Origin of the sequence: Pseudomonas sp. NPDC087803 (genome assembly GCF_044742995.1) — a bacterium.
Lineage (GTDB): Bacteria > Pseudomonadota > Gammaproteobacteria > Pseudomonadales > Pseudomonadaceae > Aquipseudomonas.
Genome location: NZ_JBIUVO010000032.1, coordinates 10,826 through 52,119, shown reverse-complemented (window position 1 = coordinate 52,119; position 41,294 = coordinate 10,826). Strand labels below are relative to the sequence as shown.

The following is a 41,294-nucleotide window of genomic DNA, read 5'->3' as shown; positions in this document are numbered from 1 at the left end:
CGGCCGCACTTATCCCTGAAATACAAAACGCCCGATGCGGTGCATCGGGCGTTTTGAGACTGAAACAGGTGTAAACCTATTTCAGGACTAGACATCGGATTTGAGTGGGAGCGTTGTGCCATGGATCTGCGCCGCAGGTTGTTGTTGGGATTGATCCTGTTGCCGGGAATGGCTGTGGCCGCCGGCAAGTGTGAGCGCCTCGTCGTCACCGGCAGCCCGGATGCGCCGCCGTACCTGTGGCAGGATCCGCAGAATCCCAGGCACTTGATCGGCGCCAGTGCCGACCTGTTGCAGCAAGTGGCCAAGGATCTGGGGATCAAGGTCGAATTGCTCTACGCCGGCAAACGCGCGCAGGCCCTCGATGAAGTGCGCAGCGGGCGCATGGACATGCTGGCCGACACGCCGCTGATGTTCAACGAGCTGGAAAACCTCGACTACATCTATCCGCCATTGCTGGAAAACGACTATCTGGTGTGGACGCGCAAAGGCTCGACGCTGGTCTACAGCGAAGCCAGAGACCTTCACGGGCACACCGGCGGGATGTCGGAAAAGTCTCGAATGACCCAGGCATTCGGCGCTTTCGCCGAGCAGAATCTGACCCTGACCCGGACGGCAAACATCACCCAGGCCTTTCAGAAACTTCTGTTGGGTGAAGTGGAATATGTACTCGCCGGCCGCTACTCGGGCATGGCTGCCGCGCAGGCATTGGGCATGGCCAATGATCTGCTGGCCTTCGAGCAACCGATCGACCGACCAGGGCTGTTCCTCGCGGTTTCGCACAACTCGGCCTGCAACGATCCGTGGTTGCGCGGACAGCTCGCTAAAAAGATGACAGAATTGCCCGCGTCCGGACTGACCGAAGCCGCGCTGCAACGCAATATCGAGCGCTGGAAGGCTCAGCAGCAACAGCCGCAGCCATCTGTCAGTGCCCCAAAACAGTAGGGATTCTTAGTGAGTATTCGACCTCTTTTCGCGGCCATGGCCGTTCTGGCCCTGGCCGGCTGCGCCAACGATCCGGCACCCAATGAGCAAATGCGCCTGACCGAGCAGGCCATCACCCAGGCCAAGGCTGTCGGTGCGACCGCCGATGACCTGCCGGAAATGAAACTGGCCGAAGACAAGTTCAACCGGGCCAAGGGCAACATGACCGACGAGTCCTTCAAGAACGCCCGCATGCGTGCCGAACAGGCCGAACTGGACGCACGTCTGGCCGAAGCCAAAGTGCTGACGCAAAAGAGCGAAGAGCAATTGAATGTGTTGAACACCCGCATCATCCGTCTGCGCAAGCAACTGGGAGATGCCCAATGAGCCTCAAGTCCAAAGCCCTCGGCGGCCTGATCCTGGCCGGTTGCGCGAGCCTCTACGGTTGCGCAGGTCAACACAGCGAAGCCGCCTTGCAACAGGCCAGCAGCGATTTCCAGAAGGTCAAGGAAGATTCCAACGTGCTGCGTATCGCGCCCAAGGATGTGATCCGCGCCGGTGAGTCGCTGGCCCGTGCCGATCGTCTGTCGACCTATTGGGGCAGTGGCGGGGATGTCGCGCATTACGCCTACCTCAGTCAGCGTTATAGCGAAATCGCCCGCGAACACACCAATCTGGTGCTCAACGAAGAGCGCGCGGCGAAACTCGAGCTGGAACGCCAGCGCCTGCAACTGGCCCTGCGCGAGTCAAAACTGCTGAGCGTGCAGCAGCAGGGCAAGTGGCTCGAAGAGCAGATCGTGGCGCTGGCCACCACGCAAACTGATCGTGGTTTGGTGATGACCCTCGGTGACGTGCTGTTCGATACCGGCGAGGCGGAGCTGAAGAACTCGGCGAATCGCGTGGTGTTGAAGATCGTGCAGTTCCTGCAGCTCAACCCGAAACGCGTGGTGCGTATCGAGGGCTACACCGACAGCACCGGTGGCAAACAGGAAAACCTCAAGCTGTCGCGTGATCGCGCGCAAGCCGTGGCCGATGTACTGATGGACCTCGGGATTGAGGACAAGCGCATTCAGGTCGAAGGTTACGGTGACGAGTACCCGGTGGACGCCAACGCTTCCGAGCGCGGGCGGGCACAGAACCGTCGAGTGGAAATTGTGTTTTCCGACGAAAAGGGCCAGCTCGGCGCCGCCCGCTGAGGGCCGCGTCTCTGGAAAGCCCGGCCTGCTATGCAGCGCCGGGCTTTTTTACGTCTGTCGAATAGCGCGCAAATCCGTACAGTTGTAGCTGACACTGCACTGTACGGTCGACTATGGTGGCAACTGTCCCAGTACACTTCTAAACTGTTCCGGTATTGTTTCACACAAGAATAAAATGCCCGTGAAATCGAGTGCTGCGTCATGACCAACCTCTTGCTCTACCAACGTATTGCTCAACAACTGGCCGAAGACATCCGGCGCGGCGTCTATCAACCCGGGGAACGCGTGCCGTCGGTGCGCAAGATGAGTTCGCAGCTCAATGTCAGCCATGCAACGGTGTTGCAGGCCTACGCCAATCTCGAAGATCAGGGCCTGATCCGTGCACGGCCACAGTCCGGTTACTACGTGCACCAGACCCCGGCACTAACGGCGCCGACCCCGGACATCGCCCGGGTCGAACGCCCGGGCCTGGTCACCCGCGCCAGCATCATTCAGCAAGTGTTGGTCGAATCGCGGCGCGAGGGGGTTTTTCCGTTGGGCGCGGCGGTGCCGAGCGTCGATTACCTTCCGGTTCGTGCGCTGCATCAGCAACTGGCCAAGGTCACCCGATTTCATAGTCCGCGCGCTTTCAGCTACATGTTCAGCCCCGGTTTTGAACCGTTGCGCCGGCAAGTGGCAATCCGCATGCGCGATGCTGGCGTCGTGGTCGACCCGTCGGAAGTGGTGATCACCCACGGTTGTGTCGATGCCCTGCAGATGTCGTTGCGGGTGCTGACCCGTCCGGGCGATCTGATCGCCGCCGAATCGCCAACCTATTACGGTCTGCTGCAACTGGCCGACCTGCTGGGCTTGAAAGTGATCGAGATCCCCAGCGATCCGGCCACCGGCATGAGCCTCGAAGCCCTGCAACTGGCGGCCAACCAATGGTCGATCAAGGCGCTGGTGCTGACCACCCGGCTGAGCAATCCACTGGGCGGCACCATGCCCGAAGAGCGGCAGAAACAATTGCTGCGCCTGGCCTCGGATTTCGATATCCAGATCGTCGAAGACGACATCTATGGCGAGTTGATGTTCGAGCAGGGCCGCACCAAAGCCCTCAAGGCCTACGATCGACTGGATCGGGTGATCTACTGCTCGAGTTTTTCCAAGACGTTGTCGCCGGGCGTGCGGGTCGGCTGGATGATCGCCGGCAAATATCAGCAGGAAATCCAGCGTCTGCAGACGTTCACCACGCATTCGGCGTGCAGCGTCACGCAGATGGCGATTGCCGCTTATCTGGAAAATGGCGGTTATGACCGGCATTTACGGTACATCCGCCAGGAATACCGGAAAAACCTCAGCGCTTTCCAGCTGGCGGTGCAGCAGTACTTCCCCGAAGGCACGCAAATGACCCGGCCCACGGGCGGTTTCATCCTTTGGGTGAGTCTGCCGGGCAGGGTCAATACCCAGGAATTGCACGTCCGTGCTTTGCAGCAGGGCATCAGTATTGCACCGGGGCTGATCTTCAGTAATACCGAGCAGTTCAACCACTGCATCCGCCTGAACTGCGGCACGCCGTGGAATCGCGAGGCGGAACGGGCGCTGATGACCCTCGGGTTGCTGGCGACTCAACTGTGTCAGGAAACGGCTGGCGGATTCTGAACGAGTGGCGCGTCATGCTTGTCTTGTGACGCTCAACAGGCGAGCATATGGCCCTCTGCCGTTAGTGTTGTGGGGCTCATGAAAGCGATTTTGCCTGCTGCCTGGATTTTGCTTGGTGCGTTGATGATGGGCCATGCGCCCGGTGTCATGGCAGCCGCCGTTCAGGAAAAGCCTGCGGCGTCAGCACCAGCGAGCAAAACGGCCAGCAACAAAGCCGTTGCGGATAAGAAAGCTCAAGTTAAAAAAGCCCCGCAAAAGAAAGCCGCCCCGGTGAAGAAGCGGCCCCCGATCGCCTCCAAGTCAAAACCGGCCAGCGAGGTGGCGAAAACCCGACTGCCACCGGCCAAGCTTGATCTGAGCCTGCCCAAGGACATGGTCCAGCAACTCAAACCCGCCGGTACTGTAACGCTGCCCAAACACGAGGCGATCCTGCCGCAGATGTTCGGCGAGAAGAACAGCGGCTTCCAGCTCAACGGCCGTTTGCTCAGCAACGAAATGCAGTTGCAACTGCGCAATGAAGAGCGCCGCGAAGTCGAAGGCGCCGCGCTGGATTTCGAGTTCAAGCAATAAATTCAAACGATCCGTGACCCGCGAACCAGACGCTTTGTCGGAGACTGGTCAGTCACATTCAGTTATCGGTAAAAACCCCGGTTCAGGGAATTTGAAACAGCCGTTTTAGCGGTTACTCTGTCCGTGTCTCTTTAACACATTGCCCGTCGCGAGGACTTGCTCGTCATGAAATGCCGTGAAGGCTGTGGCGCCTGTTGCATTGCCCCTTCCATCAGCTCCGCCATTCCAGGCATGCCCAACGGCAAACCTGCCGGCGAACGGTGCGTGCAACTCTCGGTCGAAAATCTGTGCAACATTTTCGGCCAGCCGGAGCGCCCGGCGGTCTGCTCCGGATTTGCCGCCGATGTCGAAGTCTGTGGCAGCAACTCGGAAGAGGCGATCAGGTTGATCGGCTGGTGGGAGCAAATGACGGCGGCGTGATGTGTCAAACGAACGGAACTTCAACAATAAGGAATAAGACTATGGGTTCGCTGCATCGTATCGCTGTGTTGTGTGGTTTGACCGCTGTGCTGGCGACATCGGTCGCTCAGGCTGAGGACTGGAAAGTCGCCAAGGAGCAGGACGGGATCAAGGTTTCGCTGGCCGAAGTGCCGGGCTCTGACTACAAGTCCTATCAGGGTGTTGCCCTGATGAAGACCACCGTTGCCAAACTGCGTGCCTTGCAGGAAGACGTAGCCGGGGCCTGCACCTGGATCTACGAGTGCAAATCCCAGAAGCTGCTCAAGAACGAGGGTACTCAGAGCTGGACCTACACGCAGTTCAACACGCCATGGCCCGTGACTTCGCGTGATTCGGTGCTGCACATCACCACCGTCGAAGGCGCTGATGGCAGCCTGACCCGCAATCTCGAAGGTGTACCGAAGTACGTTCCGGAAGAGAAGGGTTTCGTTCGCGTCGCTCAGGTCAAAGGCTTCTGGAAGTTCGTACCGAAAGGCGATCAGGTCGAAGTGACCTATCAAGTACACACCGAGCCAGGCGGCAGCGTGCCGAGCATGATCGCCAACAAGTTCGTGGTCGACGCACCGTTCAACACGCTTAAAGCCCTGAAAGAACGCGCCGAGAAGTAATCTTCGCGCTGACTGCAAAACGCCCCGACCGATTCGGGGCGTTTTTGTTTTGTCGTTATATTGTGTTTCCAGATATGCGTTGGACGAAATTTTCACAAAGCGTTCCAGACAATTCACCCGCGCAATTTACTGAGTCCCGATGCGTCTGCCGGTATGAAAGAGTCGGGCAGCGGGGCAGTAATCAATGGCAATGCTGCCGTTGATCGTGCAACATTTGCGCACCGCGCACGCCCCGGGGCCTGGAATGGCCAAAAGAGGGCATGGCGCCGCCGTATTTTGCAACTTCAACTTCCAATGGGTCCTAAAACGACATGGCAAACCCGGACGCCCTGAATCAGCAGCGATCTTCCACTCGCCTGCTGCAACCGACCGTCAAATCGCATCTGGCCTACACACTGCTGTGTGCCCTGGTCATGATGGTGATGTTTTCCGTGCTGCGCCTCGCGCTGCTGGTTTACAACCGCGAGATGATCCTCGACACCCCGGCTTCGACCTTCCTCGAAGCGTTCGCCAACGGCCTGCGTTTCGACCTGCGTCTGGTGGTCTACGTCTGCGTTCCGCTGGTGCTGGCACTGTTCAGCGCGCGGGCGATGGCCGCTCGCGGTTTCTTCCGTCTGTGGCTGACCGTCGCCTCGAGCATCGCGCTGTTCCTCGGTCTGATGGAGATGGACTTCTACCGTGAGTTTCACCAGCGCCTCAATGGTCTGGTGTTCCAGTACGTGAAGGAAGACCCGAAAACCGTGATGAGCATGCTCTGGTACGGTTTCCCGGTGGTGCGCTATCTGCTGGCGTGGGTCATCGGCACGGTGATCCTGACCCTGGCCTTCAAGGGCGCCGACCGTGCGACCCGTCCACGCGGCCCGTTCAGCGGTGGCAACGTCGGCACCCGTCAGGTGGCGCCGTGGTACACGCGTCTCGCGGTATTCGTGGTCTGCCTGCTGATCTGCGTGGTGGCTGCCCGTGGCACCCTGCGTCAGGGCCCGCCGCTGCGTTGGGGTGACGTGTACACCACCGAATCGAACTTCGCCAACCAGCTCGGCCTTAACGGTACGCTGTCGCTGATCGCGGCCGCCAAGGACCGCATGGGCGAGGACCGCGACAACATCTGGAAAGCCACCCTGCCGCAGGAACAGGCGCAGAAAGTGGTGCGCGAGATGCTGGTGATGCCGGACGACAAACTGGTCGATGCCGACATCGCGGCGGTGCGTCGTGACTACACGCCACCGGCCGACAAGACACTGCCGATCAAGAACGTGGTGGTGATCCTGATGGAAAGCATGGCCGGTCACTCGGTCGGCGCCTTGGGCGCACCGGGCAATATCACGCCGTACCTCGACAAGCTGTCGAAGGAAGGCCTGCTGTTCGACCGTTTCTTCTCCAACGGCACCCATACCCACCAGGGCATGTTCGCCACCATGGCGTGCTTCCCGAACCTGCCGGGCTTCGAATACCTGATGCAGACCCCGGAAGGCAGCCACAAGCTGTCCGGCCTGCCGCAGCTGCTCAGCGCGCGCAAGTATGACGACGTGTATGTCTACAACGGCGACTTCGCCTGGGACAACCAGTCGGGCTTCTTCAGCAACCAGGGCATGACCAACTTCGTTGGCCGTAACGACTTCGTCAACCCGGTGTTCTCCGATCCGACCTGGGGCGTGTCCGACCAGGACATGTTTGACCGTGGTCTGGTGGAACTGAAGGCACGGGAAAACGGCAAGCCGTTCTACGCGCTGCTGCAAACCCTGTCCAACCACACGCCATACGCCTTGCCGACGCCATTGCCGGTGGAGCGTGTGACCGATCGTGGCAGCCTCAACGAACACTTGACCGCCATGCGTTACGCCGACTGGGCACTGGGTCAGTTCTTCGAGAAGGCGCGTAAAGAGCCGTACTTCAAGGAAACCCTGTTCGTGATCGTCGGCGACCACGGTTTCGGCAACGAGCGCCAGATCACCGAAATGGACCTGGGCCGCTTCAACGTGCCGATGCTGATGATCGCCCCGGGCATCCAGGAGAAGTTCGGTACCCGTGACCATACCGTGGGCACCCAGATCGACATCGTGCCGACCATCATGGGGCGTCTGGGTGGCGAAGTCCGTCATCAGTGCTGGGGTCGCGACCTGCTGAACCTGCCGGCCGGCGACACCGGTTTCGGTGTGATCAAGCCGTCGGGCAGCGAGCAGACCACCGCCATCGTCACCGCCGACCAGATCCTGGTGCTGCCGAAAGAGAAGGAAATGGCGCCGAAAATTTACCAGTACCAACTGGGCGCGAACCCTTCTGCCGAGATCATTCCGGACGCCCCGCGGACCGCCGAACTGAAGCTCAAGCTTGAAGCGTTCCTGCAAACGGCGACCAAAAGCCTGATGGACAACACCGCTGGTGTGGTCAACGGCAAGCCAGACTGATGCCGTTGCTTTAACAACCGCGCAATAAAAAAGAGGCCCTTTCGGGGCCTCTTTTTTTTACCGGCTAATTCGTCATATCCGGCCAAGTAACAGCAGTACCAACAGCACCACCAACACCACGCCGATAATGCCCGAAGGACCGTAACCCCAACTTCTGGAGTGCGGGAAGACCGGCAGACCACCGATCAGCAACAGGATCAGGATAATGATAAGAATTGTGCCCATGTCGATTTCCTTGTTGATAGTGTTCGAGAAGTCTTGGTGTTCAAGGGCGGCTGGAAGCTAACTAATTCCAGCCGGCTTACAAGTTCCGACTGGTGCATATGAAAGAAAATTCAATGTTTTTTTAATGTATTTGGATTACTCGTTTATTTCCTTTAAAGCGCGAGATCAAAAGATCGCAGCCTTCGGCAGCTCCTACAGGGATCGGTGTAGGAGCTGCCGAAGGCTGCGATCTTTTGATCCTGTATTCAGCAATCTGATGGAGCGTGGGCCGCCGCAGATCCTTCGCTACACTCCGCGCATCTCCTACGGAACAACAAGGCTGTCTGCTATGCAAAATCGCATGATGATCACTGGCGCGGGATCAGGTCTGGGTCGCGAAATCGCGCTGCGCTGGGCGCGTGAAGGCTGGCAACTGGCCTTGTCCGACGTCAGCGAGCCGGGCCTGCAGGAAACCCTGAAACTGGTGCGCGAGGCCGGTGGCGACGGTTTTACCCAGCGTTGCGATGTGCGTGATTACAGCCAGCTCACCGCGTTTGCCCAGGCCTGCGAAGTGAAATTGGGTGGCATCGACGTGATCGTCAACAACGCCGGTGTGGCCTCCGGCGGGTTCTTCAGCGAGCTGTCGCTGGAGGACTGGGACTGGCAGATCGCGATCAACCTGATGGGCGTGGTCAAGGGCTGCAAGGCGTTCCTGCCGTTGCTGGAGCAGAGCAAAGGCAAGATCATCAACATCGCCTCGATGGCGGCGTTGATGCAAGGCCCGGCAATGAGCAACTACAACGTGGCCAAGGCCGGCGTGGTGGCGCTGTCGGAAAGTCTGTTGATCGAACTGGCGCAGCAGGAAGTCGCTGTGCACGTAGTCTGCCCGTCGTTCTTCCAGACCAACTTGCTCGATTCGTTCCGTGGGCCAACGCCGGCCATGAAAGCTCAGGTCGGCAAGTTGCTGGAAAGTTCGCCGATCACGGCTGCCGACATCGCTGACTATATTTATCAGCAAGTGGCTGTCGGCGAGTTCATGATCCTGCCGCACGAACAGGGGCGCATGGCCTGGGCGATCAAACAGAAGAACCCGCAACTGATCTACAACGAGATGACCAGCATGGCCGATAAAATGCGCGCCAAGGCCAGACAAACCAACGGCTGAACTTGCCCGGCGGTTGGCGCGTCGTTAGGGTGGCCGCATTGGTCACCCTGTCGAGACGCTTAAATGCTCAATTACCTGTGGTTTTTCCTCGCGGCGCTGTTTGAAATCGCCGGTTGTTTCGCCTTTTTCATGTGGCTGCGTCAGGGCAAGAGTGCCTTGTGGGTGATCCCGGCACTGCTCAGCCTGACCCTGTTCGCGCTGTTGTTGACCCGCGTCGAAGCGGCTTACGCCGGACGCGCCTATGCCGCGTATGGCGGGATCTACATCGTCGCGTCGATCGGCTGGCTGGCGGTGGTCGAGCGGGTGCGCCCGCTGGGGTCGGACTGGATCGGTGTGGCACTGTGCGTGATCGGCGCCAGCGTGATTCTGTTCGGGCCGCGTTTTTCCGCCGCGTGAGGCGAGACTGTTTAGCCATTTGCGGGAAACGTCTGAAGGGCGCGGCGCTTGAGGGTGTAGGGCAAGACTGAATTGCTCGCCACGCATTGTAGAGCGCCCGCGCACCGCGCATCTTCAGGGCTGGCTAACCCTGAAGGATGAATTCCATGCTTGTACTCAGCCGTGTAGTGGGCGAGTTGATTTCCATCGGTGACGAGATTTCCGTGCGCGTGTTATCGGTCAACGGTTCCAGCGTGCGCTTTGGTGTCGAAGCGCCGCAGAAGGTCAATGTGCACCGCTCTGAAGTCTACGAGCGGATCCAGCGCAAACAGATCACCGAAAAGGCTCGCTGAGCGTTCAGTCGAACAGATGCTTGGGCACATCGTGCTTGAGCATCAATTGGCATTGCTCGCTTTCCGGGTCGAAGACGATCAGCGCCTGGCCTTTGGTCAGCGCCTGGCGTACGCGCAGCACGCGGGTTTCCAGTGGGGTGTCATCACCGTTGTCGGTGCCGTCGCGGGTGACGAAATCCTCGATCAGGCGCGTGAGGGTGTCGACTTCAAGAGCGTCGTAGGGAATCAGCATGGGCACCTCGGCTAAATCAATGGCGGGATGCTACGGCGATTGGAGGCTGGCTGCCAGTTTTGTGTGAGCGGCTCTGGCCCCATCGCTGGCAAGCCAGCTCCCACAGTTTTCGAGGTGGACCACCTGTCTGTTTACATCATCAAACTCTGTGGGAGCTGGCTTGCCAGCGATGGGGCCAGACCAGCCACCACAGAACCCCGGATCAGCTGTCGGAACGCTGCCCTACCAGGCTGTCCACCGACGGCACCCGGGTATCGCTCTCCATCTGCGTCTCATGTTCGATCTGATGACTGAAGCGATCCAACGACGCATTGGCCGGCGCCGCATCGCTGGCGAACACCGGCGGACTCAGAATGTACGCCCCAAGCAAGCGACTGAGCGCCGCCAGACTGTCGATGTGCGTGCGCTCGTAACCATGGGTCGCATCGCAGCCAAAGGCGAGCAGGGCGGTGCGGATATCGTGCCCGGCGGTCACCGCCGAATGCGCATCGCTGAAGTAATAGCGGAACAGGTCGCGGCGCACCGGCAGTTCGTTTTCACTGGCCAGACGCAGCAAATGCCGCGACAGGTGATAGTCATAAGGCCCGCCGGAATCCTGCATCGCCACGCTCACCGCGTGTTCGCTGGAATGCTGACCGGGCGCGACCGGCGCTATGTCGATGCCGACGAACTCGCTGACATCCCACGGCAAGGCCGCCGCCGCGCCGCTGCCGGTTTCTTCGGTGATGGTGAACAACGGGTGACAGTCGATCATCAACTCCTGGCCGCTGTCGACGATGGCCTTGAGCGAGGCGAGCAGGGCTGCAACGCCAGCCTTGTCATCGAGGTGTCGGGCGCTGATGTGGCCGCTTTCGGTGAATTCCGGCAGCGGGTCGAACGCCACCACGTCGCCGACGCTGATGCCCAGTGATTCGCAATCGGCCTTGGTCGCGCAGTAGGCATCCAGACGCAGTTCGACGTGATCCCAACTGATCGGCATTTCGTCCACGGCGGTGTTGAACGCGTGCCCGGAGGCCATCAGCGGCAGCACGCTGCCACGAATCACGCCGTTGTCGGTGAACAGGCTGACCCGGCTGCCCTCGGCAAACCGGCTCGACCAGCAGCCGACCGGGGCCAGGGTCAGCCGGCCGTTGTCTTTCACCGCACGCACAGCGGCACCGATGGTGTCGAGGTGCGCGGAGACGGCGCGGTCGGGGCTGTTTTTCTTGCCCTTGAGCGTGGCGCGGATGGTGCCGCGACGGGTCATCTCGAAAGGGATGCCAAGTTCTTCCAGACGCTCGGCGACGTAACGCACGATGGTGTCGGTGAACCCGGTAGGGCTGGGAATGGCGAGCATTTCCAGCAGGACTTTTTGCAGGTAGTTCAGATCCGGTTCGGGGATTTGAGTGGTCATGGAAACTCCTGATGAGTTGAGGCGCATCGATGGTTTCGATGAGGGGTGATTTAGGGTGTCTGTTGCGGCCCCCTTCGCGAGCAAGCCCGCTCCCACATTTGGAATGCGTTCAACCTGTGGGAGCGGGCTTGCTCGCGAAGGCGTCAGTCCAGACGCATCGGAATCAAGAAACAGCCGGCTGACTGTGCGGAAACAACAAGTCGACAAAGCGCTCCGCCGTCGGCTGCGGCTCGTGATTGGCCAGTCCGGCGCGTTCGTTGGCTTCGATAAACACGTACTCCGCTTGATCCGCTGCCGGCACCATCAGGTCGAGGCCGACCATCGGAATGTCCAGCGCCCGCGCGGCGCGCACGGCGGCATCGACCAGAGTCGGGTGCAGAATCGCCGTAACGTCTTCCAGCGTGCCACCGGTGTGCAGATTGGCCGTGCGACGCACGAACAGATGCTCGCCCGCCGGCAGAATGCTGCTGTAGTCATAACCGGCGGCGTGCAAGGTGCGCTGGGTTTCGTGATCCAGCGGGATCTTGCTCTCGCCACTGGTGGCGGCTTGTCGACGGCGGCTCTGCGCCTCGATCAATGCACCGATCGAATGATGGCCGTCACCGACCACCTCGGCGGGACGACGAATCGCTGCTGCCACCACCTCGAAGCCAATCACCAGAATCCGCAGGTCGAGACCTTCGTGGAAGCTTTCGAGCAGCACACGGCTGTCAAAATGTTTGGCGGCTTCGATGGCCTGCTGCACCTCTTCGATGCTCTGCAGATCCACCGCCACCCCTTGACCCTGTTCACCGTCGAGTGGCTTGACCACCACCCGCTGGTGCTCATCGAGAAACGCCAGATTGTCATCGGCGTTGCCCGCCAGTTGCTGCGAGGGCAGTTTCAGACCGGCAGCCTTCAGCACCTTATGGGTCAGGCTCTTGTCCTGGCACAGGCTCATGCTGATCGCGCTGGTCAGGTCGCTCAGCGATTCGCGGCAGCGCACCCGGCGTCCGCCGTGGCTGAGGGTGAACAGCCCGGCTTCGGCATCATCCACCTGCACGTCGATGCCACGCCGATGCGCTTCCTCGACGATGATCCGCGCATAAGGGTTGAAGTTGGCTTCCGGTCCGGGACCGAGGAACAGCGTCTGATTGATGCCGTTCTTGCGCTTGATGGCGAAGGTCGAAAGGTTGCGAAAACCGAGCTTGGCGTAGAGGTTCTTCGCCTGACGGTTGTCATGCAGCACCGACAGATCCAGATAACTCAGGCCGCGACTCATGAAGTGCTCGACCAAATGCCGCACCAGCACTTCGCCGACACCGGGCCGCGAGCACTGCGGATCCACCGCCAGGCACCACAGGCTGCTGCCGTGTTCCGGGTCGTTGAAGGCTTTCTGGTGATTGAGGCCCATGACGCTGCCGATCACTGCGCCGCTGTCTTCATCTTCGGCCAGCCAGTACACCGGGCCGCCCTGATGATGCGGAGTCAGTCGCGTGGCGTCGATCGGCAGCATGCCGCGTGCCTGATACAGCAGATTGATCGCCTGCCAGTCCGCTTCGCTTTGCGCCCGACGAATACGGAAGCCGCGAAACACGCGGGTGGCCTGGCGGTAGTCGCTGAACCACAGGCGCAGGGTGTCGGACGGGTCGAGAAACAGTTGCGTCGGTTCCAGCCCCAGAATCTGCTGCGGCGCGGCGACGTAAAGGGCGATATCGCGCTCGCCGGGCTGCTCGTTGAGCAGTTCCTGCGCCAGCGTTGCCGGGTCAGGAAAGGTGTGACCGATCAGCAGCCGGCCCCAACCGCAATGCACGGCAATGGGGTCGGCGCCGAGTTCGCTGCCGTCTTCGGCCAGACGCGCCTGCAAGCGTTCATACGACGGCGTCTGACCGCGTAACAGGCGTTGGTTGATCGCCGTGGCGTGAGGTTTCATCAATCAGATTCCTTGTTCACTGAGCCACAGGTTCAGGGCCGCCAGTTGCCACAGTTTCGAACCGCGCAATGGCGTCAGTTGGCCTTGCGGATCAGTCAGCAATTTGTCGAGCATGGCCGGGTTGAACAGGCCACGATCCTGGCTCGGATCGAGCAGCAGTTCGCGCACCCAGTTCAAGGTGTCGCCCTGCAAATGCTTGAGGCCGGGCACCGGGAAGTAGCCTTTCTTGCGGTCGATCACTTCGCTTGGAATCACCAGGCGCGCAGCTTCTTTCAACACCTGTTTGCCGCCGTCGGGCAGCTTGAACTGGCCGGGAATTCGCGCCGACAGTTCCACCAGGCGATAGTCGAGAAACGGCGTGCGCGCCTCCAGGCCCCAGGCCATGGTCATGTTGTCGACGCGTTTGACCGGGTCGTCTACCAACATCACCGTGCTGTCCAGGCGCAGGGCTTTGTCGACTGCGGCATCGGCGCCGGGTTGTGCGAAATGTTCCTTGACGAAGTCGCCGGCCGCGTCATTCGCGGTCAGCCATTTCGGCTGTACGGTGGCCGCGTAGTCGTCGTAGCTGCGGTCGAAGAACGCCGCGCGATAGGCTGCGTACGGATCGGCCGCGCCGTCGACTTGCGGGTACCAGTGATAGCCGGCGAACAGCTCGTCGGCGCCCTGGCCGCTTTGCACCACTTTGCAGTGCTTGGCCACTTCGCGGGACAACAGGTAGAAGGCGATGCAATCGTGGCTGACCATCGGCTCGCTCATCGCGCGGAATGCGGCGGGCAATTGCTCGATGATCTCTTTTTCGTCGATGCGCAATTGATGGTGTTGGGTGCCGTAGTGTTTGGCGATCAGATCGGAATACTGGAATTCATCACCACGCTCGCCGCCGGCATCCTGAAAACCGATGGAAAAGGTCGACAGGTTCTCCACACCGACTTCGCGCAACAAGCCAACCAACATGCTCGAATCGACACCGCCGGAGAGCAGCACGCCGACATCCACCGCTGCGCGTTGACGAATCGCCACCGCTTCACGGGTGCTGTCGAGCACGCGGTCGCGCCAGTCTTCGAGGGTCAGATTTTTCTCGTCGTCGTGTGGGCCGTAGGGCAGGGTCCACCAGGTTTTCTGCTCGGTGCGGCCATCGGCTTCGACGCGCATCCAGGTCGCTGGCGGCAGCTTTTCGATGCCGGCGAGCAAGGTGCGTGGAGCAGGTACTACCGCGTGGAAATTCAGATAATGATTGAGCGCCACCGGATCGAGGATCGGGTTGATGTCGCCGCCCTTGAGCAGCGCCGGCAGGGCCGAGGCAAAGCGCAAACGCTGGCCGGTGCGCGACAGGTACAAAGGCTTGACGCCGAGACGGTCACGGGCGATGAACAGGCGCTGGGCGTCGCGCTCCCAGATGGCGAACGCGAACATGCCGTTGAGTTTCGGCAGCAGCGCTTCGCCCCAAGCGTGGTAGCCCTTGAGCAGCACTTCGGTGTCGCCACCGGAATAGAAGGCGTAGCCGAGCGCTTCGAGTTCGGCGCGCAGTTCCGGGAAGTTGTAGATCGCGCCGTTGAAGGCCAGGGACAAGCCCAGTTGACTGTCGATCATCGGCTGCGCCGAGCCGTCCGACAGGTCCATGATTTTCAGGCGACGATGGCCCAGGGCAATCGGCCCTTGGGCATGGAAGCCCCACGCGTCGGGGCCGCGAGGGGCCAGGTGATGGGTGATTCGCTCAACCGCTGCAAGGTCTGCAGGTTGATGATCAAAACGTAACTCGCCAGCTAATCCGCACATAAAGTCCTTACCGGTTTTTCCGTTGGGGAGGGGTCATTCAAGTCTGGCCAAAATGGCCGGTACTCAGAAACTGACCCGCTGCAGATGTGGGAGTTTTAGAACGATGAGTTATAAGCGGGGGCGACTGACCAGTGGCCAGTCGCGATTTTCATTTGCCGCGAATCAACGTGCGCAGGGCAAAACGATTGGGATGGCAGGCCTCGGCGACACTTCTGGGCAGTGGCAGCGGCTCGTTGTCCAGCCACGCCGCGAGCAGTTCGCCAGACAGCGGCGCGGTAATCAGCCCGCGTGAACCGTGGCCGCTGTTGATGTACAGGCCGTCGAGCCACGGGCAGGCGATGTCCGGCACCTGTCGCGCATCCTTGCCCAGCGCGGCATAGGCCTGAGCGAAGGCTGCGCGCTCGGCGAGGGGGCCGACGATCGGCAGATAATCGGGACTGGTGCAGCGGAACGCGGCGCGTCCCTCCAGGGTTTCCGGAGGCAGTTGATTGACGTGCAGACGTGTCACCAGATCGCTGGAGATTTCCTCGAGCATCGCCAGATTGCCCAGGTGTTCGGCGGTGGTCGGCGTCAGGTCATCGCTGCTGAAGTCGAAACTCGCCCCCAGCGTGTGTTCGCCCAGGCGTGCCGGCGCGACATAACCTTCGGCGCAGACCACGGTGCGCAGCGCCTGACTCTCGGCGGTTTGCGGCAGGCGCGTGATCTGCCCGCGAATGCGTTTGAGCGGCAACTCCGCGCTTTGCGCAAAGCGTTTGATTTCGGCAGCGCCGGCCAATACCACCACTGGCGCGCTGGCGAGCAGGCGGTCGCCGTCGAAGGCTTGCCACTGACCCTCGACCTTGCGCAGTTCCAGCACGTCGTGATGCTTGAGCAGTTCGATGTTCGCTTGCGTGGCTTGCGCCTGGCACAGCGCCGGCGGATGCACCCAGCCACCTTCGGGGTAGAACAGCCCGCCATGGGCCACGGCGATACCGGCCTGAGTTTCGGCTTGCGGCTGATCAAGCCAGTGCACCAGATCCTCTGGGAACGCCGCGGCCAGTTGCGCCTGACGCTCGGCTTCCTTGGCATTGAAGGCCAGTTGCAGCACACCGCAATCGTCCCAGTCGGTGCCGCGTTGCAGGGTTTCCAGCAGACGGCGGGTGTAGCCGAAACCGCTGACGATCAGTTGCGACAACGCGGTGCCGTGGGCCGACAATTTCAGATAGAGCACGCCCTGCGGATTGCCCGACGCCTCCTGCGCCACGGCCTCGTGACGCTCCAGTAGGCTGACTTGCCAGCCACGGGCGGCGAGGCTGGCAGCGGTCGCACAACCGGCCAACCCGGCGCCGATCACCAGCGCGCGCCGCTCGCCGGTCAGCGGGGCAGGGCGGGCAAACCACGGTTTGTCCGGCAGCGGTGGCGCGACGTCCTGCGGCCAGCCGAGAAACTCGCCGCGCAGGATTTCCCATTTGTGGCCGATGCCCGGCGTGCGCTTCATCTTGAACCCGGCGGCGTTGAGCAAGCGTCGCACCCAACCGGTGCTGGTGAAGGTGCTGATGGTCGAGCCGGGCGCGGCCAGCCGCGCCAGTTCGGCGAACAGTTCGGCGGTCCACATGTCGGGGTTTCTCGCCGGAGCGAAACCGTCGAGAAACCACGCGTCGATCTGCGCATCGAGTTGCGGCAGTTGTTCCAGCGCATCGCCGATCAGCAGCGTCAGCGTGACCCGGCCATTACCCAGAATGATCCGCTGAAAGCCCTGATGGATCGCCACGTAATGCGTCAGCAACTGATCGGCCAGCGGCTTCAGATCCGGCCACAAGGCCAGTGCCCGTTGCAGATCCGCCGGGCTCAGCGGGTACTTTTCGACGCTGACAAAATGCAGCCGCGCACCGGCCACCGCGTGCTGCTCGAACAGCTGCCAGGCGCAGAGAAAATTCAGCCCGGTGCCGAACCCGGTTTCGCCGATCACCAGTCGCCCGTGCGCCGGCAGCGCGGCAAAACGCTCGGCCAGACGGTTCTGTTCAAGGAACACGTAGCGGGTTTCATCCAGCCCCGACTGATCGGAAAAATACACGTCATCGAACACCCGCGAACGCGGGCGCCCGTGGTCATCCCAGTCGAGTTGGGCATGGGGCAGTACAGGTTTCATGGCAGGCTCGGCAACGACAAGGCGGCCATTCTAGCTGATCGGACGGCGGGTGCTTGATCCATGGCAAGGCCTGGCTGGGCAGTCTCGAAGACAATCGATGATTTGCACGCTGAGCAGAGGACCCTGTGGTGAGGGGATTTATCCCCGATCGGATGCGTAGCATTCGCAATCCCGCTACCAGCATGCACCTGGCGTTGAATGATTTTTGGGGCCGCTGCGCTGCCCATCGGGGATAAATCCCCTCACCACAGAGTTTTTCTTGAAGCCAAGAGGAGTGGAATTTCTCTGCTGCGCCCATGCCCAATCCGCTAGTCTTGCTGAATCCTGGAAGGAGCCGTTCCCATGTTTGAATCCGCCGAAATCGGCCATGCCATCGACAAAGAGACTTACGACGCCGCTGTGCCCGCACTGCGTGAAGCACTGCTCGAGGCGCAGTTCGAGTTGCAGCAGCAGAAGCGTTTCCCGGTGATCATTTTGATCAACGGCATCGAAGGCGCGGGCAAGGGCGAGACTGTCAAGTTGCTCAACGAGTGGATGGACCCGCGCCTGATCGAGGTGCGCACCTTTGATCAGCAGACCGACGAAGAACTGGCGCGGCCACCGGCATGGCGCTACTGGCGGATGCTCCCGGCCAAGGGGCGGATGGGAGTGTTCTTCGGCAACTGGTACAGCCAGATGCTTCAGGGCCGTGTGCATGGGCTGTTCAAGGACCCACGTCTGGATCAGGCAATCAACGCCGCCGAGCGTCTGGAAAAAATGCTCTGCGATGAAGGCGCGCTGATCTTCAAGTTCTGGTTTCACCTGTCGAAGAAACAGATGAAGGCTCGCCTCAAGGCATTGGCCGACGATCCTCTGCACAGCTGGCGCATCAGCCCGCTGGACTGGCAGCAATCGCAGACCTACGACAAGTTCGTCAAATACGGCGAGCGCGTGTTGCGCCGTACCAGTCGCGACTATGCACCGTGGCACATCATCGAAGGGATGGACGCCAATTACCGCAGCCTCGCGGTCGGCAAGATTCTGCTGGAAGGTCTGCAGAACGCCCTCAAGCGTCCGCAAGTAGAGACCGCCGAGGTCAATGCCGCCCCGTTGGGCACGGCGGTCGATCAGCTCAATCTGCTCGACAGCCTCGACCTCAATCAGCGCCTGGAAAAGAAAGACTACGAAGAACAACTGATCACCGAGCAGGCGCGGCTGTCCGGGCTGATGCGCGATAAACGCATGCGCCGCCACGCCTTGGTGGCGGTGTTCGAAGGCAACGATGCGGCGGGCAAGGGCGGCGCGATTCGGCGGGTCGCGGCGGCGCTCGATCCGCGTCAGTACAGCATCGTGCCGATTGCCGCCCCGACCGAAGAAGAGCGGGCGCAGCCGTATCTGTGGCGCTTCTGGCGACACCTGCCGGCGCGGGGCAAATTCACCGTGTTTGATCGTTCCTGGTACGGCCGGGTGCTGGTCGAGCGGATCGAGGGCTTTTGCAGCCCGGCCGACTGGCTGCGCGCCTACAGCGAGATCAATGACTTCGAGGAGCAGATCGCCGACGCCGGGGTCATCGTCGTCAAGTTCTGGCTGGCGATCGACAAGGACACGCAGATGGAGCGCTTCCAGGCCCGCGAGCAGATTCCGTTCAAGCGCTTCAAGATCACCGAGGACGACTGGCGCAACCGCGACAAGTGGGACGCCTACCGCGCCGCCGTGGGCGATATGGTCGACCGCACCAGCACCGAGATTTCGCCGTGGACGCTGGTCGAGGCCAATGACAAGCGCTGGGCCCGGGTCAAGGTGCTGCGCACGATCAACCGTGCCCTCGAAGAAGCGTTCGCGAAGTCCGATAAACGCGCGAAAAAACACAAGGACTGAGCCGATGGACACGCATACGCGGGGTGAATGATTGTCGCGGTCGGCGGCGGGCTGGACTTATCCTCGGTTCACTCTCCTGCGACAACAACAATTGAGGTATGCCATGCGTGAAGTGGTGATCGTCGACAGCGTGCGGACCGGCCTGGCCAAGTCCTTTCGCGGCAAGTTCAACCAGACCCGCCCCGACGACATGGCGGCCCATTGCGTCAATGCGCTGCTGTCGCGCAACGACATCGACCCGGCCAGCGTTGAGGACTGCATTGTCGGCGCCGGCTCCAACGAGGGTGCGCAGGGTTACAACATCGGCCGCAACGTGGCGGTGCTGTCGCGTCTGGGCACTGGTGTTGCCGGCATGACCCTCAACCGTTTCTGTTCTTCGGGTTTGCAGGCGATTGCGATTGCCGCCAACCAGATCGCTTCCGGTTGCAGCGACATCATTGTCGCTGGCGGCGTCGAGTCGATCAGCCTGACCCTGAAAAGCGTCAACACCGACCACCTGATCAACCCGTTGCTCAAGCAGCAGGTGCCGGGCATTTACTACACCATGGGCCAGACCGCCGAAGTGGTCGCGCGCCGTTATGGCGTCAGCCGCGAGGCGCAGGATCGTTACGCGCTGCAAAGCCAGTTGCGCACCGCTCAGGCGCAGGCGGCCGGGCTGTTCAATGACGAAATTGTGCCGATGGCGGTCAAGTACCGGGTCGAGGACAAAAACAGCGGTGAGGTGCAGATCCTCGACGGCATTGTCGATCGCGACGACTGCAACCGCCCGGATACCACCTATGAAAGCCTCGCCGGACTGAAACCGGTGTTTGCCGAAGACGGCTCGGTCACCGCCGGCAACTCGTCGCAGCTGTCCGACGGCGCGTCGATGACCCTGGTGATGAGCCTGGAAAAAGCCCTGCAACTGGGGCTCAAGCCCAAGGCGTTTTTCCGTGGTTTCACCGTCGCGGGTTGCGAGCCGGACGAAATGGGCATCGGCCCGGTGTTCTCGGTGCCGAAACTGCTCAAGGCCAAGGGCCTGCAAGTGTCGGACATTGATCTGTGGGAGCTGAACGAGGCGTTTGCTTCGCAATGCCTGTATGCCCGCGATCGCCTGGAAATCGATAACGACCAGTACAACGTCAACGGCGGCTCGATTTCCATCGGCCATCCGTTCGGCATGACCGGGTCGCGGCAGGTCGGGCATCTGGTGCGCGAGTTGCAGCGGCGTAATCTGCGTTACGGCATTGTGACCATGTGCGTGGGGGGCGGGATGGGGGCGACGGGGTTGTTTGAGGCGGTGCGTTGACGGGCGACACAACCCTTGTGGCGAGGGAGCTTGCTCCCGCTGGGCTGCGGAGCAGACCTGGAATTTCCCGGTAAAGTCTGGAGCGAGGGCCGCTTCGCGCCCCAGCGGGAGCAAGCTCCCTCGCCACAGATTTACGCTGTCAGCGCCTGCATCCGCGCGATATACGCCTGAATTTCCTGCTCTGCCTTCTCTGGGGAATCGAACGGCCCCTCGAGGGTGTTCTCCCGCGTGCAGAAAAACAGTTCACCATTGACCCGACACATCCGCTCGCTGCGAAAGTGCGTGGCGGGGGCGCTGTCCTGGGCGCGCATTCCGTACATGATCGAGGCTCCTTGAGTGATCCGTTGCAGGGATCCAATCAGCTTATGCCTGAAGCACTTGGCGCGCTTCGTCAGCCGATCAACGGCAAAGCGTCAATTTAATGCTGCGACCTGCACAGTTTCATTAGCGGCCTGGCCCGAACTGTCCCTGTGTTGCCGCTGACGGCGGGCCTAGAATGACGGCTCTTGTCAGCAGGCATTGGGGTTCGCATGCACATTTCATCCGGTCGCTGGGTCTACGGTCTGTTCCTGGCGCTGCTGACGGCGTTTTTGTGGGGCATCCTGCCGATCAAGCTCAAGCAGGTGCTGCTGGTGATGGATCCGATCACCGTGACCTGGTTTCGCCTGCTGGTGTCTGGCGGTTGTCTGTTCCTTTATCTGGTCTCGGTCAGGCGCTTGCCCAGTCGCAAGGTGCTGGGGCCAAAGGGCGGCTGGCTGGTGTTGATGGCTGTGCTCGGGCTGGTGGGCAACTACGTCTTGTACCTGATGGGCCTCAACCTGCTCAGCCCCGGCACCGCACAATTGGTGGTGCAGATGGGCCCGATCATGTTGCTGATCGCCAGCCTGTTTGTATTCAAGGAGCGCTTCAGCATCGGTCAGGGCATTGGCCTGGCGGTGCTGTTGATCGGTTTTGTGCTGTTCTTCAATCAACGGCTGGCTGAACTGCTCACCTCATTGTCGGACTACACCGCCGGGGTGTTGCTGGTGCTGTTGGCCTCGACGGTCTGGACCTTCTATGCGCTGGGCCAGAAGCAATTGCTCACGGTGTGGAATTCGTTGCAGGTGATGATGGTGATCTACCTGTTCTGCGCGCTGTTGCTGACGCCGTGGGTGCATCCATTGAAAGCGCTGGAACTGAGCCCGGTGCAGGGCTGGCTGCTGCTGGCGTGCTGCATGAATACCCTGATTGCCTATGGCGCCTTTGCCGAGGCGCTGGCGCACTGGGAGGCGTCACGGGTCAGTGCGACCCTGGCGATCACGCCGTTGGTGACCTTTGGTGCGGTGGCGATTGCTGCCGGGGTCTGGCCCGACTATGTGCATGCCGAGCAGATCAATGGGCTGGGTTATGGCGGGGCGGTGCTGGTGGTGCTGGGGTCGGCGCTGGTGGCGTTGGGGCCGTCGTTGATTGCCGGGTTGAAGGCGCGGCGGATGCGGGTGGCCTGAAAAGCAAAAGATCGCAGCCTGCGGCAGCTCCTACAGGGGAACGCATTCCAATGTAGGAGCTGCCGCAGGCTGCGATCTTTTTGCTGTTAACCCTTGGCGCCAGCCTCGATCATGTTCTCCGGGCGCACCCAGGCATCGAACTCTTCACTGGTCAGATAGCCCAGCTGCAGCGCCGCCTCGCGCAAGGTCAGGCCTTCGCTGTAAGCCTTCTTGGCGATTTCCGCTGACTTGTCGTAGCCGATGTGCGGGTTCAGCGCGGTCACCAGCATCAGCCCGCGTTCCAGGTGCTGGGCCATGACCTTGGCATCCGGTTCCAGACCGGCGATGCAGTGCTGCTGGAAGTTGCTGCAGCCGTCGGCGAGCAGACGGATCGATTGCAGCAGATTGTGGATGATCACCGGTTTGTACACGTTCAGTTGCAGGTGACCCTGACTCGCCGCGATGCCGATGGTGACATCGTTGCCCAATACCTGGCAGGCCAGCATCGACAGCGCTTCGCACTGAGTCGGATTGACCTTGCCGGGCATGATCGAGCTGCCCGGTTCGTTGGCCGGCAGCTTGACTTCGGCAAACCCTGCGCGAGGGCCGGAGCCGAGCAGGCGCAGGTCGTTGGCGATTTTCATCAGGGCCACGGCGAGGGTCTTCAGGGCACCGGACAGGCTGGTCAGCGGCTCATGCCCGGCCAGCGCGGCAAACTTGTTCGGCGCGGTGACGAAAGGCAAACCGGACAGCGCGGCGAGTTCTGCCGCAATCGCTTCGCCAAAACCGTGCGGCGAATTCAGACCGGTGCCGACCGCGGTGCCGCCCTGCGCCAGCTCACACACCGCCGGCAGCGCGGCGCGGATCGCCCGTTCGGCATAATCCAGTTGCGCTATGAAGCCCGACAACTCCTGACCGAAGGTGATCGGCGTCGCGTCCATCATGTGCGTGCGGCCGGTCTTCACCAGTTTCATGTGGCGTGCCGACAGTTCGGCCAGACCACCAGACAACTCGGCGATCGCCGGCAGCAGTTGCTCCTGCACCGCCTTGGCGGTGGCGATGCTCATGGCGGTGGGGAAACAGTCGTTGGAGCTTTGCGAGCGGTTGACGTGATCGTTGGGGTGCACCGGCGATTTGCCGCCGCGCGGGTTGCCGGCCAGTTCATTGGCGCGGCCGGCGATCACTTCGTTGACGTTCATGTTGCTCTGGGTACCGCTGCCGGTCTGCCAGACCACCAGCGGAAACTGGTCGTCGTGCTGGCCGTCGAGGACTTCGTCGGCGGCCTGTTCGATCAAACGGGCGATGTCGGCGGGCAGGTCGCCGTTGCGATCGTTGACCCGGGCGGCGGCTTTCTTGATCAGGGTCAGGGCGTGCAGTACCGGCAGCGGCATGCGTTCCTGACCAATGGCGAAGTTGATCAGCGAGCGTTGCGTCTGAGCACCCCAGTAGGCGTCGTCCGGGACCTCGATCTGGCCCAGGCTGTCGGTTTCGATACGGCTCATCGTGCACACTCCTGTTGGTCTGTTTGCGCAGTTTAGGCCCGGTCAGGCCCAGGTGGTTCCCTCGAACCGATTGTTGACCGGTAAAACCCGGCCAATCAAGCACGGCAAGGGCCGGGGGGTTGAGCCACGAGGTTTTTTAGGCGCAGAATGGTCGCCCTTGGGGTTTTACCTCGCTAGCTAGAAAAGGAAACTCGATGACTCGTCTTCGTGCCATCTGTACCGCGGTTGCACTGGTTTGCGCCAGCGGCCAGGTGCTTGCCGATACCGCCAGCCACAACGCCAGTGCCGAAGCTTTCCTGACCCTGGCGCACGCTGACAAACTGGGCACTCCGGTGTACATGCAAGTGCAGCAAATGTTCGCTCAGCGTTTTGAACAGACCAAAGCCCCGGAATCCAAGAAAGCCGTACTGGAAACCTACCAGGCCAAGGCCAACGCCGCCCTGGACCAGGCCATCGGCTGGAACAAGCTCAAGCCTGACATGGTCAAGCTGTACACCAGCAACTTCAGCGAATCCGAGTTGAAAGATCTGGTCGCGTTCTACCAGTCGCCACTGGGCAAGAAAGTCCTGGAAAAAATGCCGCAGCTGACCCAGCAATCGGCCCAGATGACCCAGGCCAAGCTGGAAAGCGCCGTGCCGGTGGTCAACAAGCTGCTCGACGACATGACCAACGAGCTGGCACCGAAAGGCGCTGCGCCGGCCAAGAAGAAGTAAGCGGAGTTCGTGATGACCATGCAACAACGCATCGAATCGACGCTGGGCCTGCTGCAGCCTGAGCATCTGCAAGTGCTGGACGAAAGCCACATGCACAGTCGCGGGTTACAGACCCACTTCAAGGCGGTGGTGGTCAGCGCGCAGTTCGAGGGCCTGAACCGGGTCAAGCGTCACCAGAAAGTCTACGGCACGCTCGGCGAGCTGATGGGCGAGTTCCATGCGTTGGCGCTGCACACCTACACCCCGCAGGAATGGGCAGAAGTCGGCGCCGCCCCGGCGTCGCCGACCTGTGCCGGCGGTAGCAGACATTAAGATCAAAAGATCGCAGCCTGCGGCAGCTCCTACATTGGATTGAGTTCCCTGTAGGAGCTGCCGCAGGCTGCGATCTTTTTTGCTAGAATCCGCAACGCGCCGCTCAGCCGGCGCGTTTTTTTTGAATCCGGTTCACCCTTTGCGAGGGTAGCCACCTGGAGAAATACCCATGACACAACCGATTGTCGTGGCGGCACTGTATAAGTTCGTCACCCTCGAAGATTACGTCAACCTGCGCGAGCCACTGCTGCAAGCGATGGTCGACAACGGTATCAAAGGCACCCTGCTGATCGCCGAAGAAGGCATCAACGGCACGGTGTCCGGCAGCCGCGAAGGCATCGATGGCCTGCTCGCCTGGCTGAAGAACGACCCGCGCATGATCGACATCGACCACAAAGAGTCGTACTGCGACGAGCAGCCGTTCTACCGCACCAAGGTCAAACTGAAGAAAGAGATCGTCACCCTTGGCGTCGAAGGCGTGGACCCGAACAAAAAGGTCGGCACCTACGTCGAGCCGCAGGACTGGAACGCGCTGATCAGCGACCCGGAAGTGCTGCTGATCGACACCCGCAACGACTACGAAGTGTCGATCGGCACCTTCGAAGGTGCCATCGATCCGAAAACCACCAGTTTTCGCGAATTCCCTGATTACATCAAAGAACACTTCGACCCGGCCGTGCACAAGAAGGTCGCGATGTTCTGCACCGGCGGCATTCGCTGCGAGAAAGCCTCCAGCTACATGTTGGGCGAGGGTTTCGAAGAGGTTTACCACCTCAAGGGCGGCATCCTGAAGTACCTCGAAGAAGTGCCGCAGGAAGAAACCAAGTGGCAGGGCGACTGCTTCGTGTTCGACAACCGGGTGACCGTGCGTCACGACCTCAGCGAAGGCGACTACGATCAATGTCATGCCTGCCGTACACCGGTCAGCGTTGAAGATCGTGCTTCCGAGCATTACGTCGCCGGTATCAGCTGCCCGCATTGCTGGGACACGCTGAGCGAGAAAACCCGGCGCAGCGCCATTGATCGGCAGAAGCAGATCGAACTGGCCAAGGCACGCAACCTGCCGCACCCGATCGGCTACAACTATAAACAAGCATCCACCGAGGCCTGATCATGACTGCGCGCCTGCTCTATGTGATGGATCCGATGTGTTCCTGGTGCTGGGGGTTCGCCCCGGTCGCCAAGGCACTGGTCGAGCAGGCGCAGGCAGCCGGGGTCGAGTTGCATCTGGTGGTTGGCGGCTTGCGCACCGGCAGCGGTGCGGCGCTGGAACCGACCACGCGGCGCTACATCCTTGAGCACTGGCAGGCGGTCACCGAGGCCACCGGCCAGCCGTTCAAGTTCGATGGCGCGTTGCCCGACGGTTTCGTCTACGACACCGAGCCGGCCTGTCGGGCGATTGTCACTGCCCGTAGCCTGGCGCCGGATTGTGCCTGGACGCTGGTCGGTCTGATCCAGCAGGCGTTTTACGCGCAAGGCCGCGATGTCACTCAGGCCAGCGTGTTGGTCGAGCTGGCCGAGCAGGCTGGGGTGCCGCGTATCGAGTTTGCCGCGTTGTTCGATCATGCCGATCAGCACAAAGCGACCCAGGCCGATTTCAGTTGGGTGCAGGATCTGGGCATCGCCGGGTTCCCGACCCTGCTCGCCGAGCGCAACGGCCAACTGGCGCTGCTGACCAACGGCTATCAACCGCTCAGCGAACTCTCGCCATTGCTCGGGCGCTGGCTGGAGCGCGCAGCCTGTGCCTGACCGGGCCGATGACACGCCAGCCGTAAAGCGTGTCGACCGGCTGAGCTGGGCAGAAGTCCGGCGTCTGGCGCTTCATCACAAAAAATCCCTGTGGATCGCCAACGGCGTGGCCGTGCTGGCGACGCTGTGCAGTGTGCCGATTCCGTTGCTGTTGCCGTTGCTGGTGGACGAAGTCCTGCTCGGCCACGGCGACGCCGCGCTGAAAGTCATGAACCACGTGTTGCCGTCGATGTGGCAGCAGGCGGCGGGCTATATCGGCCTGATGCTGGTGGTCACCCTGACCCTGCGCTGCAGCGCCCTGTGTTTTGGCGTGTTGCAGGCGCGGCTGTTCGCCCGGCTGGCGAAAGACATCGTCTACCGCATCCGTGTGCGCCTGATCGAACGCCTGAAAAGGATTTCCCTCGGCGAATACGAAAGCCTCGGCAGCGGCACTGTGACCACGCACCTGGTCACTGACCTCGACACCCTCGACAAGTTTGTCGGCGAAACCCTCAGCCGTTTTCTGGTGGCGATGCTGACGCTGGTCGGCACCGCGAGCATCCTGATGTGGATGCACTGGAAGCTGGCGCTGCTGATCCTGCTGTTCAACCCGCTGGTGATTTACGCCACGGTGCAACTGGGCAAACGGGTCAAGCACCTGAAGAAACTCGAGAACGACAGCACCTCGCGCTTCACTCAGGCTTTGAGCGAAATCCTCGATGCGATCCAGGAAGTGCGCGCCGGCAACCGTCAGGGGTTCTTCCTCGGGCGCCTCGGTCTGCGCGCACAGGAAGTGCGCAACTACGCGGTCAACTCACAGTGGAAAACCGACGCTTCGAACCGAGCCAGCGGTCTGTTGTTTCAGTTCGGTATCGACATCTTCCGCGCGGCGGCGATGCTCACCGTGCTGTTTTCCGACCTGTCGATCGGGCAGATGCTCGCGGTGTTCAGTTACCTGTGGTTCATGATCGGCCCGGTCGAACAACTGCTCAATCTGCAATACGCCTACTACGCGGCGGGCGGGGCGCTGGCACGGATCAACGAACTGCTGGCGCGGGCTGACGAGCCGCAGTATCCCGGTGGTGTCGATCCGTTCAAGGGCCGGGAAACCGTGGGCATCGAGGTGCAGGGGCTGAGCTTCGGTTACGGCGATGAACTGGTGGTGGACCAGATGAACCTGTCCATCGCCCCCGGTGAAAAAGTCGCGATTGTCGGCGCCAGCGGCGGCGGCAAAAGCACCCTGGTGCAACTGTTGCTGGGGCTGTACACGCCGTTGTCCGGGGCCATCCGTTTCGGCGGTTCGACCCAACAGGAAATCGGCCTGGAGTTGATTCGCGAGAATGTCGCGGTGGTGCTGCAACACCCGGCGCTGTTCAACGACAGCGTGCGCGCCAACCTGACCATGGGCCGTGATCGCAGCGACGAAGCCTGCTGGCAGGCGCTGGAAATCGCCCAATTGGAAGCGACGATCCGCGCCTTGCCCGATGGCCTGGACAGCATCGTCGGACGTTCCGGCGTACGCCTCTCCGGTGGTCAGCGCCAGCGTCTGGCGATTGCGCGGATGATCCTCGCCGAACCGAAAGTGGTGATTCTCGACGAGGCTACTTCGGCCCTCGACGCCGCCACCGAATACAACCTGCATCAGGCCATGGCGCGCTTCCTCAGCGGCCGCACCACGCTGATCATTGCCCATCGTCTGTCGGCAGTGAAACAGGCCGACCGCGTGCTGGTGTTCGATGGCGGGCAGGTGGCCGAGGATGGCGACCACCAGCAGCTGATCGCCGATGGCGGTCTCTACGCCAAGCTCTACGGCCACCTGCAGCGGCTGTAATCAGCCCCAGAGCACCTGTAACGCGGCATCCCCGCCGTCATGGCCGAATTGCTTCATGACCACCGAACAGGATTCGCACGGGCGCATGGTTGTGGCGATGTCGACCGAGCGGATTTCGCTCAGGTCGGGGTATTTATCGCGCAACACGCTGATCAATTTGCTTTCACTGTCCAGCGAAGTCGGGCGGCTGGTCTGCCTCGGCTGGTAGGTTTGCAACTCCTTGATGGTCAGCGGCACAGCCAGCAATTGGCCGTGTTCCGTCACCTCCAGCGAGGTGCGCGGGAAAGCCGGATTGTAGTCGATGTTGATGTAGGTGGTCTGGCCGATTCGCACGTGATTGGCCCCCATGTGTCGAAACAATGGCAGGCGCTGGGTGCTGCCCTGAGCCCCGGAGACACTGACGTAGATGTCCCGATGGCCATTGGTGGTGATGACTTCGGCATAGGCAATGTTGCGTGCGTTGAACGGGCGTTCGTGCACCGGCAGCAGCCTCTGCAACTTCTGCATGGCGCCGTCGATGCGCAGCGCGGCATTGTTGCTGGCCGGGTTGATCGTCGGTGACAGGAAGAGGGTGTCGAATATCTCTGCGGTCTTCTGCCGAAAGGCTTCCGGTGCCTCTTTGCTGCGTGCCCAGGTGGTCGCTCCCTCGGACAGGCGAGTGACGATCATCCGGGTCGAATGATCGTACATCAGCGCCTCGCCCGGGCTGGTGTCGACCTTCAGCCATGTCATGTTGGCCGGCGGATTGGCGGTGCCACCGATGGGGATCGCGATCTGCTCCATGGTGCGCATCGCGCGCTGTACTGCTTCCACGCCATGCAGGCGCACCATGTTGTTGGCCTGCAGCGAGCCGGTGTAGACCCTCACCAGTTCAGAACCGAGTGTGCCATCGGTCAGCTGTTGCTCTGTGAGACGCTTGAAGGTCAATTGATCGGGCGCTTTTTCGCCCTTGGTGATGCTCGCCAGGTAGTACTCCTGGCGATTGATCCGGAAGAACACGTAGTCGGCAGAGTCGTCGATGGCCGGCACCAGTATTGCGCCCACCTGATGCGAATCATTGATCCCCTCATACGTGCCGCCAGTCTTGATCCGGGCAAAAATCCCTTTGCGAAACTGCAACGTGGCCTGGATCTGCTGCCTCGGCGCGAGCCTGCCGCCCTTCAACCCAAGGCGCGTGAGGTCGCCGCTGAACAGTGTCGGTTGGTTGTCGATGATCTGATAAAGCTTGGCATCGACCGCCAGAAACGTGCCTTGTTGGCGCGGCAGGCCGACAGGCTCCGAGATCCGCTCGCCGAACCATGCCGCGTAACCTTTTTCCTTGTCGATCGTGCCGAGCGGCGGCACCGGTGCCGGCTCGCCGCTGACATAACTGACGCGGCAATCGCCTGCGGCACCCGGCGCACGACGGATCCGGCAGGGCAGCGCGGTCCAATGCGCACTTTCGTCGAGCAGATCGACCCGGCGCAGTTCATCGCCGTCGAGTCGGTAAGGCACATCGTCTATCAGCAGTGTGATGCGCCCGTCGGCTTCAGGCAGATGCTCTATTCGGGTGTTTTGCGGGAGTTCGATGACGATCTGTTCAGCACTTTTGCGGGTGACACGGTAATGCGAGCGACCCAGCGACAGGTCGTGGTCCTGCACGGTCAGTCGGGGGCCGTAGGGCTGGCCAGAGAACGGATCCAGCACGTGATGCCGCGCACCGTCGAGCGCCACGTTGCGCACCGGCACATCATCAATGCCTTTGACCAGCGCCAACTGATCGGCCTGACTCAGCGGTTTCCAGTGTCCCGCCTCGAGCGTCTGCGGCAGCCCCTGCAAAAGATCATACTGGCCGCTTTTGCCGGCGAGCCTTTTCAGGCGGGACACGGCGAGACGTTCCACATGTGCGACGGCTCGCACCGCGCCGTGGGTGCCGCGCAACGTGAGCTTGAGCAGGGCGGGGGCGGCGTCCAGCGGATTGAGGTTGCGCAGGCTGGAAACCAGCAGGGTTTTGCTCAGTTGCGCCATGCTCGGCAGCGCCGCACGAATCGCCAGTTTGCCGGCCGCGACGGCCAGGCGAACGCTGCCGGCGACGAATTTGCCCAGGGGAATCGCGAACGAGACGATGTCGAGCAGCAGGCCGACCGCCCCCAGCAGACGTGTGCCAGGACTGTCCGATTGCAGATCTTCAAGGCTGCCCCAGAACGGAATGAACGCTTTGAGTGCGTGGATCCAGTGCCCCTTTCGGCTTTCTCGCTCGAAACGGGTTTCTCCCCATGCTTCTCGGCGCAGAGCATGCTCATCGAGGTAGAGCAGTCGGCTGGCGATGAAACGACTGATCTGTCCGGTCCGTGCCGAGGTGAAGGTCAGGTTGGTCCAGCCATCATGATGCGCGGGAGGGATGGCGGAAGCCTGCAGGGTGTCGCCCAGCGGTTCGAGGATAGCCGTGCATTTGCTACTGTTTTTGGGGATCGCGCCGTCCTTGTGCGCATTGCGATCGAATGGCAACGGGCGTGCGACGATGCGGGTGATGCTTTGGCCTTTGGTTCTGCCGCGTTTCGGTGGCAGGGGCGGCACGCGTAAACCGCCGATATGCCACGGCGTCAGGTCCGCACGCTGGCGGATGATGCCGGCGCGAGGCAGGCATTCGTAGAAATGTGACACTTGCTGATAAGTCGCCTGCAGCACGAAGCCCATGCGCATGCGCAGCGGCAGGTGAATCTCGGCGGTTTCGAGGTCGGCATGGAGATGCCGGGTCTCGTGCCTGAGGCTGAGAATCCGTACTTCGCCGTGCTCCAGGGCGCAGCGGTCGGCCGAGGGCAGGGTGACCAGCAGGCTTTTGATCAGGTATTCATAAGCGCTTCGGGTATCGCTCAGGTACTGGTCGAACTGCTCGTCGAAGGCTTTTTTGACATCAGGCAATTTGCGCTTGTGTGGAAATCGCGACAGCGGTTGTCCCGGACCTTTGCTGGCGACGAAACCACTGTCGAGTGTGCGCTCGGCGCTCAGGCTGATCCATTCCTGGGCGGTCTTGCCGTCGTCGCTGACATACCACTTCATGTCGGGCTCGAGCCCGCCGCTGGCATAGACTTCCAGCAGTGGCCAGACCGGCTGCTTGACGTCCGGGGTGTCGATAATGCTGCGGCGCACGCGCTGGGCGTTTTGATGATGGTGACGCTTGAGCTGAATGTTGCTGTGGTCGTACAGGTCGTTGGCCAGCGCGCGTTCGAGCATTTGCTGCGCCAGCGGCAGGCGTTGCGGCGGTGCGACATCCAGTTGCAGGATCGCCGCGTTCATCTGTTGCCGGTGATCCTCCAGCGCTTGCAGGGCAAGGGTCGCGGTGGGTGCTTCGTCCGTAGGTGCCAGGGCGCCGGTGGCCAGGGCCCAGGTCTGCGCAGCCGGCACCCGTGAGACGGCGATCAGGGCTTGCAGGTCGTGGCTGGCGTGTGCGCTTTTCTTCAGCGCCAGGCCGACCAATTGTTCGAAGCTCAGTACGTGCAGCAGCTCTGGATCGAGGGCATGGGCAAGGTGTACGCCATGCACGAAATTGACCCAGACCGCCGAGCTGGCATAAGGCAACTCGTCAGGAATGTCGCGCACCTGAAACTCCAGCGGAAAACGCGTCAGGCAAAGCCACCCCAGCAGATGCTGTTCGGTTTCTGTTGAAGTGCGCTGCGAGGTCTCGAGATGGATCAGAAAGTCACGGCGGATGGCTGCGTAGCTTTTCCCGTATTGCTCACGATGAAGCGGGGCGAAACCGGCGACTTGAGTTGAGCCGCGCTCATCGGCTACGTCGTACCACAGGCACAGCGCTTCGAGCAGCAAGCGCGCGCCGATGTCGGGGACGGTCTGCTCATCGGCTCGGGCGCCGTACCACTGCAGTTTTTGCAGCAGGCGCTGGCCCAGATCCCGGGCGGGGGCGCTGTCGAGCAGGCGCTCCAGGCAAGTGGCAGGCTGCCTGGCAATCTGCATGCGCGTCAGCGCGGGGGTTGCCGCATCGGCGAGGCAGTCGAGGGCCGACAGGGTTTTACCGCTGAGCCAGTCGCCGATTACAGCGTGGATCGCCGCTTTGTCTTGCGGGCTCATCAGTAGCGCCAGTGCCGGGGTCTGGCGCAGATTGAGGCGGTGGCTGGCGCGCTGTTCTTCGACGGCGTCGATCAGTCGGGTCAGCGCCAGGGCATCCACGGTGTCCGGCCAGGTGAACCCTGTCTCACGTAACAGCTGCGACAGCGGCAGCAGCCTGTCGGAACGCAGGTGTGCGCCTATACTCAGCAACGCTTGGTGGAAGCGGCGAATCGCCGTGGATGCCTTGGCCATGTCCTTGAGGGTGTGGCTGGCAACGCTTTGATCGCGACGAGTGAAGGTAAAGCTGCATTGGTCGGCCACGGCGTTGACTTGCAGCAGTGTGCCTCTGGATGCTTGCAGATGCGCGGTCAAGGCGGGCTCGCCGCTGTCTGCGAACAGTGCCTGCAGCAGGTTTTGCGCCTGAGCGTGTGTCGCACCCAGGCGTGAGTCGGCCTGGGGCGCGAGGTAATAAGTCTCCAGTGAGGTCGAAGCGCTGAGCACGGCGCGCAGGGCGGCGGTCATTGCGCGGTATTCGGCCTGTTGGGCAGTATGGCGTTGCAGCGCGGAGGCAGGTGACGGCATGGAAAACGGCTCTGGAATGATTGAAAGCCGTCAGTGTCGAAGTATCGCGACCCCTCGGTGCGGTACCTATGTATCGCCGCTTGAAAGTGTTCCGGCTTGCCGGAAGGGGGATCGCCCCCTAGTCTGGCTCTAGCGGTCTCCTCTTGATGATGGCAGTGCGTGTGCAAAGGACCTCATGAAGCAAAAAAGGACTCTCGGAACGCCACGGTTGTTGGGCATCGTCTGGCCATTTATTGCCGTCGTGTTATTTCAGGCGTTATTGGGGGGCGTGAGTCTTTACGTCCTGTCGGCCGTTCGCGGTTACGTCGCGGGTGAAAGTCTCTGGTCCAAGGGCCAGAAGGACGCCATCTATTACTTGAATCTCTACGCCGACAGCCGCGACGAGGCGATCTTTCTCAAGTACAAGGAAGCGATTGCGGTGCCGCAGGGCGGTCATCAGTTGCGCCTGGCGCTCGATCGTCAGCCACCTGACCTGGAGGCAGCGCGGGAAGGGATTCTCAAGGGCGGCAACCATCCCGACGACGTCTCGAGCCTGATCTGGCTGTACCTCAATTTCCGCCATTTCAGTTATCTGGAAACCGCGATTGATCGCTGGACGATTGGCGACGGTTATCTGGTGCAACTGGACAATGTTGCCCGCGAGATGCATCAGCGCATCAGCGAGAACAACGCGACGCCGGCCGACATCCTGCGCTGGAAAGCACAGATCTTTGCCATCAATGACGGTGTGACGCCGGCGGCCAAGGCGTTCAGCGATGCCTTGGGCGAAGGCTCGCGGATGATCCTGCGCCTGCTGCTGTTCACTAACCTGGCCACGGCGCTGGGGCTGATCGTGCTGGCCCTGTTGCGCACCCACAAACTGCTCAAGCAGCGCCATGCCTTTGCCCAGGCGCTGCAACTGGAGAAGGATCGGGCGCACATCACTTTGCAGTCGATCGGTGACGGAGTGATCACCACCGATGTCAACGGTGCCATCGACTACATGAACCCGGCTGCCGAAGCCATGACGCACTGGAAGTCCGAGCACGCGGCGGGGCTGCCGCTGGCCGCGCTGTTCAATCTGCTGGATGACAACGCGCAGGCCGAAGGGCCGACGCTGATCGAGCATATTCTCAGCGGGCAACTGGTCGGTGGCAGTGAGCATTCCAAGCTGATTCAGCGCCTTGACGGCAGCACGGTCTCGGTGACGCTGGTGGGTGCGCCGATCCGCAATGCCGAGAAGGTCAGTGGCACGGTGCTGGTGCTGCATGACATGACTCAGGAGCGGCAGTACATCGCCAACCTGTCGTGGCAGGCGACCCACGATGCCCTGACGGGCCTGGCCAACCGCCGCGAATTCGAATACCGCCTGGAGCAGGCCCTGCACAATCTGACGCGCCAGCCCGGCCGACATGCGCTGATGTTCCTTGATCTGGACCAGTTCAAACTGGTCAACGACACCTGCGGTCATGCCGCCGGCGATGAGTTGCTGCGGCACATCTGCACCCTGTTGCAATCGGGCTTGCGCGAGAGCGACACGCTGGCGCGGCTGGGCGGCGACGAGTTCGGCATTCTGCTGGAGAATTGCGCCCCGGATGCCGCCGAGAAAATCGCCGAGAGCCTGCGCCAGACCGTGCAGAACCTGCACTTCGTGTGGAAGGGGCGGCCGTTCCTGACCACCGTGAGTATCGGTCTGGTGCACATCGCCCAGACCCCGACCACCCTCGAAACTTCATTGCGCGCGGCTGACATGGCTTGCTACATGGCCAAGGAAAAGGGCCGCAACCGGGTGCAGGTCTACCACGCTGACGATTCCGAACTGTCCTTGCGCTTCGGTGAAATGGCCTGGGTCCAGCGGCTGCACATGGCGCTGGAAGAAAACCGCTTCTGCCTCTACGCCCAGGAAATCGCTCCGCTGGGCTCTACAGCCAATGGCGGGGGGCACATCGAAATCCTCTTGCGTCTGCATGACGAGGCCGGGCGGATGATCTTGCCGGACAGTTTCATTCCGGCGGCCGAGCGTTATGGCCTGATGAGTCAGCTGGACCGTTGGGTGGTCGAGAATGTTTTTAAAGTCATTGCCCAATGTATTGCCGAACAACATGAAGGTCCGTTGGCAATGTGTGCGATTAATCTTTCAGGCATTACTATCGGAGATGACGCGTTCTTGCACTTTCTGCGTGAACAGTTTGTTAGTTACGCGATACCGCCTGAAATGATTTGTTTTGAAATTACTGAAACCAGTGCTATTGCCAATCTCGGTAGTGCAATTCGATTTATTAATGAACTCAAAGGCTTAGGTTGTTACTTCTCACTCGATGATTTTTGTGCCGGAATGTCTTCATTCGCTTATCTGAAACATTTGCCTGTAGACTTCCTGAAGATCGACGGGAGTTTCGTAAAGGATATGCTGGACGACCCGATTAACCGCGCTATGGTCGAGGTGATCAATCACATCGGGCATGTCATGGGTAAGCAGACAATTGCCGAGTTTGTTGAAACAACCCAGATCGAGCAGGCATTGCTTGAAATCGGGGTGGATTACGCTCAGGGTTATGTTATCGAACGCCCGCAGTTGTTTACCTGCGACAGTTTGCAAAGTCGGCCCGCCAGACCGCAGCCGTTGTTGTTCAAGGCGCCTGGCACGTTCCGTTGAAAGCTCTTGCCGATCCTTACAATCACAAATCAAAAGGAGCCGAACAGTGATCGACACATTCAACCGAACCGGACCACTCATGGAAGCTGCAAGTTATCCTGCATGGGCGCAACAGCTCATTGTGGATTGCAGCGAGAGCAAGCGCCGGGTTGTCGAACATGAACTGTACCTGCGCATGCGCGATAACAAGCTCAGCGCCAAAACCATGCGCCAGTACCTGATCGGGGGCTGGCCAGTCGTTGAGCAGTTTGCGTTGTATATGGCGCAGAACCTGACCAAGACCAAGTTCGCCCGCCATCCTGGGGAGGACATGGCGCGCCGCTGGTTGATGCGCAACATTCGCGTCGAACTCAACCATGCCGACTATTGGCTGAACTGGAGTCGCGCGCATGGCGTCAGCCTTGAGGATCTGCAGGCCCAGCAAGTGCCGCCGGAACTGCATGCCCTGAGTCACTGGTGCTGGCATACGAGTTCGGCGGATTCGCTGATCGTCGCCATTGCCGCCACCAACTACGCCATCGAGGGGGCGACCGGGGAGTGGTCGGCCCTGGTCTGCTCTACCGGGGTCTACGCCGCAGCGTTCCCGGAAGAAGATCGCAAGCGCGCGATGAAGTGGCTGAAGATGCATGCCCAGTACGACGACGCCCACCCATGGGAAGCGCTGGAAATCATCTGCACCCTGGCAGGCATGAACCCGAGCAAGGCGTTGCAGACCGAACTGCGTCAGGCGGTGTGCAAAAGCTACGACTATATGTACCTGTTCCTTGAGCGCTGCATGCAACTGGAAACCGCCGAGCGGGCGCTGCATGGACGTGAGCGTCGGGCGCTCGTAGAGAGCTGATTCCCGGCAATACGCCAAACCCAATGTGGGAGCGGGCTTGCTCGCGAAAGCGCTGTATCAGTCAGCAATTGTTTGACTGGCACACCGCTTTCGCGAGCAAGCCCGCTCCCACAGTGGTTTTTGGGTGTCTGGAAGAACTCAGCCCGCCATCGCCAGCCGGTTACGCCCCTCGCGCTTGGCCACATACAGCGCACTGTCGGCCCGGCGCAGCAGACTGTCGGCCGATTCCCCCGGCAACAGCGTCGAGCAGCCAAGGCTCACGGTCAGGTCAATCAACTGGCCGTCCGCGAAATATTCCGCAGCCTGCGCGGCATGGCGCAGACGTTCGCCGACCATGGCCGCCGCTTCCCGGCCGGTGTTCGACAGCAGGATCAGAAACTCTTCCCCGCCATAACGAAACACCATGTCGACGTTACGCAGCTGGCCCTTGATCGACGCCGCCACCGCCTTGAGTACGTCATCCCCGGCGCTGTGGCCATGGCTGTCGTTGACCCGTTTGAAATGGTCGATGTCGAGCATCAGCACCGACAACGGTTGCAGGTGTCGACGTGACATGTCGATTTCGCGTTGCAGGGTCTGCTCCATGGCGATCCGGTTGCCGGTCCCGGTCAACGGATCGCGCAGGGCACTTTGCGTCGCGGCACGGTAGAGCAAGGCGTTGCGCATCGGGAACAGTAGCGACGACAGCAGCGATTCGAGGTTGCCCTGGTCTTGCTCGCTGAAGCGCTGATTGCGACGGAAGACCAGTTCGCCGAGGTGTTCGCCTTCGTGGCTGAGGCTGTAGCTGACCGAATGGTGACCGCGGGCGCCGAACTCCAGGCGCAGGTCGCTGCCCGAATGCACGTAGCTCAAGGCGTCCAGCGGCACCAGGCGCTGAACTTCGCGGAAAAACAGACCGAGGATTCGTTGCGGCTCAAGACTGGTTTGCAGTTGCAGGCTCATTTGCTGACGCAATTGCGCCAGGCTGGCCGGGCGTTCCAGAAGCGGAGGCAGCTGACCAAAGCCCAGGCGTTGCAATTTGGCACTGTCAAAGTCAATTGCATTGGTCTGGGAGGGTGATTTCATATGGCGTGAGCCCCTAAGCAGTAAGTCTGTCTTACAGGCTGGGTGAGAGCGGCTATGGGCTGCGCGTCATACTGATCCATCAGTCCCGTAGGACATTTGGCGTAAGTTTAGTCTGCCTGATGACGATTAGTCAGCTATCGAAATCGGCCTTGCCCCAGTGCCTTCACACGGCATGCTTTGAGGAAAATTAGAGCGAAAGTCGTGCCATTCGGTTCATCTAAATTAAAACCGTTATGAATCAAAAGGATGGCGGTTTTCTTTGAAGGCGGGTGGCGGATATTTGACTGGAATGTGACGCTCTGACGCGGCAAATGCATGCCGCGACGGGAATCCGCCGCGGCAACAAAAGCGACGTATGGCAGTTATTGCGCGTTGAACGCCTGACCGTTGATGCCCGTGCTGTCCGGGCCCATCAGGTACAGGTACACCGGCATGATCTCTTCCGGAGTCGGATTGTTCAGCGGGTTTTCTCCTGGGTAAGCCTGGGCACGCATGCTGGTGCGGGTACCGCCCGGGTTGATGCTGTTGGAGCGTACCGGCGCGACGCCGTCGACTTCGTCGGCCAGCGTCTGCATCAGACCTTCGGTGGCGAACTTCGACACACCGTAGGCGCCCCAGTAAGCGCGACCCTTGCGCCCGACGCTGCTGGAGGTGAACACCACCGAAGCGTCCTGCGACAGCTTGAGCAACGGCAGCAGGGTGCTGGTCAGCATGAACATCGCGTTGACGTTGACCTGCATGACGCGCATGAAGTTTTCCCCGGACAGTTGCTCGATCGGCGTACGCGGCCCGATGATCGAGGCGTTGTGCAGCAGGCCGTCGAGGTGGCCGAACTCGGTTTCGATCATCGCCGCGAGCTCATCGTACTGATGGGGCAGGGCGGTCTCGAGGTTGAACGGGATCACCGCCGGTTGCGGATGGCCGGCGGCTTCGATCTCGTCGTAGACCTGAGTCAGATTGGCTTCGGTCTTGCCCAGCAGCAGCACGGTGGCGCCGTGGGCGGCGTAGGTTTTCGCGGCAGCCGCACCGATGCCACGACCGGCACCGGTGACCAGAATGACCCGATCCTTGAGCAATTCGGGACGGGCGGTGTAATCAAACATAAAAACCTCACAATCCATTCATGAACACCTGCTTCCCTGTGGTGAGGGGATTTATCCCCGACCGGCTGCGAAGCAGTCGTGAAACCTGCATATCGGATCGACCTGAAAGATTGCGGGGGCTGCTTCGCAACCCATCGGGGATGAATCCCCTCGCCACAAAGGCCGCTTTCAGCAGCTGCACAGCGCGCTGTCGAGCACCTTGCGCAATTCCAGCGGGTGATCCACCACCACATCCGCGCCCCAGTGTCGCGGGTTGTCGTCCGGGTGGATGTAGCCATAGGTCACGGCGCAGGTCTTGGTGCCGGCATCGCGACCCGACTCGATATCGCGCAGATCATCGCCCACAAACAACACCGTCGACGGATCCAGATCAAGCATCTTGCACGCGAGGACCAGCGGCTCCGGATCCGGTTTGCTGTTTTTCACGTGATCCGGGCAGATCAACAGCGCCGAGCGCTCGGCCAGCCCCAGTTGCTGCATGATCGGCTCGGCAAACCGCAGCGGTTTGTTGGTGACCACGCCCCAGATCAGGTTGGCCCGCTCGATGTCGGCCAGCAGCTCGCCCATGCCATCGAACAGCTTGCTGTGCACCGCGCATCCAGCCAGATAACGCTCGAGGAATTCCTGACGCAGTTCCTCGAAGCCCGGCGACTCCGGGTCCATCGAGAACGTCACCGCGACCATCGCTTTGGCGCCGCCGGAGATTTCGTCGCGGATGTGCTTGTCGTTCATCGGCGGCAAGCCGCGATCCGCGCGCATCGCCTGACAGATGGCGATGAAGTCCGGCGCGGTGTCGAGCAGGGTGCCGTCCATGTCGAAAAGGACTGCTCTGATGGCCATCGGCTTACTCCTCGCGCAGGGTCTGGATCATGTAGTTGACGTCAACGTCGTTGGCCAGCTTGTAGTGCTTGGTCAGCGGGTTGTAGGTCAGACCGATGATGTCCTTGACGGTCAGGCCGGCGATGCGGCTCCAGGCGCCCAGCTCGGACGGGCGAATGAATTTCTTGAAATCGTGGGTGCCGCGCGGCAGCAGCTTCATGATGTATTCGGCGCCGATGATGGCGAACAGATACGCTTTCGGGTTGCGGTTGATGGTCGAGAAGAACACCTGGCCGCCCGGCTTGACCATGCGGTAGCAGGCGCGGATCACCGACGACGGGTCCGGTACGTGCTCGAGCATTTCCAGGCAGGTCACGACGTCGAACTGCTCGGGCATTTCTTCGGCCAGGGCTTCGGCGGTGATCTGCCGGTATTCGACGCTGACGCCGGACTCGAGCTGATGCAGTTGCGCGACCGCCAGTGGCGCTTCGCCCATGTCGATGCCCGTTACCGTGGCGCCGCGCTGGGCCATGGCTTCGCTGAGGATGCCGCCGCCGCAACCGACGTCGAGGACTTTCTTGCCGGCCAGATTGACCCGCTCGTCAATCCAGTTGACGCGCAACGGGTTGATGTCGTGCAGCGGTTTGAATTCGCTTTCACGATCCCACCAGCGATGGGCCAGGGCTTCGAATTTGGCGATTTCGGCGTGGTCGACGTTGCTCATGATCTATTCCTCGAAAAACTTGAAAAAGGCTGTAGCCGCAGAGTCTGCTCCGCGGTGTTTACGATTCGGTGTGGCCGCTGATGCGCTGGCCCCAGGCCCGGGCGGTGGCGCCCAGCTGTTGTTCGTCCAGGCGCGTCAGGCGCCGGTCGTCGAGTAACTGTTTGCCTGCGACCCACAGATGTTTCACGCAGTCGCGGCCGGTGGCATAGATAAGCTGCGACACCGGGTCATAGACCGGTTGCTGGGCCAGGCCGGACAGGTCGAAAGCGACGATGTCTGCAGTCTTGCCGATCTCCAGCGAGCCGACCTGCGCCTCGATGCCCAAGGCTCGTGCGCCGTTGAGCGTGGCCATGCGCAGCGCGCGATGGGCGTCCAGCGCGGTGGCCGAGCCGGCGACGGCTTTGGCCAGCAGCGCGGCAGTGCGGGTTTCGCCGAGCAGGTCGAGGTCGTTGTTGCTGGCGGCGCCATCGGTGCCGACGGCGACGTTCACGCCAGCCTGCCACAGACGCTCTACGGGGCAAAAACCGCTGGCCAGCTTCAGGTTCGATTCCGGACAGTGGATCACGCTGGTGTTGCTTTCTACCAGCAATGCCAGATCGTCATCGCTGATCTGCGTCATGTGCACGGCCTGGAAGCGCGGGCCAAGCAGGCCGAGGCGACCGAGCCGGGCCAATGGCCGCTCGCCGCGATGCTCCAGCGCTTGCTGGACTTCGAAGGCGGTTTCGTGGACGTGCATGTGGATCGACGCGTCCAGCTCTTCGGCGATCACGCGGATTTTTTCCAGGTTCTCGTCGCCCACGGTGTAGGGTGCATGTGGGCCGAAGGTGATCTTGATCCGTTCGTGATGCTTCAGATCGCCGAACAGCTCGACGCCCTGACGAATGGCCTCATCGGCGCTGCTGGCGCCGGGGATCGGGAAATCGAGGATCGGAATCGCGATCTGTGCGCGAATGCCGCTGTTGTGTACGCGCTCGCTGGCGACTTTCGGGAAGAAGTACATGTCCGAGAAGCAGGTGATGCCACCCTTGATTTGCTCGGCAATCGCCAGATCGGTGCCATCACGGACGAAATCTTCATCGACCCATTTGGCTTCGGCCGGCCAGATGTGGTTTTCCAGCCAGGTCATCAGCGGCAGATCGTCGGCCAGGCCACGGAACAATGTCATCGCCGCGTGGCCGTGGGCGTTGATCAGGCCCGGGCTGAGCAGCACGTCCGGCAATTCGCGGACTTCAGTGGCGTTACACTTCAATGCTTCGGCGCGCGGGCCGATAAACACGATGCGACCGTCGCGAATGCCCAGGCCATGCTCCTTGAGCACAACGCCTGCAGGTTCGACGGGTACACCCCCCGGGCGGGGCCAAAAAAACAGGGTTGGGCACCACCCCCCCCCCCCCAAAATTAAAAAAACGCCGGCTATATATACGCCCCCCCCCAGACAGGAGGGGGGTC

The 41,294-nt window shown here is 61.2% G+C and carries 35 protein-coding genes; 21 read left to right on the top strand and 14 right to left on the bottom strand.

Going from position 1 to position 41,294, the window contains the following annotated elements:
- Nucleotides 1-120 precede the first annotated feature (120 nt).
- The 8 genes from ACIOUG_RS16685 (at nt 121) to ACIOUG_RS16650 (ending at nt 7,800) form a co-directional block, all read left to right on the top strand.
- Entirely contained in the window at nt 121-942 is an 822-nt protein-coding gene (locus tag ACIOUG_RS16685) for a substrate-binding periplasmic protein (protein WP_401067046.1), read from the top strand.
- 9 nt (nt 943-951) lie between these two features.
- Nucleotides 952-1,308 (top strand): DUF4398 domain-containing protein, encoded by a 357-nt coding sequence (locus ACIOUG_RS16680; RefSeq protein ID WP_401067044.1) that lies wholly within the window; start codon nt 952-954, stop codon nt 1,306-1,308.
- On the top strand, nt 1,305-2,117 hold the full coding sequence (locus ACIOUG_RS16675) for an OmpA family protein (RefSeq protein WP_401067042.1): 813 nt from the start codon (nt 1,305-1,307) through the stop codon (nt 2,115-2,117). Before ACIOUG_RS16680 ends, ACIOUG_RS16675 begins: the two co-directional genes overlap by 4 nt.
- Nucleotides 2,118-2,318: 201 nt before the next feature.
- Nucleotides 2,319-3,758, top strand: a complete 1,440-nt coding sequence (locus tag ACIOUG_RS16670; protein WP_003226969.1) for a PLP-dependent aminotransferase family protein — start codon at nt 2,319-2,321, stop codon at nt 3,756-3,758.
- 78 nt (nt 3,759-3,836) lie between these two features.
- Nucleotides 3,837-4,328, top strand: coding sequence for a translation initiation factor 2 (locus tag ACIOUG_RS16665; protein WP_401067040.1), 492 nt, complete (start codon nt 3,837-3,839; stop codon nt 4,326-4,328).
- 165 nt (nt 4,329-4,493) lie between these two features.
- Nucleotides 4,494-4,748 (top strand): YkgJ family cysteine cluster protein, encoded by a 255-nt coding sequence (locus ACIOUG_RS16660; RefSeq protein WP_047598752.1) that lies wholly within the window; start codon nt 4,494-4,496, stop codon nt 4,746-4,748.
- Nucleotides 4,749-4,789: 41 nt separating this feature from the next.
- Nucleotides 4,790-5,395 carry an START domain-containing protein gene (locus tag ACIOUG_RS16655; RefSeq protein WP_401067038.1) on the top strand — a complete coding sequence of 202 codons (606 nt, stop codon included), beginning with the start codon at nt 4,790-4,792 and terminating at the stop codon, nt 5,393-5,395.
- 311 nt (nt 5,396-5,706) lie between these two features.
- Nucleotides 5,707-7,800: an LTA synthase family protein gene (locus ACIOUG_RS16650; RefSeq protein WP_401067036.1), complete on the top strand. Its 2,094-nt coding sequence runs from the start codon at nt 5,707-5,709 to the stop codon at nt 7,798-7,800.
- 72 nt (nt 7,801-7,872) lie between these two features.
- Here the strand turns inward: ACIOUG_RS16650 and ACIOUG_RS16645 are convergent, their stop codons facing one another.
- Complete coding sequence (locus ACIOUG_RS16645) at nt 7,873-8,031, bottom strand: DUF3309 family protein (protein WP_169432680.1); 159 nt, start codon at nt 8,029-8,031, stop codon at nt 7,873-7,875.
- Between the two features lie 322 nt (nt 8,032-8,353).
- Here ACIOUG_RS16645 and ACIOUG_RS16640 point away from each other — a divergent pair, with 322 nt between their 5' ends.
- From ACIOUG_RS16640 to csrA, 3 genes are all read left to right on the top strand, one after another.
- Entirely contained in the window at nt 8,354-9,169 is an 816-nt protein-coding gene (locus ACIOUG_RS16640; protein ID WP_401067034.1) for an SDR family oxidoreductase, read from the top strand.
- Nucleotides 9,170-9,232: 63 nt separating this feature from the next.
- Nucleotides 9,233-9,565: a YnfA family protein gene (locus ACIOUG_RS16635; protein WP_003226957.1), complete on the top strand. Its 333-nt coding sequence runs from the start codon at nt 9,233-9,235 to the stop codon at nt 9,563-9,565.
- A gap of 146 nt (nt 9,566-9,711) precedes the next feature.
- The gene (gene csrA, locus ACIOUG_RS16630; protein WP_401067033.1) at nt 9,712-9,897 is read left to right on the top strand and encodes a carbon storage regulator CsrA; all 186 of its coding nucleotides are present in this window, start codon (nt 9,712-9,714) and stop codon (nt 9,895-9,897) included.
- A gap of 4 nt (nt 9,898-9,901) precedes the next feature.
- Here the strand turns inward: csrA and ACIOUG_RS16625 are convergent, their stop codons facing one another.
- The 5 genes from ACIOUG_RS16625 to mnmC all read right to left on the bottom strand — a co-directional run bounded on the left by ACIOUG_RS16625 (nt 9,902) and on the right by mnmC (nt 17,338).
- Nucleotides 9,902-10,129 (bottom strand): YheU family protein, encoded by a 228-nt coding sequence (locus tag ACIOUG_RS16625; RefSeq protein WP_003192759.1) that lies wholly within the window; start codon nt 10,127-10,129, stop codon nt 9,902-9,904.
- Between the two features lie 202 nt (nt 10,130-10,331).
- Nucleotides 10,332-11,522: an osmoprotectant NAGGN system M42 family peptidase gene (locus ACIOUG_RS16620; RefSeq protein ID WP_003226953.1), complete on the bottom strand. Its 1,191-nt coding sequence runs from the start codon at nt 11,520-11,522 to the stop codon at nt 10,332-10,334.
- Nucleotides 11,523-11,685: 163 nt separating this feature from the next.
- Complete coding sequence (gene ngg / locus ACIOUG_RS16615; RefSeq protein WP_401067030.1) at nt 11,686-13,434, bottom strand: N-acetylglutaminylglutamine synthetase; 1,749 nt, start codon at nt 13,432-13,434, stop codon at nt 11,686-11,688.
- Nucleotides 13,435-13,437: 3 nt separating this feature from the next.
- Nucleotides 13,438-15,210, bottom strand: a complete 1,773-nt coding sequence (locus ACIOUG_RS16610; RefSeq protein WP_047598738.1) for an N-acetylglutaminylglutamine amidotransferase — start codon at nt 15,208-15,210, stop codon at nt 13,438-13,440.
- Between the two features lie 148 nt (nt 15,211-15,358).
- Nucleotides 15,359-17,338 carry a bifunctional tRNA (5-methylaminomethyl-2-thiouridine)(34)-methyltransferase MnmD/FAD-dependent 5-carboxymethylaminomethyl-2-thiouridine(34) oxidoreductase MnmC gene (gene mnmC, locus ACIOUG_RS16605; protein WP_401067028.1) on the bottom strand — a complete coding sequence of 660 codons (1,980 nt, stop codon included), beginning with the start codon at nt 17,336-17,338 and terminating at the stop codon, nt 15,359-15,361.
- A 342-nt stretch (nt 17,339-17,680) separates the two neighbouring features.
- Here mnmC and pap point away from each other — a divergent pair, with 342 nt between their 5' ends.
- Both pap and ACIOUG_RS16595 read left to right on the top strand, forming a co-directional pair.
- Nucleotides 17,681-19,195 carry a polyphosphate:AMP phosphotransferase gene (gene pap, locus ACIOUG_RS16600; protein WP_401067027.1) on the top strand — a complete coding sequence of 505 codons (1,515 nt, stop codon included), beginning with the start codon at nt 17,681-17,683 and terminating at the stop codon, nt 19,193-19,195.
- Between the two features lie 103 nt (nt 19,196-19,298).
- Nucleotides 19,299-20,483 (top strand): thiolase family protein, encoded by a 1,185-nt coding sequence (locus ACIOUG_RS16595; protein ID WP_401067025.1) that lies wholly within the window; start codon nt 19,299-19,301, stop codon nt 20,481-20,483.
- A gap of 131 nt (nt 20,484-20,614) precedes the next feature.
- On the opposite strand, the gene ACIOUG_RS16590 is transcribed toward ACIOUG_RS16595, so the two are convergent.
- Nucleotides 20,615-20,803 carry a DUF6316 family protein gene (locus ACIOUG_RS16590; protein WP_401067023.1) on the bottom strand — a complete coding sequence of 63 codons (189 nt, stop codon included), beginning with the start codon at nt 20,801-20,803 and terminating at the stop codon, nt 20,615-20,617.
- A gap of 210 nt (nt 20,804-21,013) precedes the next feature.
- Between ACIOUG_RS16590 and ACIOUG_RS16585 the strand changes: the two genes are divergently transcribed.
- Nucleotides 21,014-21,967 (top strand): DMT family transporter, encoded by a 954-nt coding sequence (locus ACIOUG_RS16585; RefSeq protein WP_401067021.1) that lies wholly within the window; start codon nt 21,014-21,016, stop codon nt 21,965-21,967.
- Between the two features lie 86 nt (nt 21,968-22,053).
- Here the strand turns inward: ACIOUG_RS16585 and ACIOUG_RS16580 are convergent, their stop codons facing one another.
- Nucleotides 22,054-23,448 (bottom strand): class II fumarate hydratase, encoded by a 1,395-nt coding sequence (locus ACIOUG_RS16580; RefSeq protein WP_401067019.1) that lies wholly within the window; start codon nt 23,446-23,448, stop codon nt 22,054-22,056.
- 194 nt (nt 23,449-23,642) lie between these two features.
- On the opposite strand from ACIOUG_RS16580, the gene ACIOUG_RS16575 reads away from it, so the two are divergent.
- The 5 genes from ACIOUG_RS16575 to ACIOUG_RS16555 all read left to right on the top strand — a co-directional run bounded on the left by ACIOUG_RS16575 (nt 23,643) and on the right by ACIOUG_RS16555 (nt 28,032).
- Nucleotides 23,643-24,161 carry a DUF2059 domain-containing protein gene (locus ACIOUG_RS16575; protein ID WP_003226938.1) on the top strand — a complete coding sequence of 173 codons (519 nt, stop codon included), beginning with the start codon at nt 23,643-23,645 and terminating at the stop codon, nt 24,159-24,161.
- A gap of 12 nt (nt 24,162-24,173) precedes the next feature.
- Nucleotides 24,174-24,473: a BolA family protein gene (locus tag ACIOUG_RS16570; RefSeq protein WP_401067017.1), complete on the top strand. Its 300-nt coding sequence runs from the start codon at nt 24,174-24,176 to the stop codon at nt 24,471-24,473.
- A gap of 169 nt (nt 24,474-24,642) precedes the next feature.
- Entirely contained in the window at nt 24,643-25,584 is a 942-nt protein-coding gene (locus tag ACIOUG_RS16565) for a rhodanese-related sulfurtransferase (protein WP_401067015.1), read from the top strand.
- A 35-nt stretch (nt 25,585-25,619) separates the two neighbouring features.
- Nucleotides 25,620-26,222, top strand: a complete 603-nt coding sequence (locus ACIOUG_RS16560; RefSeq protein WP_177325630.1) for a DsbA family protein — start codon at nt 25,620-25,622, stop codon at nt 26,220-26,222.
- Nucleotides 26,215-28,032, top strand: coding sequence for an ABC transporter ATP-binding protein (locus ACIOUG_RS16555; RefSeq protein WP_401067013.1), 1,818 nt, complete (start codon nt 26,215-26,217; stop codon nt 28,030-28,032). The genes ACIOUG_RS16560 and ACIOUG_RS16555 overlap by 8 nt, the downstream gene beginning before the upstream one ends.
- Here the strand turns inward: ACIOUG_RS16555 and ACIOUG_RS16550 are convergent, their stop codons facing one another.
- Nucleotides 28,033-32,658: a hypothetical protein gene (locus ACIOUG_RS16550; RefSeq protein ID WP_401067011.1), complete on the bottom strand. Its 4,626-nt coding sequence runs from the start codon at nt 32,656-32,658 to the stop codon at nt 28,033-28,035.
- 175 nt (nt 32,659-32,833) lie between these two features.
- Here ACIOUG_RS16550 and ACIOUG_RS16545 point away from each other — a divergent pair, with 175 nt between their 5' ends.
- A complete protein-coding gene (locus ACIOUG_RS16545) occupies nt 32,834-35,293 on the top strand; it encodes an EAL domain-containing protein (protein WP_401067009.1) in 2,460 nt (819 codons plus the stop codon).
- Between the two features lie 79 nt (nt 35,294-35,372).
- Nucleotides 35,373-36,134 carry a TenA family transcriptional regulator gene (locus tag ACIOUG_RS16540; protein WP_401067007.1) on the top strand — a complete coding sequence of 254 codons (762 nt, stop codon included), beginning with the start codon at nt 35,373-35,375 and terminating at the stop codon, nt 36,132-36,134.
- 138 nt (nt 36,135-36,272) lie between these two features.
- On the opposite strand, the gene ACIOUG_RS16535 is transcribed toward ACIOUG_RS16540, so the two are convergent.
- The 5 genes from ACIOUG_RS16535 to ACIOUG_RS16515 form a co-directional block, all read right to left on the bottom strand.
- Nucleotides 36,273-37,199: a GGDEF domain-containing protein gene (locus ACIOUG_RS16535; protein ID WP_108592506.1), complete on the bottom strand. Its 927-nt coding sequence runs from the start codon at nt 37,197-37,199 to the stop codon at nt 36,273-36,275.
- 362 nt (nt 37,200-37,561) lie between these two features.
- Entirely contained in the window at nt 37,562-38,302 is a 741-nt protein-coding gene (locus tag ACIOUG_RS16530) for a YciK family oxidoreductase (protein ID WP_003226924.1), read from the bottom strand.
- Between the two features lie 168 nt (nt 38,303-38,470).
- Nucleotides 38,471-39,142 (bottom strand): N-acetylmuramic acid 6-phosphate phosphatase MupP, encoded by a 672-nt coding sequence (gene mupP / locus ACIOUG_RS16525; protein ID WP_401067005.1) that lies wholly within the window; start codon nt 39,140-39,142, stop codon nt 38,471-38,473.
- A 4-nt stretch (nt 39,143-39,146) separates the two neighbouring features.
- Nucleotides 39,147-39,845: a bifunctional 2-polyprenyl-6-hydroxyphenol methylase/3-demethylubiquinol 3-O-methyltransferase UbiG gene (ubiG, locus tag ACIOUG_RS16520; protein ID WP_123587476.1), complete on the bottom strand. Its 699-nt coding sequence runs from the start codon at nt 39,843-39,845 to the stop codon at nt 39,147-39,149.
- A 58-nt stretch (nt 39,846-39,903) separates the two neighbouring features.
- On the bottom strand, nt 39,904-41,214 hold the full coding sequence (locus ACIOUG_RS16515) for a TRZ/ATZ family hydrolase (RefSeq protein ID WP_401067048.1): 1,311 nt from the start codon (nt 41,212-41,214) through the stop codon (nt 39,904-39,906).
- Between the last annotated feature and the right edge of the window lie 80 nt (nt 41,215-41,294).

Bases quoted from the DNA above. Each gene is read 5' to 3' on its own strand.
- ACIOUG_RS16595 (WP_401067025.1), top strand. From the start codon at position 19,299: ATGCGTGAAGTGGTGATCGTCGACAGCGTGCGGACCGGCCTGGCCAAG.
- ACIOUG_RS16655 (WP_401067038.1), top strand. From the start codon at position 4,790: ATGGGTTCGCTGCATCGTATCGCTGTGTTGTGTGGTTTGACCGCTGTG.
- ACIOUG_RS16660 (WP_047598752.1), top strand. From the start codon at position 4,494: ATGAAATGCCGTGAAGGCTGTGGCGCCTGTTGCATTGCCCCTTCCATC.
- ACIOUG_RS16585 (WP_401067021.1), top strand. From the start codon at position 21,014: ATGCACATTTCATCCGGTCGCTGGGTCTACGGTCTGTTCCTGGCGCTG.
- ACIOUG_RS16570 (WP_401067017.1), top strand. From the start codon at position 24,174: ATGACCATGCAACAACGCATCGAATCGACGCTGGGCCTGCTGCAGCCT.
- pap (WP_401067027.1), top strand. From the start codon at position 17,681: ATGTTTGAATCCGCCGAAATCGGCCATGCCATCGACAAAGAGACTTAC.
- ACIOUG_RS16575 (WP_003226938.1), top strand. From the start codon at position 23,643: ATGACTCGTCTTCGTGCCATCTGTACCGCGGTTGCACTGGTTTGCGCC.
- ACIOUG_RS16640 (WP_401067034.1), top strand. From the start codon at position 8,354: ATGCAAAATCGCATGATGATCACTGGCGCGGGATCAGGTCTGGGTCGC.
- ACIOUG_RS16675 (WP_401067042.1), top strand. From the start codon at position 1,305: ATGAGCCTCAAGTCCAAAGCCCTCGGCGGCCTGATCCTGGCCGGTTGC.
- ACIOUG_RS16550 (WP_401067011.1), bottom strand. From the start codon at position 32,658: ATGCCGTCACCTGCCTCCGCGCTGCAACGCCATACTGCCCAACAGGCC.
- ACIOUG_RS16625 (WP_003192759.1), bottom strand. From the start codon at position 10,129: ATGCTGATTCCCTACGACGCTCTTGAAGTCGACACCCTCACGCGCCTG.
- ACIOUG_RS16545 (WP_401067009.1), top strand. From the start codon at position 32,834: ATGAAGCAAAAAAGGACTCTCGGAACGCCACGGTTGTTGGGCATCGTC.
- ACIOUG_RS16620 (WP_003226953.1), bottom strand. From the start codon at position 11,522: ATGACCACTCAAATCCCCGAACCGGATCTGAACTACCTGCAAAAAGTC.
- csrA (WP_401067033.1), top strand. From the start codon at position 9,712: ATGCTTGTACTCAGCCGTGTAGTGGGCGAGTTGATTTCCATCGGTGAC.
- ACIOUG_RS16665 (WP_401067040.1), top strand. From the start codon at position 3,837: ATGAAAGCGATTTTGCCTGCTGCCTGGATTTTGCTTGGTGCGTTGATG.
- ACIOUG_RS16535 (WP_108592506.1), bottom strand. From the start codon at position 37,199: ATGAAATCACCCTCCCAGACCAATGCAATTGACTTTGACAGTGCCAAA.
- ACIOUG_RS16580 (WP_401067019.1), bottom strand. From the start codon at position 23,448: ATGAGCCGTATCGAAACCGACAGCCTGGGCCAGATCGAGGTCCCGGAC.
- ngg (WP_401067030.1), bottom strand. From the start codon at position 13,434: ATGAAACCTCACGCCACGGCGATCAACCAACGCCTGTTACGCGGTCAG.
- ACIOUG_RS16685 (WP_401067046.1), top strand. From the start codon at position 121: ATGGATCTGCGCCGCAGGTTGTTGTTGGGATTGATCCTGTTGCCGGGA.
- ubiG (WP_123587476.1), bottom strand. From the start codon at position 39,845: ATGAGCAACGTCGACCACGCCGAAATCGCCAAATTCGAAGCCCTGGCC.
- ACIOUG_RS16565 (WP_401067015.1), top strand. From the start codon at position 24,643: ATGACACAACCGATTGTCGTGGCGGCACTGTATAAGTTCGTCACCCTC.
- ACIOUG_RS16560 (WP_177325630.1), top strand. From the start codon at position 25,620: ATGTGTTCCTGGTGCTGGGGGTTCGCCCCGGTCGCCAAGGCACTGGTC.
- ACIOUG_RS16540 (WP_401067007.1), top strand. From the start codon at position 35,373: ATGGAAGCTGCAAGTTATCCTGCATGGGCGCAACAGCTCATTGTGGAT.
- ACIOUG_RS16670 (WP_003226969.1), top strand. From the start codon at position 2,319: ATGACCAACCTCTTGCTCTACCAACGTATTGCTCAACAACTGGCCGAA.
- ACIOUG_RS16650 (WP_401067036.1), top strand. From the start codon at position 5,707: ATGGCAAACCCGGACGCCCTGAATCAGCAGCGATCTTCCACTCGCCTG.
- mupP (WP_401067005.1), bottom strand. From the start codon at position 39,142: ATGGCCATCAGAGCAGTCCTTTTCGACATGGACGGCACCCTGCTCGAC.
- ACIOUG_RS16635 (WP_003226957.1), top strand. From the start codon at position 9,233: ATGCTCAATTACCTGTGGTTTTTCCTCGCGGCGCTGTTTGAAATCGCC.
- ACIOUG_RS16530 (WP_003226924.1), bottom strand. From the start codon at position 38,302: ATGTTTGATTACACCGCCCGTCCCGAATTGCTCAAGGATCGGGTCATT.
- ACIOUG_RS16590 (WP_401067023.1), bottom strand. From the start codon at position 20,803: ATGTACGGAATGCGCGCCCAGGACAGCGCCCCCGCCACGCACTTTCGC.
- ACIOUG_RS16610 (WP_047598738.1), bottom strand. From the start codon at position 15,210: ATGTGCGGATTAGCTGGCGAGTTACGTTTTGATCATCAACCTGCAGAC.
- mnmC (WP_401067028.1), bottom strand. From the start codon at position 17,338: ATGAAACCTGTACTGCCCCATGCCCAACTCGACTGGGATGACCACGGG.